Origin of the sequence: Emticicia sp. 17c (assembly GCF_037153985.1) — a bacterium.
Taxonomy (GTDB): Bacteria; Bacteroidota; Bacteroidia; order Cytophagales; family Spirosomataceae; genus Emticicia.
In genome coordinates this window covers 922,745-980,415 of record NZ_JBBAYI010000001.1, presented here as the reverse complement: position 1 = coordinate 980,415, position 57,671 = coordinate 922,745, and the positions used below count along the sequence as shown (strand labels likewise).

Below are 57,671 nucleotides of genomic sequence, written 5' to 3'. Positions count from 1 at the left end.
ACTTTCTTCTAATACAATCTGTTCAATATCTTCAAGGAGTTCTAACAAGGCTTTTTAACCAGAAAGATAAACATCTAAGCCGTACTTTTTTTGATTTATTTATGGCTATGGCTATACTGGTGTTTTGTAATCAGAAAATGGGCTTATTATTAAGTGAGGTAGGAGCTTATATGTGTGGTTTGGCCCATACCCAGTAGGAACTAAACGCATCAGCAATCTACTTCGGAGTAAAAAATGGGAAAGTTGAGGTAAACTAATGGCTATTGTTACCTTAGTTTACGATTTTCTACTCTTGGTGATTCGAAATAGGAGTAGTTTTATTGCTAAGTTACTCAAAAAGTGGTGTTATAGAACAGTAAATCGGTACCGAATGGCTTCGGTACCGATTTACTGACTAAGATTAGCCATCTCCAATTGCTGGAATGCCTTAATTCATTTAAGCATCATCCAAAATTCGGGATAACTCATGTTTATCGGAATTTTCAGAGTATCTTATCTGATGATACTAAATAAGCGGCTCCATCTGATTTTATTAAGGAAACTACCCTCACTATCAATCGACATCCAGATAAATACTGCTTTACCTACGATGTGGTCTTCGGGTACAAAACCCCAACCTCTCGAATCGTCTGATTCATATCTGTTATCACCCATCATAAAGTAATAGTTCTGTTTGAACGTATAAGAAGTAATAGGTTTGCCGTCGATAAGTATTTTGCCGTTTTCGTATTTAGCATTTTCGTTATGGTCAAAAACCGTAATTACACCCCAATAAGTTGCTATGTTTTTCTCGTCCAGTGTAATTGTCATTCCTTTTTTAGGAACTAGCAATGGTCCATAGTTATCGAAATTCCACGGAAACAATTTCGCGTTATGTGGAAACGGCTCCTGATTTGAACGATAGTCAATATCTCCTTTAGCTATGGTTTTAGGCGTAATACCTTTAATGAAATCAATTTTCTTTAACTCTTCAATTACGGCACTTGTGGCTTCAATCAGGTAAATGTATTTTCCATCACTAGTGTCGCTGCCTTTTAGCGTAATATCATATTTAGTAAAAAACTTAGGATTGATGTCGGTATCTGCTGTAATCAGATATTGCATTTGTGAACCGGCAGGGTTATCAAATTTTTTGTTATTAACAAACACCTGTCCTTCTCTTACTTCTACAACATCGCCACCGATACCAATACAACGTTTAATATAATTAGTACGTAAATCAACAGGGTATTCGTCATAGCCACCGTGCCCATCTGGAGGTCTGGAAGGGCAACCCGGATAATTGAACACTACAACATCGCCATTTTTTACGGAAGTAAAACCGGGTAATCTATATTGTGGAAGCTGAATCCAGTCAAGGTATGAAGGAATATCAGTAAACCACACTTTCTGGTGTGTTAAAGGTAGTTGTAAAATTGTTTTTGGTGTTCTGGTTCCGTAATGTAGTTTACTTACAAAAAGGAAGTCATTGACCAATAAACTTTTTTCCATCGAACCTGTTGGAATGGTATAAGCCTCAAGAAATAACCATCTGATAAGGGTTGCTGCTACCACAGCAAATAAGATGGAGTCAAACCATTCTCTCAGGGCTGATTTTTTCTTCACAGGTTTTGTTGCTGCTTGCGTTTGTACTTCTGCCATATAATAAGCTCTTGAATAGAGATTTTTAATTTAATGATTATAGTTGTTAGTATATTGTAAAAGTGATAGGAAAAGTTTTAAAAACCTAGCATATCTTTCATACCGAAAATACCTGTTTTACCATAAATCCACTCGGCGGCAATTACTGCACCTAAGGCAAAGCCGTTACGGCTATGGGCAATATGTTTGATTTCGAGTTGGTCAACGTCTGAAATATACTTTATTTCGTGTGTGCCTGGTACTTTTCCTTCTCTTGACGACCATATAGGCACTTCGTTTTCGGCGGCAATCTGGTTATTAACCCATTTGTCTTTACTTGCCAGATTTTCGATGATTCCTTCGGCTAGTGTAATGGCTGTTCCGCTTGGGCTATCTTTTTTTTCAGTATGGTGTATTTCATTGCTTGAAACCTTATACTCGGTTGTGTAAGGGTTCATGAGGCGAGCTAATGTTTTATTAAGTTCAAAAAAAAGATTTACACCAATGCTATAATTGGAAGCATAGAAAAAAGCTCCTTTGTTTTCGAGGCAAAGTTTTTCTATTTCATGTTTATGTTGAAGCCAGCCAGTGGTGCCTGAAACCGTTGGTAAACCAAATTCCATACAGAATTTAAGATTTCCGTAGGCAGATTCAGGAGAACTGAACTCAATAACCGCATCGGTGTTGTCAGGGCTTAACGACAATAAATCAGCACGATTGCTGATGTCTATTCTGGCAGAAATTTCATGACCTCTCTGTAAAGCAATCTGTTCAATTACTTTACCCATTTTACCATATCCTAATAGTGCTATGCGCATACAAATAATTCTTACTTAATTATAAATTAAAATTTCAAGGTAATTTTTGCTCCCATATTCATGCCATACATACTTGGCTGGATATTCGGCTCAAATTTAAGAGAGATATCATCACTCATATCAAAATTTTTAAGATGGGCCGATACATTGGCCTGTACAGCCTGTAAAGCCCAACCCACAGCAAACAAAATAACCGATAAATCTCTGTACCTTCTAAAACTATTAACGGCGGGTTCAATCTGGGCTTTAGTAAAAGGCCCTATGATATTGCCTGTTTTTTTGTTAAATAAACCCGAAATTTCTTCAACTTCAATTTCGGTCTTCTTTTCGTAAATAATTTGCTGCAAATAATGTTTGTAATACCAATATCTGTCGTTAGCAAACCAGTAAGCGTATACTCCTCCAGTAGCAGCCGTATAAATAATCGGAATTACCCAGTATTCTTTATTTGTAGCTTGCCCCCAGCCGGGTAGTACCAAAGAACGGATGAGTGCTTTTCGGGCTGGATTAGCTTTTCGGATGGAATCTGCTTTTAAAAATCTTTTAACGAAACTAATTTTTTTTGATGAATCAGGCACTAATACTGTGATGGAGTCAACTTCTGTAAGATTATTTTTGACAGTATCAGGTTTTTGAGCAAAAGAAATATTTGTTATCAGTAAAAGCCAGACCAACTTACGAACCATATTCTGAAAATTTAATTGATGCAAAGAGACAAAAATAGGCTCTCGTATTTCTTCTCACAATTCTTTAACAATTTTTATGACTTAGTCCTGATTAACCTTTATTGAATTCAAGATTTTATCGAGTTCGTCTTTTGATGAAAACGGAATCTTGATTTCTCCTTTATGTTTTTCGTCGGCGCGTATCAATACTTTTGTGCCGAAATACCCTTGAAGCCTGAATTGTAACGAAGAAATCTCCTGTTTTATTGAAGTCTGGCGTTTACCTTTACCTTCTTCCGGCATCATCAGGGCCAGTCTTCTTACTTCATCTTCAATCTTACGCACCGACCAGTTTTCTTCAATTACTTTGGTAAAAAGTTTTATTTGTGTTTCGTGGTTATCGATATTAATTAAGGCACGAGCGTGGCCCATCGAAATTTCGTTGTCACGAACAGCCGCCTGAATCACGTCAGGAAGTTTCAGAAGGCGTAAATAATTATTTACTGTTGTGCGGTTTTTTCCGACTCTGTCGCCCAGTTCTTCTTGTTTTAGTTGAAATTCACTTAAGAGCCTATGGTAACTCAGGGCAATTTCGATGGCATTCAGGTTTTCACGCTGAATATTTTCGATGAGTGCCATTTCGAGCATCTGTTGGTCGTCGGCAGTACGAATATAAGCAGGTATCTTGGTTAAACCTGCCAGTTTTGAAGCCTGCAAACGGCGTTCGCCTGAAATTAACTGATATTTACCGGGGCTAGCCTCTTTTACTGTAATAGGTTGAATAATACCCAGTACTTTAATTGACTCAGCTAATTCTTGTAGTGCTTCTTGGTCAAAATGGGTACGAGGTTGGAAAGGGTTAGTCTCAACCGAATCAATCATTATCTCATGCATGGAACTGATAGCTTCCAGCCTACGAGGAATTGGAGTTTCGGCAACATTCCCAGAGTCTGAAAGCAACGCACCCAAACCTCTACCAAGTCCGGTCATACTTTTCTTTGTGTTGACTATTTTTGTTTCCATATTTTTTAATGTTAAATGAAAACCTGATTAGGGCATCAGTTTCCCACGTACATTTATTTTAACTCTTCAACGAAAATCAGTTTTCTAATACAAGTTTTCCATTTTTTATCAGAATCTCACGAGCAAGATTCAGGTAACTTATGGCTCCTTTGCTTTCAGCATCCTGCGCAATAGCAGGAACGCCATAACTTGGCGACTCAGAAAGACGGATGTTTCTCGGAATGAGTGTCTGAAAAACCATATTTCTGAAATGCGTTGTTACTTCATGCACGACCTGATTAGATAAACGTACGCGTAAATCGTACATAGTTAATAAAATACCTTCAATAGTCAGTGCCGGATTAAGGCGTTGCTGAATAATCTTGATGGTATTTAATAGTTTTCCTAACCCCTCCAGCGCGAAGTATTCGCATTGTACAGGCACAATTACTGAGTCAGCAGCCGTAAGGCTATTAATCACAATTAACCCTAATGAAGGTGAGCAGTCAATAATGATGAAGTCATACATGTCTTTCACATCCATTAACGACTCTTTCATTTTTTCTTCTCTTTTAGGCAGGTTAATCATTTCAATTTCTGCTCCTACAAGGTCAATATGAGAAGGTAATAAATCGAGGTTAGGGAAATCGGTTTCTATGATAACATCACGCGGGCGGATATTATCGACCATACATTCATAAATACTGTTTTCCACTTCCTTAGGATTAAAGCCTAGCCCTGAAGTGGCATTGGCTTGTGGGTCAGCATCAATAATGAGCGTACGGAATTCCAGCGCAGCTAAACTGGCTGCTAAATTTATTGTAGTGGTTGTTTTACCTACGCCTCCCTTCTGGTTGGCTATTGCTATTATTTTTCCCATTGCTTGTGGTTAGAGAAAATTACTGTGTCAAATATCAGACTTTTAATATTAAGAAACAATTAAATGTTCCACGGAGTGGAAAAAATGTTCCACGATGTGGATAAGATTGTGGAATAAAACGACGTTCAGGTGCTTTGAGCAGGCAGTCTGAAATAATAAAAGCTAGCTGATAACGGCTCTAAAGATAAATAAAAACCCCAGTAACTAAAATAGCTGATGGATGAAGTCTGAAAAAATTACCTTCATCTATTGATTTAGTTATAGTTTGGGGTATTATCTTTGCCTCATGCGTTATTTATTAGAGTGTTCTTACAAAGGAACTGTTTTTCATGGCTGGCAGATTCAGGAAAATGCACCAACGGTGCAGGGGTATATTGAGCAGGCATTGACAACCGTGCTGCGGCAACCCATGCAAATTGTAGGAAGTAGCAGAACCGATGCAGGTGTGCACGCGTACCAGCAATTTGCTCATTTCGATGTAGCTGAGCCTTTAAAAAATGTGGATAAAATTGTGTACGCGGTGAATGGTGTTTTACCTAAAGATATTGCTGTTAGGCAGATTGTAGAGGTAGCAGATGATTTTCATTCAAGGTTTGATGCCACTTTTAGAAGATATACGTATCGGATAACTCCGGTGAAATCACCGTTCTGGCAAGAGTTTTCTTACTTTTATAGAGCCAGTCTGGACATTGACCTGATGAACAGGGCAGGAGAGCTTATGAAGAAACATATAGATTTTCAGTGTTTTAGTAAAGTTCATACAGATGTAGCCACTTTTAACTGTAAAATTGAATGGGCTTACTGGGAACAGGACGGCCAGTTTTCACTGTTTCATATCAAGGCCGACAGGTTTTTAAGAGGCATGGTAAGGGCTATTGTGGGAACAATGCTGGAAGTGGGTACAGGGAAACTGAGCCTTGAAGGTTTTGAAGAAATTATTTTAGCCAAGAACAGACAAAAAGCTGGTAGGGCTGTTCCGGCTGAAGGGCTTACGTTAGTTGAAGTGGGGTATGCCTGAAATAAACTAAGGTAGCTACTACCCGTAACGGAATGCCATTCCGTGATACGTAAAAAATAAAACAAATGAGAATAAGCATCGAAAAAATAGCTACGGCACAAGATTTAGAAGAGGTAAAGAACCTTTTCAGAGAGTATGCGAGGTTTCTGCAAGTAGACCTCTGCTTTCAGAATTTTGAAGAAGAACTAGCCAAGCTACCAGCTAAATATGCCGAGCCGGAAGGAGCCATTTTTTTAGCCAGAGTAGATGGAGCCAGTGCTGGTTGTGTAGCTTTATGGAAGTTAGAAGAAGGTGTTTGTGAAATGAAACGATTATATGTGAAACCCGCGTATCAGGGCATAGGTTTAGGTAAAAAATTAGCTTTAGTTATTATAAATGAGGCCAAAAGCAAAGGCTACAAAACGATGAAGCTAGATACCCTCAGAAGACTTGAATCGGCAAATAAACTCTATAAAACGCTACAATTTGTAGAAACTATACCTTATAACTACAATCCTGAAAGCGATGTGGCATATTTTGAAAAAGAATTAGTTGAATGGCAAGCATAGGAAAAGATATAACAGAAGCAGTCAGATTTCTGAACGAAGGAGAGGTGATTGGAATCCCGACAGAAACAGTTTATGGCTTGGCAGGTAATGCCCTAAATACCGAGGCAGCAGCGAAAATATTTGAAGTAAAAAACCGCCCTACTTTTGACCCCCTCATTATACATACCTCAGGCATTGAGCGTTTTAAGGTTTATGTAAGTGAAATACCCGACAACGCCTATGCTTTGGCAGAGAAATTTATGCCGGGCCCGCTGACTTTGCTACTACCCAGAAAAGATAATATACCTGATTTGGTCACCTCTGGACTAGAGAGGGTAGCCATAAGAATACCTCAGCACCCTTTAACATTAGAGCTACTCAGAAACTTGGATTTTCCACTCGCTGCGCCCAGTGCCAACCCTTTTGGTTATATTTCGCCTACCAGTGCAGCACATGTGAATAACCAATTAGGAAATAAAATACCTTATATACTTGATGGAGGGGAATGTACGGTAGGGATAGAGTCAACCATTATTGGTTTTGAAGAAAACGAAGTGATTGTTTACCGAAAAGGAGGGCTTCCTATTGAAGAAATTGAAGCCGTAGTGGGCAGAGTAAGAATCAACGAGCACTCAAGCTCTAACCCTTTAGCACCGGGTATGCTTAAAAGCCATTATGCCCCTAAAAAGCAATTGATATTGCTGGAAAGAGGGCAGGGTAAAATTAGCAGAGACCCAAACAAAACCGGTTTTTTAGGATTCATGGACTACCACGAAGATATTCCATTAAAAAACCAATTAGTGTTGTCGGCAGAAGGTAATTTTCGAGAAGCAGCCAGAAACCTGTTTGCGTATATGCGTCAGCTAGACGCAACCGACGTTGAGGTAATATATACAGAGCTTCTGCCCGAAAAAGATTTAGGCAGAGCTATCAACGACCGAATCAGACGCGCAACTGTAAAAGAATAATTATTGCGCTTCCAGTACTACAAACTCCACCCTACGGTTTTTCTGCCTGTTTTCTTCAGTGTCATTAGCAGCCACAGGTTCTGTTTGCCCTTTGCCTGTGTGTGTGAGGCGATTGGGAGCAATACCTTTATTAAAGAGGTAATTAGAAACAGCCTTGGCGCGTAATTCAGAAAGATATAGATTCATGCGTGGGTCGCCTACGTTGTCGGTATGTCCGATGATTTCAATAGAAATTTTAGGATTCAGTTTAAGTGTGTTCACCAGCTTATCAAGTTCAGTGAAAGACTGAGGCTTAATAGTTGGCTGACTTTGGTCGAAATAAACATTTTCCAGCTTAATTCTTTTACCTACTTCCAAATCCTTGAAATAAGCATCAGCTATGGCCGCAACTGCTTTTGTTTCAGTAGCTTTCTTTTCAGGTTCTTTGGGTTCAGGTTGTTTAGTAACTATTACAGGCGGAGGTGCAACAGCTTCTTTAACTTGAGTTTCGACCTTTGGCTTTTCTTCCGTTTTTGGTTTAGGAGTTTCCTTAATCTCAACTTTCTCCATCAGAATCTCATGCTTGAAGTCCGTTTTGGTGGCAATTGTAAGCAAGTCAAGATTTTCGTTGTAAGTCTGGTAGTTAGTTATCTGAGCTTTTAAAGTATATTTCTTTTCAGGATTTAGCGTTACAGTATAATCCTGATTAGCAGTTTGCATATTTTCACTACCAGTCAAAGTAATCTTTACATCAGGTATCGGTTGCCTAGTTTTTGAGTCAACGGGCATAAATTTAAAAGTATAAGCAGATTTCCTGAGTTCGATAGTGACCATATTATTAACCGCTTTTGCCGTACTTACAATACTTTTATAGGTAGGGTAACCGTCAGTAACTACTTCAATTTCATAGCTTTTATCGTTCATTAATTGTGCTTTAAATCTTGTTTTTTCAGCATTAATTGTGCCTTCCACAGGTGTAACGCCTTCTTTCAACTGGTATGTGGCCGGAAGCAGATTTTTGGTATAATAGTCGGTAGTAATAAAATAAATGTCAGGCACAGGTACCTTTCTGATTCGCACATAAATGTTTTTGTTATTTTTAACCAAAGCTGCTCGATAAGCCAAATACCCTTGCATTTTAACCTCAACTGTATATGACTCATCCTTTTTTAAATCAGCTAGCCATTCGGCCTGCGATGCCATAGGAGATACAGGTATGGGTTCAGGCTTTGCATTAAACACCCTTAAGTTGGCTCCCGGAACAAGCGAAGTAGTTTGCTCGTCAACAACAATGAGTTTATAAATTTCAGTATCTTTTTTGTTAAGCAAAATTTCCTGCTCAAAAATATTTTTTGCAATCAGTTCTTTCAGATTAATGTCCTGTTTGGCTTGTACGTATCCTTCCGACTCCACCTCAATAGAATATTCGGTATCGGGCGATAAATTAGCCGAAAAACCATCTTTTTCAATCTTGGCAGCAATTGATTGCTTATTGCTCAGATTAATTATTCTGAGTTTGGTGCTAATGATATTTTCTCTGGTTTGGGCATCAATAATCTTGAACAGAAAACTGTAAAGGCTTCTCTGCATTTCAAACTTTTTCAGACTTAGCTTCACATCACCAATTTTGGCCGCATCAATAGCCATTGGTTCAGTAATGGTCTTATAGCCCTCGGCACTTACTTCAACAGTAAATTTTTTCTGTGGGCTTACTTCAATTTTAAAAGGATTATTTTCATCCGATTTTCCGGTCAGAATCGTCTCCTCTGGGCGTAGAATCCGGTAATTTGCCATAATAGTCTTTTTCGTTATGGCATCAATTGCTGCAAATGCAATGGTATGCGAAGCATTTTTCTGAAGACTTACACTAAAAAACTTGCTGTAATTATTAGAAACTTTATTAGCCGAAAGAGCCTGAATTTCCATACTTGTACTCTGATACCCGGGTGCTTCTATATCTATATTATATGCTTTTGTTTTATCCAGAAATGCCTTCCACTCGCCGGTTTTGGGGTTGATCTTCGCTTCAGCCTCCTGTTTTGAATTATCATAAACACGTATTTTGGCAGTAGTGATAATCTGTTTGTCCTGCGCATCGGTCACCAGAATAGTGTACTCATCCATCTCTTTTTCAAGGAATTCCTTAAAATTGGTTTTTCCTGCACCAAGATTTTCCAAGTCAAGCGGAATCCTTTTGGTAACATAACCTGAGCAACTGATTTCAATATCATATTTCCCTTTTGAAGCGGGCTTAAACTGCACATCGCTCTGGGTAGTACCCTGAATGCTAAGCGGAGTGCCCCCCTGATAAAAAATCTTGAAAAGAGCAGGTATACGTTTGCCTGTTAGTTTATCGAAAGCACCAAAGGTATAGGTTGAGTCAAGGAATGATTTTTTGTTAGAATAGTCATTCGCAGAAGCCGAACAAATGGTAAAGGTTGTAATAGCAATAAAGATTACTAAACTTCTCATACAATTTTGATAAAAGAAATTAACACTACAAATTTCTTGTTTTTTAAAATAATAGAACGAAGAATTTGAAATGAATTGTAAGTATTTATGAAATTATGTTGTTTTGTTTCATGGAAAACATAGATACAAAAACAATTTTAATAGATTTACAGTATTTGCCCTGTATAAATTTTTTTTCGACTATTCTGAATTTTGATGAAATCAGGCTCGAAAGCCATGAGCATTATGTGAAACAGAGTTATCGGAACCGATGCTACATTCTGGGGGCCAATAAAACTGAAATGCTTATTGTGCCTGTTCTGGACGGTAACAGTAAAATTGCTGTAAAAGATATTAAAATCGATTATCAGCAAAGGTGGCCTGAAATTCACTGGCGAACCATCAAGGCTGCGTATGGTAAATCACCATTTTTTGAATTTTTTGGTGATTATTTTCAGCATACTTTGCAAAAGCGGCCACATTTTTTGTGGGACCTGAACTTTGAGTTACTGACAATTTGTCTGAAACTTTTGAAAATTAATAAGACAATAAGTCTGACAGAAAACTACCAAAAAGAACAAGATATAAGCATTTTTGATGCCAGAGACCTCATAAACCCCAAAAAAGATGCTAAAAGTGGTATTTTGCACCAACCGGTAGCTTATCAGCAAAACTTTGGCAATGAATTTGTACCTAACCTTAGCATTATTGATTTACTTTTTTGCCGAGGAAACCAATCTTTAGGAATTTTAAAGAAATCTTCTGCAAATTGAACAGAGTTTGTTAATAAATCGTTATATTGCAAAAGTAAAAGTTTTTTTTAAGGAAAAAATCTTGCTAAAAAAGCAATAACGCCTGTACAAAATTGAAAATATTCTGAAGACTGACTAATTAAGTAAATTTCTCATTCTTCGCTTTACAATCTACTGTTAAATTAAATGGAGCCTAAATTTTCACAAAAAGTTAAAGACATCATAACCCTTGCCCGTGAAGAAGCACTTAGGCTTGGACATGATTACATCGGAACCGAACATTTGATTCTGGGGATGATACGTGATGGCGAAGGTATTGCTTTAAATCTATTGAAAAGTGCCGGAGTATCACTAGATGAATTGCGGATTACTATTGAACAGGCGACTAAAGGAACTGCTACCAACAACATTAAAAATCTGGCTAACATTCCGTTAACACGCCAATCAGAAAAAGTTTTAAAGATTACGCATTTGGAGGCGAAAATCTTCAAATCGCAATTGATAGGTACTGAGCATCTTTTATTGGCAATACTGCGCGATGGAGATAATCTCGGTGGGCAAATTTTACAGAAATTCCACCTAACTTATGAACAGACAAAAGAGATGCTAGATTATCAACTTACTGGTCAGAAACCAGTGATGGAACGCCCTGAAACAGACGATGATGAAGACAGATTCCTCGGTGGCGGAAGCGGAGGGTATTCTCAACAAAGAAATGACCCGAAAAATCCTGAGAAATCGAAAACACCTGTTCTGGATAATTTCGGACGTGACCTAACCAAACTTGCCGAAGTAGGCAAATTAGACCCGATTGTTGGACGTGAAAAAGAAATTGAGCGCGTAGCCCAGATTCTTTCAAGACGTAAGAAAAATAACCCGATATTGATTGGTGAACCCGGTGTTGGTAAAACAGCTATTGCTGAAGGGCTTGCACTACGTATTGTTCAGAAAAAAGTTTCAAGAATACTGTTTGGCAAACGTGTAGTAACGCTCGACCTCGCTTCTCTGGTGGCAGGCACCAAGTATCGTGGGCAGTTTGAAGAACGTATGAAAGCCGTAATGAACGAATTGGAAAAATCACCAGATGTGATTCTGTTCATCGACGAGATACATACAATTGTAGGAGCCGGTGGTGCAAGTGGTTCGCTCGATGCCTCTAATATGTTCAAACCAGCGTTGGCTCGCGGAGACATCCAATGTATTGGTGCAACAACCCTAGATGAGTATCGTCAGTATATCGAGAAAGACGGAGCTTTAGCACGCCGTTTCCAGATGGTAATGGTAGAGGCTACTTCTGTTGAAGAAACCATCGAGATTCTGAATAACATTAAAGATAAGTACGAAGACCACCACCACGTAAATTATACGCCAGAAGCACTCGAGGCTGCGGTTAAGTTATCGGAAAGATACATTACAGACCGTTATCTGCCAGATAAAGCCATTGACGTATTAGATGAAGTGGGTGCGCGTGTACACATCAATAATATTTCCGTACCGCCTGATATCGTCTTTCTGGAAGAACAGGTGGAACTGATTAAAAAAGAGAAAAATCAGGTAGTAAAAAGTCAGCGTTACGAAGAAGCAGCGCAACTACGTGACCGCGAGAAAAAATTACTTGAGCAACTCGATAAAGCCAAAGCGGCTTGGGAAGAAGAAGCTAAAACAAAACGCTACAACGTAACAGAAGACAACGTAGCAGATGTGGTAGCGATGATGACTGGTATTCCGGTGAAACGCGTGAATATGAATGAGGGTGAGAAAATCCTGAAAATGGGTGATGCCCTTAGAGGTAGAATCATCGGGCAGGACCCCGCCGTTGAAAAACTGGTTAAGTCTATCCAACGTACACGCGTTGGTTTGAAAGACCCTAAAAAACCAATTGGTTCGTTCATTTTCTTAGGCCCGACGGGGGTTGGTAAAACCGAATTAGCCAAAACATTGGCCGAGTATCTCTTCGATAAAGAAGATGCACTCGTAAGAATCGATATGAGTGAATACATGGAGAAATTCAGTATCTCTCGTTTGGTTGGAGCGCCTCCCGGATACGTTGGTTATGAAGAAGGCGGGCAATTAACAGAGAAAATCCGTAGAAAACCATATTCGGTAGTGTTGTTGGACGAAATCGAGAAAGCACACCCTGATGTATACAATATCTTGCTACAAGTACTTGATGATGGCGTGTTGACCGATAGCTTGGGCAGAAAAGTAGATTTCAGAAATACTATCATTATCATGACCTCTAACATTGGGGTACGTGACCTGAAAGATTTTGGTACAGGTATTGGTTTTGCTACCAAAGCCCGTGCAGAAAGTCAGGATGAGATGGTGAAAAGTACAATTCAGAATGCGCTTAGAAAAACATTCTCGCCTGAGTTCCTAAACCGTCTTGATGATGTAATCGTGTTTAACTCGCTTAGCCGTGAAGATATTCATAAGATTATCGACATCGCACTTAAACGTCTTACTTCTCGTATTACCAACATTGGGTATGAAATAACATTGACTGATAAAGCCAAAGATTTCTTAGCTGATAAAGGATACGACCAGCAATATGGTGCGCGCCCGCTAAACCGTGCTATTCAGAAATATGTGGAAGACCCACTTGCAGAAGAAATTCTGAAAGGTGAAATGAAAGAAGGAGATACCATATTGGTCGATTACAGCGGAGAAGGCGAATCGCTTACGTTTACAAGATTCAATAAAGAAGCGGAAATCGAACAATAAGATTAGCTTTTATTAGCAAATAAAAAGTAAAGGCACGGCTTTTAGCCGTGCTTTTGCTATTTTTGCCCCATGATTTCTGATTATTTAAAATACCTCTTTCAATCTGGCAACGAGCATAGCTTACATTCGCCTTTTTTGTTTGATTTCTACACTAAAGTCGTAAAAGATAAACAACCATTACCTGATTACGCCGCAATTGAAGAACTCAGAAAAGAATTATTGAAAAATGAACGTGCCATTGCCATTACTGATTTTGGTGCAGGTTCGAAACGCACGTCGGCAAACGAAAGAAAAATAAAAGATATTGCCAGAAACTCACAAAAATCACCCAAACTTGCTCAGCTTTTTTATCGAATTGTCCGCCATTATCAGTACAAGCATATTTTCGATTTAGGCACTTCACTAGGGCTAACAACGGCTTATCTGGCTAAGGCTAACCCATCTGCACAGATTCTTACTTTTGAAGGATGCCCCGAAACAGCCGCTATTGCTACTGAAAATTTCAAAAAGCTACACTTAACCAATCTTGAAATTGTGGTGGGTAACCTTGACGAGACACTGGAGAAGCAATTGAAGCAGGTCAATAAAATTGATTTTGCCTTTTTCGATGCCAACCATCGTTATCAGCCCACGGTCAGTTATTTTGAAAAATGCCTGAATAGAGTAGTAGAAGATACGTGCTTTATTTTTGATGATATTTATTGGTCTGACGAAATGAAAAAAGCGTGGCAATACATTATAAACCATCCACAGGTAACAATTTCGCTCGATATGTTCTGGGTAGGCATTGTTTTTTTTAGAACCAAACAGCCAAAACAGCATTTTGTTCTACGTCTCTGATACAGATTGCACACCTCCTAGTTGGAAGTTTATGATATGCTTTAAATAAGGCATTAACCAAACTAAAAAGTTTTTTTCTATGTTAGTCTAAAAAATGAAGCAATAGCCACAATGTTAGATATTCAAAAAATAAGAGCAGATTTCCCGATTCTTGATGAAAAAATTAATGGCAAAGAATTAGTCTATTTCGATAACGCGGCCACTACCCAAAAACCATTGCCCGTATTAAATGCCCTAGCTAATTATTATGGCCATTACAATGCAAATATTCACCGTGGGATACACTATCTGGCCGAAAAAGCAACCTCCGCATTTGAGAGTTCGCGCAAAGCAATCCAGCAATTTCTGAATGCCCGACATACAGAAGAAATCATTTTTACCTATGGTACAACCGATGGAATCAATCTGGTAGCACAAACCTATGGCAGAAAGTTCCTGAAAGAAGGAGACGAAATTATTATTAGTACCATGGAACACCATTCTAATATTGTGCCGTGGCAAATGCTTTGCGAGGAAAAAGGCTGTATACTGAAAGTGATACCTATCAACGACAAAGGCGAATTGATTTTGGAAGAATATGAAAAATTATTATCCGAAAAAACTAAATTTGTATCGGTGGTGCATGTATCAAATGCCTTAGGGACCATCAACCCAGTAAAATTTATTATCAAGAAAGCGCATGAGGTAGGAGCAAAAGTTTTAATTGATGGCGCACAGGCAACATCTCATCTTACGATAGATGTGCAGGATTTGGATACCGATTTCTATGTGTTCTCGGCACATAAATTATATGGCCCAACAGGTATGGGGGCTTTATATGGCAAGAAAGAAATACTGGAGGCTATGCCACCTTATAGGGGTGGGGGAGAAATGATAAAAGAGGTTACATTTGAAAAAACAACTTATAACGAACTCCCCTATAAATTTGAAGCTGGTACACCCAATATTGCTGATGTAATTGCTGTTAAAAACGCCATTGATTACCTCAACGATTTGGGCAAAGAAAATGTAGCTAATTACGAAAACGAGCTTTTAGCGTATGCCACAGAGCAGTTATCGGCTATTGAAGGTTTAAAAATTATTGGACAAGCCGAAAATAAGGTGTCGGTTGTTTCTTTTGTACTGGATGGCATTCATCCACAGGATGTAGGCGTAATACTCGACCAGCAAGGAATAGCCGTTCGTACGGGGCATCATTGTACACAACCGCTTATGAAACGTTTCGGAATACCCGGAACTTCAAGGGCCTCATTTGCTGTTTATAATACCAAAGAAGAAATTGATAAACTAGTAAAAGGCATAGAAAAAGTAAAGAAAATGGTTCTTTAATTTATCAAAAGCATTAAAAGAAAGGCATGACAATTAACGAAATACAAGATGAACTCATAGAAGAGTTTGAACTTTTTGACGATTGGGAAGGAAAATATGAGTATATTATTGATTTAGGAAAGAAACTGCCAAAACTGGCCGACGAATATAAAACCGAAGAAAATATTATTAAAGGTTGCCAGTCAATCGTATGGCTACATGCCTATATGAATGGCGAAAAACTGATATTTGAGGCTGATAGCGAGGCAATTATCGTAAAAGGCCTAGTAAGTATGCTTTTGAAAGTCCTTTCGGGGCATACACCGGAAGAAATTACTCAGGCAGACTTGTATTTTATTGATAAAGTAGGGTTGAGTAGCCATTTGGCCCAGACACGTTCAAACGGGCTGGCCTCAATGGTTAAACAAATGAAAGCCTATGCAGTGGCTTATCAGGCAATAGAACAAAAATAAATAAGCTCATACAATGACCGAACAAGAATTAAAAGATAAAGTAATAGAAGCCCTTAAAACTATATATGACCCAGAAATTCCGGTCGATGTGTATGAACTAGGGCTTATCTATGATATTAAGATTTTCCCAGTAAACAATGTCTATTTGTTAATGACGCTTACGTCGCCGTCGTGTCCTTCGGCTGAATCAATTCCTGTTGAAATTGAACAGAAAATAAAATCAATTGAAGGGGTAAGCGATGTTAGTGTTGAACTTACTTTTGACCCACCTTATTCAACAGAAATGATGTCGGAAGTAGCCAAATTAGAACTTGGTTTTATGTAATAAATAAACCTAAAGGGTAGGTAGCTGCCTTTTTTTTGAACTTAACTTTTCAAGTATTTTTTAACAAATAATATTATGTATCCTCCTCATTTAGTGGCACCCATGAAAGCCGAACTGGTTAATTCAGGCTTTCAGGAATTACTGACTCCGTCAGATGTTGATAATTTCATGGAAAACCAGAAAGGTACCTCTTTAGTAGTTATTAATTCAGTTTGTGGTTGTGCAGCAGGTACCTGCCGCCCGGGCGTAAGATTAGCTTTGCAACGTTCTGAAGCAAAACCTGATAATTTGCTTACAGTTTTTGCAGGTGTCGATACTGACGCTACGCAACAATTACGTTCTTATATTCCTTTTCCTCCTTCTTCACCGGCAATAGCCATTTTTAAAGACGGAGAATTGGCTCATTTTATCGAAAGACACCATATTGAAGGTCGCTCGGCCGAGATGATTGCTACACACCTTGTAGCTGCATTTGACGAAATTTGTGCAGAAGCATAATGAGTCAGACCCATAAAGTTCAGTAAATATTTAGCCCCGCTTTTGAATGCAAACCATAGTAAGCATACAGAAGTGGGGCTAAAACATATCGGATTAATAGATACTGATTAGAAATTCGGTTTTAATAAATACTTAGAATAGAAATCATCAATTACTTTTACAGCATCTTCGGCAGTATCAACCAATTTAATAAGGTTCAAATCTTCAGGATTAATATTTTTCTCTCTTTCACACATAATATTATTAATCCAGTCAATTAAGCCGCTCCAATATTCGGTTCCTACCATAACAATAGGGAAGCGTGCAATTTTTTTCGTTTGAATAAGCGTTAAGGCTTCAAAAAGTTCATCAAGGGTTCCGAACCCTCCGGGCATAATAATAAACCCTTGTGAATATTTCATAAAGCATACTTTTCTGGCAAAGAAATAGTCAAAATTAATGCTTTTGTCAGGGTCAACGTACTTGTTAGGTACCTGTTCAAAAGGTAGTTTGATATTAAGCCCTACCGACTTACCACCATTTTTGCTGGCTCCTTTATTGCCGGCTTCCATTACGCCGGGCCCACCGCCAGTAATTACACCGTAGCCTTTTTTTACTAAACGTGCGGCTATATCAACAGAAAGTTTGTAGTATTTATGGTCAGGTTTGGTACGGGCCGAGCCGTATATGGTTACACAGGGGCCAATTTTGCCTAATCTATCAAAACCGTCTACAAATTCAGCAACAGTTTTAAGAATTTGCCAGGAATCCTGACTATGTATTTCATTCCATCCTTTTTCAACAAACGCTTCACGGATTAGCAGCTCTTCATTGGGTTCAAATTCATTTTCGCTCATAATTAATAACAATAGAATATTTGTCGTACAAAATACTTTAACTGAAAACAATTCTTCTGCATATAATTCAGAAGAATTGGATAATGAAAACGTATATTTGCAAAAAAAAGTTTGAACCTACAAATTAATATCCATGAAAGTTGCAATAGCAGGAGACCACGCAGGGTTTGAGTACAAAAAAATAATTTTGAAGTGGCTTCAGGATCAGAATTTTGAAACGGCTGACTTTGGCCCTTACACCCCCGAATCAATGGATTACCCTGACACAACACACCCATTGGCCAGTGCTGTTGAAAAAGGTGATTTCGATTTTGGTGTATTAATTTGCGGTAGCGGAAATGGCGTATGTATGACAGCCAACCACCATCAGGGAATTAGAGCAGGCTTGGCGTGGAATCTGGAAGTAGCAGAACTGATTCGCCAGCATAATAATGCGAACATTATCTGTATACCCGCACGTTTTATTGATTCAGAACTGGCTTTAGCTTGTGTAAAAACATTTTTGTCGACACCATTTGAAGGTGGCCGACACGCCAGAAGAGCAGATAAAATTGCTTGTTAATTTATTTATCAAAGGAAGAAACTAATTCTTCCTTTGATAAATACCTTTTAAAGTAGTTGTATTATAATCAACCGCTAATGCCGGTATACGCTTAAAAATCTTAGGTATTACGTTTTGTTTGTCAATAATAAGCGTCGGCGGGTCTTTCTTGAAGTTATCAAAAATATTAATGATACTTTCGTAGTTATCGGGGTTTTCGAGGTCTATCTTTGATAAATCCCAGTTAAGATAACAAGTAGCTGATTTCCCTAGTTTATATTCGTCAATTCTTTCTCCAATCACAAGCATCTTTTGGCCGTGCATCAATTTAGGTAATTCTCTTGGCCTAATTCTCATATCAGAAAGCTGTTCAAAGCCTTTTCCTAATACGGGGGTAGCTCCCTGAAACTGCATGAACGCAATGCCTGCAAAAAGAAGCATAAAAACCAGTTCAGGAATAAAAGTGCCGCGGAAATGTAAAAAGAAACCCGTAAAGAAAAAGGCCAGACATGGCACAAATATAATGAACTGCATTGGTGCAACATTAGATGATAAAAACAGAGCTAATAAAGCTACTATTGCCCATATCAACATAATTTGCTGGGTTCTTTGCTGGTAGCTATTATAACGTGAAGCCTGTGTTAATCTGAAAAAACCGAGTACCGCCACAATCACTGGCACGGTAATAGCCAGTAGAGCACTCTTGAAATCTTCAAGGCTGTATTGCTTGATTCTGAAAATTCCGTTAAACCAGTTATACTTGAACTCGTCAAGGCTATTATTGAAATAGAAATAAAGTGTTACTAAAAAAATCGGAATAGTGAAACCAAGTAGTGCCAGAAAATGTTGTCTTAAATTGGCATTCGTAAAGAAAATCAGACAAGCCGTACTCCATAGAATGAATACCATTGATGGTTGGTGAAACAATACGGCAATGCCAATGTAGAGGCCAATTTCAAAAACTTCGTCCGAAACCCCCTCTCTGCGTTCCATTTGCTTAACAATCTTGTTAAAAGCAAAGAGTAAGAAAGTGGTAGCGAGCAAAACAGGCGAAAGTTTGGTCATATCGAAAGATAGACTCATCAACAAGGCATAGCATAAACCCGGAGCATAGTTTTTTTCGAGGTATGTTTGGCGGGTATTGCAGGTAAAAGTAAAATAAAGTGCCTGAAAATACGTAATCAATATGGCAATAAACTCATAAGCTGCCTGTGACCTGCCAAATGAAATATCAATCAGCCAGTAAATGAAAGCAGATAAAGGCCCCACGTTTGTCCAGACTTCCTTGTAAAGAAAATTTCCGGCATGAATTTTTTCTCCAACAAGCATCCATTCTAGCTCAGGTAATAAAATTGGCAGTTTTTCACCCAGAAAAGGTGCCTTTAATAAAAACACCAATAGCAACAACGACAAAATATGGAAAAGCGTATTGAATCTGAAAAACGTTAGCAAGGTAGTATGATTTATATATTTTGCACAAAGTTATGAAAAAAGTAGCTGATGAATAAAACTTTACTTTACTTAACCGAAAATAGTACGGATATTTGTATAAATTTTAGTGAATTTGAATATAATGGAATCGAAAAGACAAAGACAAATTGCGAAGCAAATTCAGAAAGATTTGGGAGAGATTTTTCAGAGAGAAATGAAACAGATATTTGATAAGGCCTTCGTAACAATTACTGACGTAAAAACAACACCTGATTTAAGTATTGCACGTGTATACCTGAGTTTTCTGCTTACAAAAGATAAGGAAGGGCTATTGGGAGTAATTCGCGAAAACACCAAAGCTATCAGAAACCATCTGGCAACCAGAGTAAGGCACCAGTTCAGAATAGTACCCGAACTTCAGTTTTACTTAGATGATACCGCCGAATATGCTCAGAAAATCGAAGACCTGTTCGCCAATATTGTTATTCCTCCGGCACCAATCGAAGAAGAAGAGTAGAAACACGTTGCATCATCAGTCATTGTAATTATTGGGTATCTTGAATTTATCTTTTCTAATAGCAAAGCGGTATTTTTTATCCAGAAAGAAAAAGAGTTTTATCAACTTTATTTCTTTCATGTCGATGTTAGGGGTAGGAATCGGCACCATGGCTATGGTGGTTGTGTTATCTGTATTTAACGGGCTTGAAGAACTAAACCGTAGTATTTTTAAGTCTTTTGACCCTGATATAAAAATCTCTGCTGTTGTAGGAAAAGCCTTTGAGATAGAACCGGCAAAACTTGCCAGCTTAAAACGCCTGAAAGCAGTAGCTGTTGTAACAGAAGTGATTCAGGACAACGCTCTTGTAATGTACGAAGATAGCAAAATGGTGGTTAATATGAAAGGTGTCGATAGTACTTTTCAGCAAAATAGCCGCTTGAAAAGCTCACTTGTTGAAGGAAGTTTTGTTATTCAGGATGAAGGCATAGACTATGCCTTCATTGGTGGAAATGTATACGGAGCCTTAAATATTTCTTTAGGGAATATTATTGAACCTCTTGAAATCTGGTATCCCAAGAACCAGAAAAAACTCTCTCTCATTCCTGAAAACAACATTAATAAAAAAGTACTTAACATTTCGGGCGTGTATTCGCTCGAGCAGTTTCATGATGACTACGTGTACGTGCCACTCTCGGTTGCACAAGAGCTAACCGAGTACGGAAATAAAAGAACTGCGCTGGAAGTACAGTTAAAACCCGATGCCGACCTTGACAGTGCGCAGGAGCAGATAAAAGATATTTTTGGAGATAAATACCTTATCCAGAATCAGGACGAGCAAAATGCTAACTTATTCAGGGCTATCAGAATTGAAAAACTGTTTATTTTCATAGCCATGCTTTTTATAATTGGGGTGGCCTCGTTTAATATTTTCTTCTCTCTAACCATGTTGGTTATTGATAAAAAAGAAGAAATAAAAACTTTGTATGCAATGGGAGCCGACAATGGGCTTGTTAAAAAGATATTTTTCAGCGAGGGGGCTATCATTTCATTTCTGGGAGCGGCTACTGGCCTTTTTCTGGGTTGGATAATCTGTTTCGTTCAACAAGAATACGGATGGGTTGGCATGGGTATGGAAAGCGCCATTGTTGAAGCCTACCCAATAAAAATGAATAGCATGGATTTCCTGATTACGGCTGTTTCTGTGATAATAATCACCTTTTTAATCTCTTACTTCCCCGCTAAACGTGCAACGAGTGAATTTTGATAAGTTTTTTAGAAGTTGATAGATATACCTGCAATGAACCTACTCATAAAATTTTTTTTACCTGTTTTTATTTTTACACAATCGGTTGCTCAGACCGGTCTGCAATCGAAAAAATGGATTTTGCTCACACAAAAAATTGAAAAAAGTGATATACAACTGGCTTCATATAGCCCTTCGAGGTTAAAAGCCGATACTTTTGTGATGCAGTTTACCAGTGACGGAAAAATTAATTATGATTATGAAACCAATCCGAAAGCTGCGGCAAGCAACAAAACCAGTTTTCTGGACATCGATACCCAAGAGTCAACATGGGAGTACGAGCCATCGACCAATATCATCACGCTTAACCTTAAAGGTGGATATACAAGCCTGAACGATTTCAGATTTAAAAGACATTACAAACTGGAACCAACAGAAGGGGGGTATTTACTTAAAAAAATAAGCGATCAATATTATGATAGCCTGAAAAACAATATCCCGACCACAACAACAGCCGAAGTAACAATGCCAGTTGTTACCAAAGACACTAAAATTACTGAGAAGCCTGTTTTAGCGAGCGAAACAAAGAAAATACCACACGAACCTGTAAAGGAACCAGTGGCATTGGCGAAAGAGCCAGAAAAGGAAATAGTTGAGCACCCAAAAACGATTGATTTTGCTGCACTCACAAAGGCGATGCTTATACCATCTAAACGCTGGATACTGGTCGGAAATAAAATTACAAAGAATGTAATTAAACTAACTTCTTTTGATAAGTCCAAGTTCAGAATTAATACTCTTGTAATGAGTTTCGGAAATGAAGGAAAAATAATCTATGATTATGAGAGCGACCCCAATATTGAATTTTGTGCAGGTATTGAATTTCTGGATATAGATACAGATGAATCGGCGTGGTGGTTTGATGAAGAAAACAATGTGCTTACATTGCAAATTAAAGGAGGATATGCCAGTCTGGATGATTTCAAGTTTAAAAGAGATTATAAAGTAGAACAAATTGGGGATGAATACGTTTTGCATAAAGTAAAAGAACATTATTATCTTGATTTGAAAAAACAAAATCTGAAAAGCAGAAGAAAATAGGTTGTTAGTAACAATAATAGCCTGAAATACAATAACAAATGTTTTATTAAACCGAAAAAGCCATGCGTTTAATTTCTCTGTTACTTTTTGTTGTGCTGAGTGTGAATGTTATCGCACAGGAATCTCCACATATTATTCCCGCGCAGGGAGCATATAATCCTGAACGAACAAAAAAGAATGATTTAATCCATACAAAACTTGAAATAAGACCTGACTGGAAAAAACAATATCTATATGGTATTGCCACCATTACTTTTAAACCTCATTTTTATCCTCAGAATACACTCGAACTTGATGCAAAAGGGTTTGATGTACAAATGGTAAATATGGGTAGTCAGGCATTGAAATTTGACTACGACAAAAAAGTTATAAAAATAGACTTAGGTAAAACGTTCACACGTAAGGATACCGCTAAGGTACAAATTATGTACATTGCCAAACCTAACGAACTACCTTTAGGCGGAAGTGCGGCCATAACAGCCGATAAGGGCTTGTATTTTATTAATCCTGATGGTACTGACCCTGATAAGCCCCGACAAATCTGGACACAGGGCGAAACAGAAGCTAACTCATGCTGGTTTCCGACTATTGATGCCCCTAATCAGAAAACTACGCTTGAAATCCTGATTACACTTGATAAAGAAGCAACTTCGTTAAAATATCTGACGCTTTCTAATGGGAAACTAATTTCTTCTACTACCAACGCCGATGGTACCAGAACCGACTACTGGAAACAGGATAAACCAGCCGCTCCGTACCTGACCATGATTGCCGTTGGTGATTTCAGGAAAGTAGTAGACCCTACTTATAAAAACTTTGAAGTAAGTTATTATGTAGAGCCTAAATTTGAGAAATACGCCATGAACATTTTTGGACGCACACCAGAAATGATTAGCTACTTTGAAAATACTTTAGGAGTTAAATATCAGTGGGATAAATACGCTCAGATTGCCGTAAGAGAATATGTGTCGGGAGCTATGGAAAATACTACTGCAACCGTTCATGGCGATTTTATACAGAAAGATAACCAACAGTTAATTGATGACAACGACGACGGGGTAATTGCACATGAGTTGTTTCATCATTGGTTTGGCGATTTGGTTACTTGCGAGTCGTGGTCTAATTTGCCCTTGAATGAATCTTTTGCTAATTACTCGGAATACCTCTGGACAGCCCACAAATATGGTCAGGACGAGGCCGATTTAGTGGCCTATATTGCTTTTAATCAGTATTTCAGCGAGGCGCAGGAGAAACAGGAGCCTCTGATACGTTATCGTTATCTTGATAAAGAAGATATGTTTGATTCGCATTCTTATGCCAAAGGGGGCCGAATCTTGCATTTATTAAGGAAACAAGTAGGCGATGAAGCATTTTTTGCAGCCCTGAAACTATATCTTACACAAAACGCTTTTAAAACCGGTGAAATTGACCAGCTTAGGCTAGCCTTTGAAAGTGTAACCGGCGAAGACCTTCACTGGTTTTTCGACCAATGGTTTATGAAACCCGGGCATCCTGAATTACAGGTTTCTCAGGAGTTTGCCGATGGAAAGCTGAAACTAACTATTCATCAGGTGCAAGATACTACTTATTCAACAGTTTATCGCTTCCCCTTACAAGTCGAAATATGGGCCAACGAACAGAAAACTACCCATAATATTTTATTAGATAAAACTAGCCAGACTTTTGAATGGAAACTGCCTGCATCGCCACAGATGGTTTTAATAGACCCTGAAAATATTTTGGTAGGAAAAGTAATTTTTGAGAAATCAAAAGCCGATTATATTTATCAATATTATCATGCTGAGCGTGTACCTGCCCGTTTAAATGCCATTGAGATACTTACGTATGTTCCTGAGAACGACACTACGGCCGTAAGTCCGGCATTGGATAAAGACATTCGTAAGCTGTTGCTTGACGCTACAAAAGATAAGTTCTGGCGGATTCGTCAGTTGGCAGTGCAAAAACTTTATGATTATGACGGCGATGATTTTCTGGACGTAGAAAGAGCCTTGCAAAGCCGCGTACAAACCGACGACCGCTCGTATGTACGAGCCGATGCTATTCTGGCTATGAAAGGTTTTCAGAATTCTCAAAACGATAAACTTTTCCGTCAGGCTTTAAATGACACCTCCTATACAGTACAGGCTGCTGCTTTGGAAGCAATTCTGGCTAGTCGCCCAACAGATGCGGCCGAGCTAGCCAAAAAATATGAGCAGTCGTATAACCCCACTATATTTGCCGCAGTAGCCAATTATTTTGCCGATGAGGCATCACCCGAAAAATTCGATTGGTTTGTACAGCACCTAAGTAAAATGAGTGGTGGAGACTTATATCAGGTGTTAGGGATATTCGGAACATATCTGGTAAAATCATCAACTGATATACAATTAAAAAGCCTGCCGTTGCTGTCGAAAATTGCCAGAGACGATTCTCAATGGTACGTAAGGTTTGCTGGTGTACAGACATTAATATTATTAGCAGACTTGCCGCAAGCCAAAGAGTTGCTAAAAAAAGTAATGGCAGAAGAAAAAGACGAGCGGCTAAAAAAACTATATAGCCAGTATAAAGATTAATCACTTGTATTTTAGTGGTTTACCAACTTCTGATAGCAAAGGTAAATTTTAAGTAGCTTATGAACAGGAATCTGAAAGACGGCTTGAATTTATTCTCTAAAGTAACTCCGGCCAGGGCTTGGAATGCTTTAAAGAATGTGTCGAGCTATCTTGAATCCAAAATAACAGGAAAGCCTGTTCATCGGGCCATGCCTATTGCTATCTCAATCGAGCCAACAACTTCATGCAATTTGCGATGCCCCGAATGCCCCAGTGGTTTAAGGAGTTTTACGCGCCCAACTGGTATGCTTGATGAAAATCTTTTCAAAAATACCATTGATGAATTAGCCGAAACACTTCTGTACCTGACTTTTTATTTTCAGGGAGAACCCTACCTGCATCCTAAATTTCTCGAATTAGTTAAATACGCATCCGACAAAGGAATTTACACGGCTACTTCGACCAATGCTCATTATTTAAGCGAGGCTAATGCCAGAAGAACGGTAGAATCGGGGCTGGATAGAATGATTATTTCTATTGATGGCACTACGCAGGATGTATATGAGCAGTATAGGGTAGGAGGTAGCCTGTCAAAAGTTATAGAAGGTGCCCGAAACATTATTAAGTGGAAAAAAGAACTCAATTCTACAACGCCGCACGTTATTTTTCAGTTTCTGGTAGTAAAACCTAACGAGCACCAAATGGACGAAGTAAGGAAACTGGCCAATGAAGTAGGAGTGGACGAGCTTGCTTTTAAAACTGCTCAGATTTATGACTACGAAAATGGGTCAGAACTGATTCCGACCATTGATAAATATGCACGCTATAAGCAACAGGGAGACGGAACATATAAAATTAAAAATAAACTGCTCGACCATTGCTGGAAAATGTGGCATTCGTGCGTAATAACTTGGGACGGCCTCGTAGTACCATGTTGTTTTGATAAAGATGGTGAATACCGCTTAGGTGATTTAAAACAGACTTCTTTCAAAAGTTTATGGCAAAGCAAAGCCTATAACAGCTTTCGGCAGTCGCTTGTTCGTTCTCGCTCTGAAATAGAAATGTGCAAAAATTGCACTGAGGGAACAAAGGTTTGGGGTTGATATTTGTACATACAATATTCATTTTATAGATTTGCCCATCTGTTTATTTTTTAACCAACCGAACCTCTATGAATCTTATCACAAGAGTTAAATTGATGTTTATGATGTTCCTGATGTTTGTTACCTGGGGTTCTTGGTACGGACAAATGGGAAAATACTTGCCTCATGCCTTAAAAGCTAGTGACGACCAGACGGGCTGGGCTTATGCTACTTTCTCTATTGCTTCTATTGTTGCGCCCTTTTTTGTAGGAATGATTGCCGACCGTTTCTTCTCTGCGCAAAAAGTAATGGGTGTTTTAAACTTATTGGGAGCGGCTATTCTTTATTTTCTGATTCAGGTAAAAGACCCTGATATGTTCTTCTGGTACATTCTGGCCTACACGCTTACCTTCGCGCCTAACCTTGCGTTGTCAAGCTCAATTGCCATGAAACAGATGAAAGACCCACAAAAAGAGTTCCCGCCTATCAGGGTAATAGGTACAATTGCTTGGATTGTTATTACAAACATTATTGGTGCGTATGAAATAGGCGACAAAGTAACCATTTTTCAGATTTCGATGTTTACATCGTTGGCATGGGGTATTTATGCTTTTACTTTGCCAGATACACCCCCAAAACCAACTACATCAACATCTTTTGGGCAGATATTAGGCACCGATGCCTTTGTTTTATTCAAAGACCGTTCATTCCTCATTTTCTTTATCAGTTCAATATTGGTTTGTATTCCGCTTTCATTCTATTACGCGTTCGCAAACCTCTCGTTAACCGAGTCACACATGGCTAACGTTGAAAATAAAATGTCATTGGGTCAGGTATCAGAGGTATTATTTATGCTCTTGATTCCTTTTGCCTTGACTCGTTTTGGCGTTAAGAAAATGCTTATTGTAGGGCTTATTGCTTGGATTATCCGCTTCATTTGTTTCGGCTATGGCGATGGCATCAGCTCAGAATGGATATTATACATTGCCATTGTTTTACATGGCGTATGTTATGACTTTTTCTTTGTAACAGGCCAGATTTATACCGATAACAAAGCCGGAGACAAAATCAAAAGCTCGGCACAAGGGCTTATCACACTTGCTACTTATGGCGTAGGGATGGGCATTGGTTCTGTGATTTCAGGAAAAATAGTGAATATGTATACCAGAAAAAATGATTTGGGCGAAGTAATAGGTCATAACTGGCAATCGGTCTGGATGGTTCCGGCAGCCATTGCAGCAGTTGTGCTTGTGTTATTTATACTGGTTTTTAAAGATAATACCAGAAAAGCTACCAAATAAATCCGGTGATTAAGAAAACTGTTGATACGTATAAATTCCTTATGAAGCTTTATTGTTTCATAAGGAATTTTTTTTTACCTCTATGAAACAAACTTTAACCATACTGATACTATTTGTTGTTTGCAGCGCTTGTGCCTCATTCCATTCTTTAGATGATTTAAACTGTAAATTATCGGTAAACCATAGAATGAATTTTGTTGGTAAATGGAAAGTAAATAGCCAGAATAAAAAATTTGTCTGGTGGTTTTATAGCGATAACAGAACTGCTACCCGCGAAAATGAGTACCTGACCGGAATCAGAAATAACGCCCAGCTCCAAGTGTATATTAACACATGGCAGAATGATAAACGAGATACATTAAAACTCTTTATGGTTACTGATGGGCCTGATAGCAAACGAAAAAGTAGTATGTATAGTTTAAAAACCTTACATTTCTATATAATTTCAAACAAATGCCGGAAGATTGTATTAGTCAATCTGGCAAATAACGATACCCTCACATTAAAGCGAAAACAATATTTTTACCAATAATTTACTCTTTAAATTTTAATGCTTCTACCACTCTCATTCGGGATACAATCAGTGTCGGAATTGTAATGACTGCTAATATCAAAAGGATAGTAGCCAAGTTTAGTACCAGAATAATGAGCCAGTTCCATGCAATGGGTACATAACTGATGTAATAATTTTCGGGGTCAAGGGGTATTACTTTAAAATAATATTGAATTATACACAGGCCCATTCCAATCAGATTGCCATACAAAACTCCTTTCAAAATAATAGTTAACCCATTGAAAATAAATATTTTGCGTATCTGAATGTTGTCAGACCCTAAGGCTTTTAAAATACCAATCATAGGTGAGCGCTCCATCATCATCACAAGTAATACCGAAATCATATTGAAACAAGCCACTACCAGAATCAGCACTAATACTATAATAATATTCTTGTCTAATAAGCTCAGCCAGTCAAAAATAGCCGGAAACATATCTGTTATTTTGGTTATTTTCATGTCACTATCAATTTCATTGAGAATCTGTGAAGCGGCTGGGGTTAAATCATCAAAGTTTTTAAGAAAAACCTCATAGTGTCCACAAGTATTAGTATCCCATTCGTTCATTTTTTGTACAAGTGCCAAATCACCAATAACAAAGTTTTTATCAAACTCTTCAAGCCCTGTTTCATAAATACCTACTACTTTCACTTTCCTGACTCTTGGCGGATTCTGTACAAAGTATACCAATACTTCTTCCGATAATTTGATTTTTAATTGTTGGGCAATTCTCTTGCTGATAATAATTTCATTTGAAAAAGAAGTATCACTAAAATTAATTCTACGGCCCTCAATCAGATTCTCCGAAAAAGTTTGCCAGTCATAATCATGGCCAACACCTTTTATAACAATACCTGCCAGTTCTTCGCTCGATTTTAACATTCCGGCTTTATTGCCGACGGCTTGTACGTGCCTTATTTTGCTGTTCTGACGGTAATTATTATAAAAATTTGTTTTTATTGGCATTGGTGTTTCTTCATACGACTGATTCAGTGTAATTTTGCTGACTTGTATGTGAGAGCTAAGGCTGAAGAGTTTATCTTTGATGGATTGTTTATAACCAATCAGAATTCCAAAAGAGACAATCATTACGGCTAGCCCAATGGCAATGCTTGCCACACCAACTTTAACAACAGTAGAGGTAAAAGACTCTGATTTGGTTTTTTGAATACGTTGAGAAATAAAACGAGGTAAATTCATATTTTGCCATATATTAGCCTGATAAACCTTAAATGTTATCAGGGCTATAACGAAAGTATTTACAAAACTATCATTTTTACGTTTACAATAATTTTAAATTTCAATAAATCCCTGAATCGGCAAAGTATGCAGATACTTTTGAGGAAGGGAATCAGTCAAAGTATTTTGTGAGAGGTTACACTAGTAACCTAAATAGCCTTATTCATGTATAAAAAAGTTAAACTATTTATATTTAAAATCTTTCTTTTAGGTTTGTTCACTCTAGGAACCGTTGAAATATTATATCAGTTTAATCCGTATGCCCAAAAAAACCTTGACATATCTTATACAGCTAGTATCATAGAAAAATACAAAAGGCTTGAATCTCTACCTTCTCCTAAGATAGTGTTAATTGCAGGGTCTAATTTTGCGTATGGCATCAATAGCCAGATGATAGAGCAAAGTTTACATAGGCCTGTTGTAAATATGGCCATGCACTATGATTATGGTACCGATTTTATGTTACGTCAGATTCAGGACCAGCTACACCCGGGTGATACCGTTATTATGGGTTTTGAATACATTGTTGAAAGCAAAGGTAATATCGGTGAGAAAATCCTGATGGCTAATGTATTTCCAAAAGCGAAAGAATGGTTTGAGTATGAGAATGCCATACAGTATCTCAGAGAAAATGCGGTTGCTCGTATTGCAAGTCTGAGGCTAACCCTTGAACGATTAATTAGCAGCGAGGATATTATTCCTACTGTTGATGATACCACCAGTATTTTTTTCAGAAAGGCAATTAATGAATATGGCGATTTGATTAGCCATCTGAATAACCCTCCGGTAAAAGTAATTCCTCCGGCCATTATCGACGAGCGAATAAGTATGCGTCTGGCAATTGCAGACATGAATGCTTTTTATCTGAAAATGAAACAAAGAGGCGTAAAAGTTTATTATTCTTATCCTTCTTATGCGTTGTCGAGTTATGAACGTGATAAACCTATTATGAATAAACTTCAAAATGAATTTAAGAATGAGGCCAGATTTCCGATTCTGGGGCAACTACAAGATTTTGTTTTTGCCGATAGTTTGTGTCAGGATATGGTATACCACCTCAATGGCAAAGGGCGTGACATACGCACACAAAAACTGATTGATTTATTAAAAAAAACTAACTAATCTTTACTCGAGCTTGAATGACAGCCCCGAAGAAGTTTTTATATAAGTTGTTTTTACTGGGTGCATTACTTACAGCCTCGGTTTTGCTGCTTAACAAGCTATTTATTGTACAGTCTTACCCTTACGAGTATCTGGGTGGTATGCTTAACGATAAACACAACATTGCCCATAACACTCCCTCGCCTAAAGTACTATGGGTAGGAGGGTCGAGCGGTTCATTTGGTATTAATAGTGACACCCTACAAAAGTATCTGGGTATGCCGGTAGTAAATATGTCGTTTATTGCGCCTTTGGGTACTTACTTTCTCTTAAATGATGCCTTGAAAGAAATAAAAAAGGGAGATATTGTTTTTGTGAGTACTGAATACGACATCACCAAATACAGTACACCCGATGTAATTTACTCGGCGGTAGACTATTACCCCGAAGGCGCAAAATATATTGCCAAAGATACAAGTATTGTTGAGTTTATAGGGAATAGGGTAAAACACAAGCTCACTAATCTAAGAAAGCTTTTCTGGAACACGGCTACAAAAAATGAGGCCAAGTTTGCCACAATAAGCGATCAAACATCGGTCTATTTCAGGAGTGCCTTTTCGGCCAAAGGTGATATTATCAGCCACGTAAATAATACCCCAAAGCAAATTGAATTTCAATTGTTCCCTAAAGAACCAATCAATTATAGCCAGCAGATAAACGATATTAATCATCTGGTAACAGAAGCCCATAAGATAGGGGCAAAAGTATATTATGTTTTTCCGCCAATGGCTATATCGACGTATGAATATGGTAAAGTGGCCGTAGAATCGGTAGAAAAACAATTGAAAGCTAACCTTAAGTGTGAAATCTTAGGTAATGCAAAAGACTATATAAGGCCCGATAGTGCTTTTTTCGATTCTTTTTATCATTTAAAACCAGCTAATCGAGACCTGAACACACTGAAAGTAATAGAACTATATAAAAGTAAACAATTGCAGTAGATATCCACAAGAGGTTGCTACATTACCCAATTTGCTTATATACATTTAATTGATATGATATTTAATTCAATAGAGTTTGCCATTTTTTTTCCGATAGTAACGTTAGTTTACTTCCTCTTGCAGCATAAACATCGCTGGTGGTGGTTACTGGCCACAAGTTGTTATTTTTATATGTTTTTTAAACCTGAGTATATTCTTATACTTGGTTTTACTATTGTGGTCGACTATTATGCAGGTATTCTGATTGAGAAAACGCAAGGGAAAAAACGAAAATGGTACCTCATAATGAGCCTTATTGCTAACATTGGCGTACTGGCCGTTTTTAAATATTATAATTTCTTCACTTTGGTAGTAGGTGAGGCGGGGCTGGCTAGCTTGCCTATGCTGAAAATACTGTTGCCTATCGGGTTATCGTTTCATACCTTTCAGGCAATGAGTTACACCATAGAGGTTTACAGAGGTAATCAGAAAGCCGAGCGGCATTTTGGCATTTATGCCCTATATGTAATGTTTTATCCGCAATTGGTAGCAGGGCCTATCGAACGACCCCAAAATGTATTATACCAGTTTTATGAAAAACATTCATTTGACTATGACCGCGTAACCAGTGGTTTAAAACTTATTGCATGGGGTTTGTTTAAAAAAGTGGTTATTGCTGATAGGCTAGCTCTGTTTGTAGATAAAGTGTATAATCATCCGCTCGACTATGAAGGAGTGCCCATTATTGTGGCTACTATCTTCTTCTCATTCCAGATTTTCTGTGATTTCTCAGGATATTCCGACATTGCCTTAGGTACTGCTCAGGTAATGGGCTTTAAACTCATGAAAAACTTTGACCGCCCGTATTTCTCAAAAAGCATATCTGAGTTCTGGCGTAGATGGCATATTTCTCTTTCAACGTGGTTCCGCGACTACCTCTATATTCCATTGGGCGGAAACAGAGTAAATACTTACCGACGTTACTTTAACCTCTTTTTTGTATTTACAATTAGTGGTTTATGGCACGGGGCTAACTGGAACTATATTATCTGGGGGGCATTGCATGGAATTTACCTTGTAGCGGCTATTATTCTGACTAAACCTCGTAATTTTATCAACAAAATTACGGGTATTACAAAAATTCCATTCCTTTTTAAGATAGTGCAGATTTCAATCACATTTGTATTGGTTGCTTTTGCATGGATATTTTTTAGAGGTAGCTATCTCGAATTAGGTTGGACATGGCACTTGGTTACCCATCTTTTCACCAATTTGCCGAGCATTTCAGAGTTTATGCACCTCGACTATATATCGCAGAATGTATTTCTTGATAAGGGAGCTAAAGAGTTTTTTACAGCAATTGCACTGATAATCTTTATGGAGGTTATCCATTATATTCAGCGAGATAAAAGTATCCGTCAGGTTATTTCTACCAAACCAATATGGGTTCGATGGGGAATTTATTATTTATTCATTATGATGTTCTTTATTCTTGGTATTTTCGATTCTCCCGCACAATTTATATATTTCCAATTCTGATTTTATAATAGCTTTATAATAAACTACTTAGTTGTTTTTTTGCCTCTTCAATTTGAAAAGGCAAAAAAATATTTTATATAATCTACTTGTTTGGTAGATTATATATATTTTAATTTGTGTCATAAATCAAAACTCATCAACAAAAGGGTATATAAGCCTGCATTGTTATTTAAAATTATGGTCGTGTGCCTTAGTTGGAAGGCGAGGAGTCTCATAAACTCTTTTAAGTGGTTCGAGGCCACTCACGACAACAATAGATAGGTTTAATATTGATTCGGGCGTTTTATCAGTGTTTGGTTCAGTATTTTTATTTACCTTAATCCTCACTTGAAAATGGTTATTAATTATTTAGCATTCGCTGTTCCATTTTTTTTGTTTTTTATCTGGCTTGAATATTATGTAGCCCAGAAACAAGGCAAAAAATCTTATTTCAAGTTTAATAGCTCAATAGCCAATATTAATGTAGGTATAGCCGAGCGGCTTATTGATTTGTTTACAGCCGGAGGTTTTTATTTTTTCTATGATTATCTGCACAAACATTTTGCAATTTTTGATATTCAACCCAGTATCCTGTTATGGATTGCCCTCTTGCTAGCTACTGATTTTTTATGGTATTGGTATCATCGTTTCGGGCATGAAATTAATTTATTCTGGGGTTTTCATGTGGTACATCATCAAAGTGAAGAGTTCAATTATACAGCAGCTACACGCATTACTATTTTTCAGGCAGTTGTGCGGACTTCATTCTGGTCGGTATTGCCGGTTATCGGTTTTCCTGCCGAAATGATTACTACCATTCTGTTAGTACATGGCATTTACCCTTTTTTTACACATACCCGTCTGATTGGTAAACTTGGTTTGTTAGAATATATCATGGTTACGCCTTCGCATCATCGGGTGCATCATGCCAGCAACGAACAGTATCTGGATAAGAACTATGGAGATATGTTCATTATCTGGGATAAACTATTCGGAACCTTTGCGGAAGAAAAAGAAGAACCTACCTATGGGCTTACCAAACAATTAGGCAGTTATAGTTTTTTATGGCAGCATTTTCACTTTCTGGTAGAAATAGCTTATGCTGCAAAAGCGCAAACAGGGCTTTTGAACAAACTGAAAGTTATTTTTGGTCGTCCATCTGATTTTAATCCTGAACTGAGAGCAAAGGCTGAACAAAAATTTCTGGCCGTCAGAAAAGTACAGGCTCACACAACAAAATTCAGGTACTATGTTATTGCACAAATTTCATTGATGGCGGTTATATTGTTTTTATTATTGTTGTTCGAGCATTACATACCCTTGTTTTTGCAAACCACGATAGCTCTTTTCATACTAGTAAGCCTGATTAATTGTGGAGCCATTCTGGAACAAAGACGCTGGGTGTTTTATCTTGAATTTGTACGGGCAAGTATGGTAGTAATTAGTGCCTTTTACTATTTTCCTGACCCTACACTCATAGGCATGGCAGTGTTGTTGTTAATGATTTCTTTGGCTTATTTTTCAAGTTTGCAGAAGCAATATTTAAGCCTTATTTATGGTAAAAGAGTATAAATCAATAGCGGAAGATTGGATTATTATAACAGGTTATCATTGCCAGATTGGCTTGGCTAGTATTTAGCCAAGCTAAATCTTTACAATCTAGCTACCATATCTTTTATGTAGTGTAGTTTTATCAGTATATTTAAATTTTAAAATTAATTCTCACAAAACCATTTTAAAATTATGCAGTTTGAAACCCTTCAGTTACACGCAGGTCAGGAGATTGACCCTACTACCAATTCACGTGCAGTACCTATTTATCAGACAAGTTCTTACGTATTTAATAATGCCGAACATGGCGCAAATCTTTTTGCCTTAAAAGAATTCGGAAATATCTATACAAGAATCATGAACCCTACCAACGATGTGTTCGAAAAACGCATTGCTGCCCTTGAGGGTGGAGTAGCAGCTTTGGCAGTGGGGTCAGGGCATGCTGCACAGTTTGTGGCTATTAATAACATTACAACCGTAGGCGATAACTTTGTTACTACTTCGTTTCTGTATGGTGGTTCTTATAACCAGTTTAAAAATTCTTTTAAAAATATTGGCGTTGAAGCAAGATTTGCCGATGGCGACAAAGTAGAAAGTTTTGAAAAACTGATTGATGAAAAAACTAAGTTTATTTATCTTGAAACTATCGGTAATCCGGGCTTTAATGTGCCTGACTTTGAAGCCTTTGCCAAATTAGCTCAGAAATATGATTTGCCACTCATTGTTGACAACACATTCGGAGCAGCAGGAGCCATTGCTCAGCCTATTAAATACGGAGCTAACGTAGTGGTTGAGTCGGCTACTAAATGGATTGGCGGACATGGTACTACTATGGGTGGTGTTATTGTAGATGCCGGAAATTACAACTGGGGAAATGGCAAGTTTCCACAATTTACCGAACCGTCGCCAAGTTATCATGGCCTTGTGCTAAACGATGTTTTCGGGATAGGCGGGCCTTTCGGCAATATTCAGTTCATTATCAGAGCCAGAGTTGAAGGTTTAAGAGATTGGGGTCCATCACAAAGCCCATTCAATTCATTCTTATTATTGCAAGGTCTTGAAACGCTTACACTGAGGGTCGAAAGAATCAGCGAAAACGCCCTGAAACTTGCACAATGGTTACAGTCATTAGAGCAGGTTGAAAGTGTAAATTATCTGGGCTTACCTGAAAATCCATACCATGAATTGGCTAACAAATACCTTACCAGAGGGTTTGGTGGTGTATTATCATTCAAGTTGAAAGGAGATAAGGCAAGAGCTTCTAAGTTTGTAGATAGCCTGAAACTGATTAGTCATCTGGCAAACGTTGGAGATTCAAAAACATTGATTATTCATCCGGCGTCAACTACTCACTCGCAGTTGTCTGACGCTGAACAATTAACAGCAGGTGTGCAACCAACCGGATTACGCGTTTCGGTAGGTATTGAACACATCGACGACATCAAAGCCGATATTGAACAAGCATTGGCAAGTCTATAAAAATAAAACTCCACTCATAACTTGTTGTATGAGTGGAGTTAATTCTACAAAAAATTTACTTCATTACTAATTATCAACGTCTTCTGTCAAGATGAACAACAAGTCGATGCCTCTTCTGCTGCCTTTATTTGCCTTTTTATGCGTAGCTTCAATGGGTTTGAAGTCAGTTAAATCAGGCACACCTTATGAAGAAGAAGTAAAAGAATGGCATCGAAGCCGCATTGAAAACCTCAAAAAAGAAGATGGGTGGTTAAATCTGGCTGGCCTTTACTGGTTAGAAGAAGGCAAAAATACATTCGGAGCTGCTAAAACCAATGCAATTGTTTTTCCTAAAGGTAAAAGCGAAGAATCTCTCGGTACATTTACTCTGGACAAAGGAGAGGTATTTTTAGAAACTACACCAGAAAAAGCAATATTTAATGGTAATGAGCCTGTAACCAACTTGAAGATTTTTCCTTCAGAAGAAAATATTATCTTGAAACACCAATCGTTACGATGGTTTATTATTAAAAGAGGTAATAAGTATGGGGTTCGGCTACGAGACCTTGACAGCCCTTTTCTGAAAGAATTTACAGGTATTGAAACATTCCCGATTGATGCCAACTGGAAAATAAAAGCAAAATTCGTACAAGAAGAAAATAAGAAAATTGCAGTACTGGATGTTCTTGGGCAAACAACTTTGCAGGATTCACCCGGTAAAGTTGTATTTTCAATACACGGAAAACAGTATAGCCTAGATGCTTTAAACGATACGGCTGGATTATTTATCATATTTGCCGATAAAACCAATAAAAAACAAACCTACGGCGCAGGCAGATTTTTATATACCGACAAGCCAGATGCAAACGGCATCGTATACCTTGATTTCAATAAGGCTATAAACCCTCCTTGTGCCTTTACGCCTTACGCTACGTGTCCGTTACCACCAAAACAAAATGTGTTGCCGGTTACTGTTTATGCAGGTGAAAAAAACTATGGTCATCACTAAAGATATATCCTTACAGGAACACAGACCCCGTACGGTCTGTCAAAAGCACAACGTGGTTTAGTTGTACTCTGATAAGCTTCGTTGTTTTAATAAACTAATGAGGCAATCTGGCTTGGCTTGACATTAGCCAAGTCAGATTTTTTTATAAATATTTCACTCACTGACCTCTTAATAGCCCATGATATATTTCAATAAATTAATCTACTAAATTGATAGATTTTATAGAAATATATTTTATATTTGTATGATAAACAAACTATCTGGATTGAAGTAGCATAACCACCGTAGTTTACTACATAAAACCAGATAATAGCATAGGCAATAACTAAACTATAAACTTCATTATCAATTACATTTATCAACAAACACCATGATTTCTAAAAAAGCAAAATATGCCCTGAAAGCCTTAAAAATACTGGCTGAAAAGTATGGTGAAAAAGAATCACTAACTGTAACAGATATTGCAAGTGAAGAGAATATCCCAAGAAAGTTTCTGGAAACTATCCTGCTCGAACTCCGCAATAATGGTTTATTGACTAGCCATAAAGGGAAAAATGGCGGTTATTCGCTAAGTATCGAACCTGGCAAGATAACCCTTGCACGCATTTTACGTATTACAGATGGACCTATTGCGCCAACACTTTGTGTCTCGATCTATTATTATGATAAATGTGATGATTGTGGTGACGAAGAAACCTGCCCGATTCGACCCATTATGATAAAAGTGCGAGATGCCAACTTAAAAGTGTATGAAAATACTACATTGCTTGATTTTGTGAATAAAAAAGAACTGGTACTCGCATAATAGACCTATTTATTAAAACTTTAAAATCTCAGCAGAGTTATCTGAAGTAGTGAGTGGGTGGCATAAAAATTTATTCGCTTACTACTGAAAAGATTGATAAAGAAATATATAATGGGAAAAAAAGATTTTGATGCAATAGTAGTAGGGTCAGGGCCAAATGGGTTATCGGCAGCTATTGCCCTGCAACAGAAAGGGCTTTCAGTTCTGTTACTCGAGGGCAAATCAACCATAGGAGGGGGGCTTCGTTCTGCCGAGCTAACATTACCGGGCTTTATCCATGATATATGTTCTGCCATTCACCCCTTAGCAGCGGCATCACCATTTTTCAGAACTTTACCATTACACGCGCATGGTCTCGAATTTATTCAGCCTCCGGTGGCAGCAGCACATCCTTTTGATGATGGTTCAGCCGCTTTGTTGACTCGTTCTATTCATGCTACCGCAACGGCTTTAGGAACAGATAAGGGTAAATATACAAGGCTTATGAAGGCATTAGTAGATAATTTCCCTAGTCTGATAAACGATATTCTGGCCCCATTGCACCTACCTGAAAACATACTGGGTTATACCAGATTTGGCCTGAAAGCATTATGGCCGGCAAGTGTTTTGGCAAAATGTTTTTCTACTCAGCAAGCTAAGGGGTTATGGGCTGGAATGGCGGCACATTCTATGCTCTCATTAAACAAACTTACTACGTCTGCAATAGCACTGGTACTGATGGCAGCAGGAAACGTGTACGGCTGGCCTGTTCCCAAAGGTGGGTCACAGCAAATAGCCAACGCGCTGACTTCGTATTTTCGGTCTATTGGAGGCAAAATAGAAACCAGTTTTTATGTAAAATCCTTGCAGCAATTACCTTCATCAACAACTATATTATTTGATGTAACTCCCAGACAATTATTGCAGATTGCGGGCCATACCTTTTCTTCTACTTACCAGAGGCAATTGGAAAGATATAGGTATGGCATGGGAGTTTTCAAAGTCGATTGGGCTTTAGCCGAGCCTGTACCATTTATGGCAAATAGTTGTCTTTCGGCAGGAACGGTGCATATTGGTGGCACTCTTCAAGAAATTGCGCTGAGCGAACAACAAACATGGCATGGAAAGCACCCTGAAAAGCCGTTTGTACTTCTGGCTCAGCAAAGTATTGTTGATAAAAGCCGCGCGCCCGAAGGAAAACACACGCTTTGGGGGTATTGCCATGTACCGGCACATTCAACCAGAAACATGATAGATGTTGTCGAAAAACAGATTGAAAGATTTGCTCCGGGTTTCAGGGAGCGTATTCTGGCCCGACACACCATGAATACAACCCAAATGGAGGAGTATAATCCAAATTATGTAGGAGGTGATATTAATGGTGGAATATTAGACCTCAGCCAGTTATTTACGCGTCCAGCTCTACGGTGGTCACCCTACCGTACCTCTACAAAAGGGCTTTATATCTGTTCATCGTCTACGCCGCCCGGTGGAGGGGTACATGGTATGTGTGGGTATCATGCAGCACAGCGAGTACTCAAAGATTTATTTTAGGAGCGTGTAAGGAACAGAATTTTATAAAGAATTGCTTATATTTCAGCCGAAAAACACACTCTAATCACTCTAACGTATGTCAACCCCTACTAAAAAAATTGCCTTAACCGAAGATTGGACAGTCGTCGTCTTGGGTTTTGCTATTATTTTATTCGCTCTTGCAGGCTTCCTGTTGCCAACACCTTCCTTTGGTTGGAAAAATACAACCGATTTATTTGAGAAAGTATTAGCCATCGGTAATCTGCAAAAAATTCTTATTCAATTACTAGCCGTTATGATAGTTGCTGTTGCTGGTGCTTTGCTGATGCGTAAACCAGTGAAACCCTTTGTAACGGGGTTACCTGTGGTGTATTTGCTTACGATACTGGCCTTGATTATTGCCGGAAACGGCACTGTTAAAAGCCTGAATCTTGAAGCGGTAATATTCAGTTTGCTAATAGGCCTACTCATTGGTAATACCATGCAGTTACCCGAATGGCTCAAAAATGCCTTATCAACCGAAGTATTTGTAAAAATAGGATTGGTAATACTAGGCACAAGTGTGCTGTTTTCTGATATTCTTGAAGCTGGCTCTTTAGGCATGATTCAAGCCTTGCTTGTAGTAGTTTCAGTTTGGTATTTTGCTTTCTGGGTTTCCAGAAAAATGGGTATCGACGAAGAAATGGGTGTTATGCTTTCAAGTGCTGTCTCAATCTGTGGTGTTTCTGCTGCAATTGCCACTTCAGGCGCAATTAAAGGTGATTCTAAAAAACTTTCGTATGTCATTTCGCTTGTTTTGATTACAGCTATTCCGATGATGTTATTTATGCCTTATGTAGCTAAATTATTGGGGCTTTCGCAAGAGGTAACAGGGGCATGGCTAGGAGGAACAATCGACACCACAGGAGCAGTAATTGCTTCGGGTACAATGGTGGGCGAAGCCGCCGTTAAAGTTAGTACAATAGTGAAGTTTGCCCAGAACGTATTATTAGGGGTAGCCGCTTTTGGTATTTCAGTATACTGGACATACACCAACAACCCTTTAGCAAAAGATACTAACACAAAACCATCACTTGGCGTAATCTGGGAGCGTTTCCCAAAATTTGTTCTTGGCTTTGTGGCGGCTTCTTTGTTATTCTCTTTTGTGGTGTCGCCCGAAACTGTAAAAGGTGTAAAAGATAACCTGAAAAGCATTCAGGGGTTATGGTTTGCGCTTGCTTTCACGAGTATCGGTCTGGAAACTAATTTCTCGGATTTATTCAATAAAGACAGCAAAAAGCCATTATATGCTTTTCTGCTCGCACAAACTTTTAATATTTTTATTACGCTCATTATCGCTTATCTTTTGTTCAGATAGTAAAACTGTATTTCACGCATAATGCCAAGCGTGGTTCTAGAGTCAATTGCTCAGAACCACGCTTTTTTTATCTCAGTGAACTCTGTGAGTAGTCAAAAATGTTAAGAAATAAATATATAATCTATAAATTAAATAGATTAATAGTTTATATCTTTGTTTAAATTAAAACCAATGAAAAATATGAGATTCCTGACTACATTTTTGGCATTATGCTTGGCACTTTTAAATCTGGTACAGGCACAAAAAGCTCCGAAAATCGGAGTGTGGAGAGGTACTTTTAAAGTAGCTAACGGGCAAGAAGCACCGTTTAATTTTGAACTTCAAGGTAAAACTGCGTATTTACTCAATGGGGCCGAACGGTTTGAATTGAAAGGAATTACGCAAAAACAAGATTCTTTATTTATTCCTGTTGATATTTATGATGCTGTTTTAGCAGCTAAAATTATCAACCCGAATACACTGGCTGGTACTTTCAAAAAATTCAATACGTCTAAACCAGATAAAGGAATTAAGTTTTCGGCCGAATATGGAAAAAAGTATCGTTTTTTTGAGAACCCCGAAGCAGCAAGTGTCAGCCTTCATGGTAATTGGGATGTTACAATAGGAGAGGGAGGCAATAAAATAGTGGGAGTGTTTGAACAGTTTGGAAATAAATTAACAGGTACTTTTTTGACTACAACAGGCGACTACCGTTATTTTGAAGGTACAGTACAGGGCAACGAGTTTTATTTATCAGCCTTTAGTGGTTCAAGTCCTTCATTGATTAAAGGTAAAGTAAGTGGTGATAATTTACTTGCCGAAATGATAAATGTTCGTGGGGCGCAAGCTGTAAAAGGTACTAGAAACAACAAAGCCACTTTGCCTGATGCTTACACTCTCACAAGTATTAAAGAAGGTACTACATTCGATTTTACATTTCCTGATGCTTTTACAGGAAAACCTGTTTCGTTAAAGGATGCCAAATATAAAGGTAAGGCAGTAGTAGTCACAATTTTAGGTAGCTGGTGTCCGAATTGCCTTGATGAAGCCACTTTTCTGGCCCCTTGGTATAAGGCCAACCGAAAAAGAGGAGTCGAAATCATAGGCTTAGCATTTGAACGAAAAAATGATCCGGAATTTGCCAAGACCCGACTTGAAATCCTGAAAAAACGATTTGGAATTGAATATGATATACTTTTTGCCGGCTTGGCCGACAAAGACTATGCTTCTAAAGCATTGCCTGCTTTAAGTGCGGTGTTGTCTTTTCCTACAACTATATTGATTGATAAGGAAGGAAAAGTAAGTAAAATTCATACTGGTTATACTGGGCCTGCAACCGGAAAATATTATGAAGAGTTTGTAAAGGAATTTAATCGTGATATTGACGAGGTACTGGCAACAGAAACTTCTCATACAACCACAAAACAAACTGAAAAATAATTCATTTATGGGCGGCTATTAGCTGCCCACTTTTCTCAATAGGTAGTTAGTTTCTTTCTACGGTTTAGGTAATTTTATGCTGTAAAAAATAATCTACTAAAATAATAGACTATATAGATTATTTGTTTATATTTGCACCAGATATTTGTCAGCAGCCATAAAACCATCAATTAATTTTAACGATATGAGTAATTACAGCCAAAAATATGACCCCGCTTTATGGGATACCGAAATACCTGTAAGAAAAAACAATGCAAAGTTATTGCCTTTGTTAACTGGCTCAAAAGTACCCGACCTGACTTTTAAAAAAGACATGGGTATTTGGCAAAAGGTCTCATATCGATTTAAATACACACAAGCTACTATCAGGTCTGTTATTGATAACAAGCCATTGGTAATCAGTTTTTTATCAGGTGGCTGGAATAATTATGGCTTAAAACATCTGAAATTACTTAATCAGGCGTATCCTGAAATCACAGCTTTGGGAGGTAACTTACTGGTTATTGTTCAGGCACCTTACGCCGATGTAAGAGAAATGGTTCAATACTTCGATATCCCTTTTAATGTTATTGCCGACCCCAACAACGAAATCTCCGAAAAATTTGGTTTGTTTTCAAAAGATGTTCCTGTTTGGGATAGGGTATCAGGTATTGCCGAAGATGTACCAGTACCCGCTACTTATGTAGTTAATCAACACGGGCATGTAATTTACCACACAATTGATGAGGATTTTTTACATACATTTTCAGCAACAAAAGTTCTAGGGGCTGTTTTTGCCGCAGTTAATAGAGTACCATTTATTGCTGACTTTAATTATGCAGCCTAAAAAATCAGTTTAGTACATAAAGGTATATAAGTGTATGAAAATAACACCTGCTTTCGATTTCCTGACAGTTCCCGGGCTTGCGAGTTCAGGGCCTAGACATTGGCAGACCTACTGGGAAAAGAAAAATCCCGACCTTTTTTCAAGAGTTGAACAGGATAACTGGGATTTACCTGTGTGTGAAGCATGGGTTGAAAAACTTCAGAATTATATAAAACAACTGACTAAACCTACGGTATTGGTAGCTCATAGCCTTGGATGCCTAACCGTAGCACATTGGGCGCAGAAATATTATTCTTCCTTCATAAAAGGAGCTTTGCTGGTTGCTCCGGCCGATGCCGAATATGCTGAAAGATTAAATTTTGTAGAAGGTTTTAGCCCAATTCCGACTGCAATAATACCTTTTGAAACCGTTGTAGTAGCTAGTACTAACGATATTTACGCTACAATTGAACGCTCAGAGTACTTTGCTAATACTTGGGGTAGTACTTTTCTGAATATTGGCGAGAAAGGACACATCAATGCTAGTTCTGGATTTGGAGAGTGGGAGGAAGGTAAAAAAATTCTGAATCAGTTTGTGAGGGTCTTGGCATCACCAACTCAGTTAAAATGCGCCTGATTGCACTATTCTTGTAATTTATAAATTCAAATCAATTAACTTCAATAAAAATTTCTCTTGTAGCTGATAAGCAAGGGCAAGAATCGTATTGTCACATTTTTTAGCATTTGAAGGAATTTTATAAAATTTAACTATTTTTGTGACGGAGACAATTAATCTAGCCTAATGAAAAAAGTTTATCTAAGCGATTCAGGCCCTAAAGTATCAGAGGCAATTTACGGTTTTTGGAGATGGAATGACGAAGGACAAAGCACAACTGCACAGATTGAAAAAATAATAAATCTGTGTCTGGAGTTAGGTATTAATACCTTCGACCATGCAGATGTTTATGGTAACTATACCATAGAAGAGCATTTTGGTAAAATCATAAAAAACAAGTCTTTCAAACGTGAAGATATAGTACTGTTTAGCAAATGCGGTGTAAGACGCTCAGACGACGGCACTTTTGATTACTATGATACATCAAGAGACCATATCCTAAAAAGTGTTGATAACTCACTGAAAAAACTTAAAACAGACTATCTGGATATATTTCTTTTGCACCAAAGCGATTTTCTGGCCGACCCTGAACAAACGGCTATGGCATTGGCGCAGGTAGTAAATTCGGGTAAGGTAAACCACATTGGCGTAGCTAATTTTACGGTTTTTCAGCACCAGCTACTTGCCTCTTACCTGACAATTCCGATAGTTACGAATCATATCGAATTAAATCTGATGAACACAAGTGCTATTGAAGATGGCCGCATCGATTTCATCAAGCAAAGTTTTAGTAAACCTTTGGCGTGGGCGCCATTGGCAGGTGGCCGTATTCTGAATGGTGAAGACGAAAAAGCGGTTAAACTAAGAGCTGTTCTTGAAAAAATTGGTAATAAATATGACGCCAATGTTGAACAAACGGCTGTGGCATGGTTAATGAAGCTAGGTACTTTGCCTATTATTGGGTCAATATCAGAAAACCGTATCAGAAATGCAGCTAGCGCATCAGGTATTAAATTAAGTAACCAAGATTGGTACGAAATATATAATGTAGTAGGCAATATTCGCAATTCAGATATTTCGCACGAATAGCCATTAAGCCATACTTTTTATTTAAAACCATTATAGGGTATTAGCCCTTATAATGGTTTTTTATTTGCTATATTTGTTTATCAAACACTTTGCCGACTTATTATCTACCAAACTGACAATGAAACACGCTTTACTTTTTTTCTGCATCTTATTAAATCTGGCTGTTTATGCCCAAAAATTCAAATCAGGAGGGTTATTAAAACCAGAACAAGCCTTAATGGACATCCGCCATTACACACTGGCTTTGGAAGTTATCCCCGATAACCAAAGTATTAATGGCTATACTGAAATTGATTTAATAACTAATAAAAGCACGAGCGTATTGCTTTTTGACTTAGTAGAGACCTTTAAAATTGACAAAGTTTGGGTAAACGGTAAAGAAGAACCCTTTAGTTTCACCGATGAACTTATCAAGATTCAGTTAGTATCACCGCTCGAGGCGGGTAAAGTTAAAGTAAAAATACAATATGGCGGAAAACCAATTATTGCCCCACGTCCGCCATGGAAAGGGGGCTTCACATGGGCAGCAGATACAACTGGGGCGCCATGGGTAGCTATAACTTGCCAGAGTCAGGGCGCAAAAATGTTTTTTCCTTGTAAAGACCACCCAAGCGACGAACCCAACGAAGGAGCCGACTTATTAATTACTGTACCAAAGGGCTTGGTTGTAGCTGGTCCGGGTTTATTGCAGAGCCAGACTACTAAGAAAAACAAGACAACATTTCATTGGAAAACCAATTATACCATCAATAATTATAGTATTCTGTTTAATATAGGGCGGTTTAAAGTAGTGTCACGAAATTTTACTACGGTAAATGGCAATGTTGTTCCGATACAGTTTTATGTCTTGGAAGAACACGCCGATAAAGCCGAAAAGCATCTTGATATATTTGAGAGAATTATCAGAACACAAGAAAAGTATTTTGGAGAGTATCCGTGGATAAAAGAGAAAATAGCTATCTGTGAAACACCACATTTAGGAATGGAACACCAGACCATGAATGCTTATGGTAATAAATTCAGATATACTACCGTTGCTGGAAAAGATTTTGACTGGCTCATGCACCATGAATTTGGGCATGAGTGGTGGGGAAATAAAGTAACAGGTATTGACTGGGCTGATATGTGGATTCAGGAGGGAATATGTTCGTTTGGTGATGCCCTTTACACACGTGAGCATGAAGGCGAAGAAGCATACCTGAAAAGAATGGAACGAACCGCCCGCGCAACCCAAAATCGGTTTCCTGTTGTATTAGGCGAAAACCTCGATGCCGATACTGTATATCATGCAGATATTTATGGTAAAGGAGCTTTTTTTATGCACACCCTCAGGTATATCATTGGAGATGCTGTTTTTTTTCCGGCTCTGAAAAAATTTGCTACCAGTCCTGAATATACTTATGATAAGCTGGTAAGTACCAAAAATGTTGAAGCCTTCTTTAGCAGAGAAGCTGGCCAGAACCTTAAGCCACTATTTGATTTTTATTTACGTACTACACAGAAATTAGAAGTAAGTGTTAAGCAAATCAGTGATGAAGAATACCTCATTTCTACGCTTAATTATGCTCACTTATTACCGATTGATATTCAGCTCGATGGTATAATCGAACGTAAAAACATTGGGCAGGAGCCAATAAAAGTGAAAAGTAAAACAGCTCCAATCATAGACCCCAAGGTCTATTACCTGAAAAAAGTTACTTACGAATAATAGTTTTTTAAAAACGTATTGCACGACGTAGCTAAATCTGCTAATTTTGCATTTTAGAAACCTATCATGACAGAACAAATTCTTATTCTTGATTTCGGTTCGCAATTTACCCAATTAATTGCCCGAAGAGTTAGAGAACTTAATGTGTATTGTGAAATACACCCTTTCAATAAAATTCCAGCTATCACTTCTGACATTAAAGGCATTATCCTTTCAGGAAGCCCTTGCTCTGTACGTGAAGAAGACGCGCCAATTGTAGACTGGCAATCTTTTCCGGCCGAAGTTCCTGTTTTAGGTATTTGCTATGGTGCGCAAATGATGGCACAAACCGGCGGTGGTGAGGTATTACCTTCATCAATCAGAGAATATGGCCGTACAATTCTCAATAAAGTCGATAATCGATATGCTCTATTCAGAGATATAGCCGACAATACACAAGTCTGGATGTCGCACAGCGATACTATTGCCAGCCCTCCGGTAAATGCTGATATTATTGCTTCAACTGATACGGTAAAAGTTGCTGCTTTTAAATTGCATGACCAACCTCGTTATGGTATTCAGTTTCACCCCGAAGTTACGCATACGCTACAAGGTAAAGCAATCATTAAAAACTTTGTAGTAGATATTTGTAATTGTTCGCAGAACTGGACTCCTGCCTCGTTTGCCGAAGAAACAATCAAGGAACTGAAAGAAAAACTTGGCGATGATAAAGTTATTATGGGTTTATCCGGCGGGGTCGATTCTTCTGTGGCAGCTACATTAATTCATCATGCTATTGGTAAAAATCTGTATTGTATTTTTGTTGATAACGGTCTTTTACGCAAAAATGAGTTTGAAGAAGTGTTGGAGTCTTATAAAGGACTAGGCTTGAACGTAATAGGCGTTGATGCAAAAAAACAGTTTTATACAGCTCTAGATGGTTTAACAGACCCTGAAGCTAAACGTAAGGCTATCGGAAAAACATTTATCGATGTTTTTGATGCAGAATCACATAAAGTTGAGGGGGCGGCATGGTTAGGTCAAGGCACTATTTATCCTGACGTAATTGAGTCTGTTTCTGTAAAAGGGCCTTCAGTTACTATTAAATCGCATCATAACGTAGGGGGCTTACCTGACTTTATGAAATTAAAAGTAGTTGAGCCGCTCAGACTTTTATTTAAAGATGGTGTACGTGAGGTAGGTAAATCGTTAAATATACCTGATAATATTCTTGGTCGTCATCCGTTTCCGGGGCCTGGCTTAGCAATACGTATATTAGGCGATATTACTCCTGAAAAAGTACAGATATTACAAGAGGTAGATGCAATTTTTATTAATGCCTTAAAAGAAAGCGGCCTATACGATAAAGTATGGCAAGCTGGGGCTATTTTGTTACCAGTACAAAGTGTAGGGGTAATGGGTGACGAAAGAACCTACGAGAAAGTAGTAGCTTTACGCGCTGTAACCAGCGTTGATGGCATGACGGCCGATTGGGCGCATTTACCTTATGAGTTTCTGGCAGATGTTTCAAACGAAATCATTAACAGGGTAAAAGGCGTAAATAGGGTAGTGTATGATATTAGTTCTAAACCACCAGCAACTATTGAGTGGGAGTAAAAACATAAGATTATATATAGAAAAAGCTCTTTCATTGAAAGAGCTTTTTCTATATATGCCAAATGATATAATTTTCTCTGATTAATTAGGGCTAATACTCTCCCTTAATTGCAGTTTTTCTGCATTTGTCCGTTTATCCGCTACTTTATTTTCTGCCGTAGCTACGGCATCAGTTATATCTTCTCTTTCTTTCTTAGCCTTTAATCTTTTGACCTCCAGCCAGTTTGCAACCAAGAAATAGCACACCAATAAGAATAAGATAAAGAAACATAGTTCGGTGTTACTAAAGTAAATTCTGGCAGAATACGTTAAAGTTGTAAGCGAAATTGTTACAAAATAAAGTATAAATGATGCTTGCATGTGGGTCAGTTTATTGTCTATCAATAAATGATGCATGTGCAGGCGGTCAGCTTTAAAAGGTGACTTCCCTCTCAGAATTCTTACAGAGAATACACGAATTGTGTCAAAAATAGGGACTATCAGAATAACAATTGCAATAATAGGCGCACTCACAAAAGCACTGGTAGGGTCCCAAGCGTGCAGAACATTAAAATGGATGAATTTTACGGCCAAAACGGTAATAATGTATCCGATAATTAAAGAGCCTGTATCACCCATAAATATTTTGTTATTCTGAGAGAAATTGAATCTTAAGAAACCAAGCAATGAACCCGACAGGCACAGTGCCAAGCAGGCAAGAGAATAGTGGTGGTTTAATAAGAACCAAAGACCGAAACCTCCGCTGGCAATCATCCCGATACCCCCAGCTAACCCGTCAATGCCATCAATCAGGTTAAAGGCATTAATCATGGCTACGAATATAAAGATAGTTAGCCCGATACTTAAGATATAAGGAATGTGTCCGATACCAAATATGCCAAAGAGGTCCGAAATCCTTAAATCACAACCAACAACTACTATGGCTGAGGCAATAATTTGAATGCCTATTTTTTTGGTAGGAGACAGCGCGTAAAGGTCATCTTTAATGCCTAAAAAGAACAGAATAACCATGCCTGCAAATACTTTATGCAGCAGGATACCTTCGTCGCCAAAGTTCCAGAGCATATATCCAATTAAGATACCCGCAAAAATGGCAACCCCACCGAAGGTTGGAGTTGGGGTCTTGTGAGAGCTTCTTTTAACAGGATTATCCATTAAGCCCCGAAGCCCACTTATATTAATAATAACAGGTATCGACCGCACGCTAATAAAAAGTGCGATGATAGCTGATATTAAAATTTGAATGTTTTTATCAGGTATTAGTGATTCAAATGTGGGAAACATTAGATTTAAGTTTAAAATACTTTGTGGGTATCTAATTTACAAAATAAACACTTTTTTTTGGGTTAAAAGAAAAAACCAGATTTCTTTTTAATGATTTTTTTATCTAATGGTGATAACTCTTTCGCGAATTATGGCTGCCGGATTGCCCTGATACACCTTATATGCCTCAAGATTATGCGTTGCAACCGAGTTTACGGCCAATACTGAATGAGAACCACACCTTACACCTGCACACACCACGGCTCTTGCACCTATCCATGCACCATCTTCAAGAATTATATCTTTTACAATTAAATCAAAAGTTTCCTTTTTATAATCATGATTACCCGAAAGCAACAAAGCCCCCTGCGAAATACATACATGGCTGCCGATTTTTACTTTACCTATGTTATCAATCCAGACACATTCGCCAATCCAAACGTGGTCGCCTATTTCCAAATTCCATGGTGCTTTAATATTAACCATAGGCTTTATAACCAAGCCTTTGCCAATTTTTGCACCGAATGTTTTCAGAATAAATACCTTTAGGCGGATAGGGATAGGTAAATAAGAATTGATGAAAACTTTATTAGATATAAACCAAAGAAGTGTAATAAGAAAACCCTTCGTAAGCTCAGATTGTTTGTACCAATCGTTATTATATTTCGATAAATCTGATTTGTTCATTGAAAAAGGCTTTATACAAATTGATGAAGTAAATGGTTTAGGTGTGGCTCAGGTCATAAATAATAGGTTATCCCGATTTGTTCAGTATCAGAATATACTTCAAAAATACAATAATTTACTATTGGCTACGCAATTTATTAATCAATAAAGTACTTTTTTGTCTGCCTTCATCCAGACGAGCTGATAAATACCTTTTGGTTGCTTCAAAATGTTGCTCATAGCTTTTTTTATCACCCGTCTCTACGATATTAGCCCATTCATGAACGGCTGTATGAAAAGCCAAGTCTTCACCTCGTATACTTTTATCAAACAGGGCTGTCTGAATGGTCTCTTCCAGTAAGTCATCGTTCATATACAGGTATTCTGCCATACCTACCCGCAACTTGAAAGGAGGAGTCTGGCAAACCAGATTTTTGTAAGGGTTTGTACCAAGCTTATGCCACGTATCAACCATTGCCAGCAAGCTCAGGTGTGAATTAGGTTTATGGTCTTTATCTTGACTTAAACTGAATTCACTCATAATTTTATCATCAAGCATCAAAGTTTCACCCTTGTCTTTAAAAACATGGTCACGAGCTGCATAAATTCGTTTACGAAATTTCTTTTCATCTTCCTCAAGCATTGTTTCAAATAATTCCATTTCGCAAGAGGCATATCTTCGTACATCCCTTTTGGCATAAGGGTTCAATAATGCAAGACCTGAATATACGTGAAACTTGTAGCTATATATACGAAGTGTCATCAGGAATTTAACATTATCAAGTCCATTAGGATGAAGCGGGTTTTCCCACGGATATACCTTCCGGTGCATGCAGGCTGTTCCGATACTTTCAAAGCCTACGTGTGTAACAGCCTGAATATCGGCCATCATTTTATCATGCTCATGGAAGTCTTCAAGTTGGTGGATAACTGACCCTATTTTGCTAAATACTTCCAGTGCCTCTTCAAAGGCTTGATTACTAGCCCGATGGTTAATAACAGCCAAGGTTTGGTTGGCAGGATTTACCCCAGGGCCATAAAGCGCATGGCAGGTAACAATCTGGGTATCTTTCGGGAGGTGCTCTTCAAAAGCTGCAATTTCAGGCGTTTTAACAGAGGTTTGTCCGGCTACAATGGCACCGAATTTTGTGGCCCCGCCGCATTCTTTTACAACATCATTGATTTTTTCTGCTTCAACAGAATAAAGTATAAAGTCACAAAGGCGTGAAACGGCTTTGCCATCCTTCAGTACTTCTATGCCAAATGTTCCAAGTTCGTTTTGTAAGTCTGTCTGATTAGCCGGAAGGTCACAGCCAAATACCTGAAACCCCGCATTTGCCCATATTCGGGCAAACATTTTACCCATATCTCCCAAGCCAATAATTCCTATTTTCATATAATATCTTTGTAATTAGGCTATAGTTTAATATTTTGAGTTGAATTGTGACATTTGTAATCTGTGATTGTTAATATTGAAAGCCAAAAATTATATGTAAGTTGTTTAGGCAGAAACCCCAAAATTAAATGATTTTAACAACGCAGCATTAAAAAATCGACTATTCTGAATGAAATACGCACAAGTCAAACATTTTTTCAATTTTATACAATAATTTTGCGCACTTTTGACTTTTTTTTTGTCAAAAAAGCTGTTTGTATCAATTGAATTGCAAATAAACAACAAATCTAATTTACTTACGAACTCAATATCTAAATTTTACCAATGCGAACAATTTTGTTGCTACTTGTGTCAAACACCTTTATGACCTTTGCATGGTACGGGCATTTAAAAAGACCTGATTTACCTATTTGGAAAGCCGTACTCATTAGCTGGGGTATCGCTTTTTTTGAGTATATGTTTATGGTGCCAGCCAATAGGCTCGGTTACGGAGAATTTAATGCGTTTCAGCTAAAAACTATTCAAGAAGCTATTACGTTGGTAGTGTTTGTGGTTTTTGCAGTTCTGTATCTGAAAGAACCTCTTAAATGGAATTATCTGGTAGGCTTTGGCTTGATTTTTCTGGCAGTTTGGGTAGTTTTCAAGAAGTAATTTTATTATGTTATCATTTGAAATTGCATGATTAAGTAGCGAAAAATACTGCCTAATCATGCAATTAAATTAACGGTTCAGGATTTTATTTATCAAACTCAATAATATGTTCTGAGGCATAAGAATCGTCGCCGGGTTTTATACGCTTGACAAAAAAACGTGCCTTTTTACCTAGTTTCAGGCAGGTATTTCTGGCATTTATATCTTCGGCGGTGTTTAATGGTTGTAAGGAAGGATACCATAAAATATAGCCCGGTTTTTCAAATACTAGCTGCGGTTTTGTCCATTCCTGTGAACTGGATTCATTGCCGAGGTCAATATTTTTATTAAATGAGATATATACTTTGTCGCCTTTCCATGATTTTCCCTCCGACTTTGCCATCATCATCACCCAGCAATTCAGATAGGAGTTCCAACTAACCGAAGGCCCCCAATGAAAACCATTTGTAGGCGAAGACGCAGGGCCACCGCCTTGTTCCATAGGTATCTGTAAAGAGGTAATGGGTTTTCCTATTCCGTTATGTGGTGCATTAAATCCTGTGCCATCCCACCTTTTAGCTTTTCCAACCGGATTATCTAAATCGGAAAGTGCAAGACGTGCCATGCTGATACATTGCCCTTGCCATTCGGTTTTAGGGTTATAACTTGCTTCTGAATATTCGCCCGGATACCCATATTCTCCATAAAATAGATACAGATAGTCGCCACTAGCCACAGCAGATGGGTCACCAACGCCTCCGGCAAAGGTATTTGAAGTATTATGTGGTTTCAGAATCATTCTTGGGTTAAGGTCTTCAATAAAAATACCTTTATTAACCCAGCTTTTTCCACCATCAACCGACTTCATGATACCTATCCGGCAAACAGCAGCCGGACTTTTTTCGCCTGTTAAGCCCTGAGGCCATTGTTCATTTTTATAACCCTCGCCTGTTTTTTCATTGTAAGGAAGTGTCTGAGGGTAGTTTTCGTTATGATAAACCGCATAAAGTGTTTTGCCAGATGTATCTTTAGGCGATTGATAAACTGTTTCGAACCAAACGGCTCCATGTAAACCTTCTTGTCCGGTAGGAGCATTCAGAGGCATAACAGGTGAATGGAAATTTTCGGCAAGACTTTTAAAAACTTCTTCTGCATTTCTGCCATCGGCATATTTGAGGTCTTTGGCATAGCCCCAAAGAGGGTCTTCTCCATATTTACCCGGAAAAATTCTGAATGTATTGCCCACCCATACTTCTGCCATGTTACAGTCCACAAACGAATTGAATTTAATCTTTTCTGTAGAAATGAGTTTGAATTTAGGATTAAATGGTTCTTCTTTAGAAGCTGTTGAACAGGCAAATATGCTAGCAACTAAAGCCCCCACTAGTAGAAGTTGAATAACTGGTATTTTCATAGGTTGGATAAAGGTTTAAGAAAATCAATAAAATCAGGTCGTTTTGGGTTCGCTGAACATTATTTTGTTACCAAAAGGGTCGGTTACTTCCATAATGTAAGAACCCCAGTGAGCTTCATAGATACTTGGTTTAAAGTACCTGTAATCTTTGGCATTCAGGAGGTTACAATATTCTTGCAGATTGGGGTAGTTAATCATGATTTTTGAACCCGGGCAGGCATCACCATGGTGTTCCGATAGGTGAATTGTGATGGCTTCCTTACTAACCGACATATATAATGGAAAATTTTCTCCGAATCGGTGTTCCCAGTCTTGCGAGAAACCGAGCCAATCAATATAAAATTCTTTTGCTTTGGTAACATCGAAAATCCTGAAAACGGGTGTAATAATATTCATTTGGAATGGGAGTTGAGTTTATCAAAATTACTATTTTCTAAACATAAACCATATCTAAACAAAAAAGGATTACAAATTTCTTTGTAATCCTTCTTGAGAATAAACTAACTGGCTTATTTATCTGTCAGGCCATATTTGTTCACATATTTTTTGTAAAGTCTTTTTTGTTTATCATCAAGGTCAACTTTTTTGCCTCTGATGAACGCATGTTCAACTTTACTGGTGCGCATATCCAGAATATCGCCTGCTGAAACTACAATGGTTGCATGCTTACCAACTTCAAGCGAACCTACTTGTTTATCGATTCCTAGAATTTTGGCATTGTTCAAAGTAATCATTTTCAAGGCATCTTCCTGACCCATTCCGAAAGCAGCGGCTGTACCGGCTACAAAAGGTAGGTTTCTGGTACGCCAGAATTCTTCAGTATAATACATACCAACGGTTACTCCGCCTTTCATCAGAATACCGGGTAATTTGTAAGGATTCCATACATCTTCATCTACTGTATTTGGCAAACGGTGAGTACCATTTACAATTACCGGAATGTTATTTTCTTTCAGAAAATCAATGGCTAGTTCTGCTTCTTCACCACCTACAATTACAATTTTCTGAATTTTGTATTTCTGAGCAAGTTTAACGGCTTCAACAATTTCTTTGCCATTATTTACACGGACAAACAATTGTTTTGAGCCATCGTATAAACCCTTCATAGCCTCTAGTGGGGCATTTTTAGGGTTAGGGTTGCTTATTTCTGAGTAAGCCAGCCCTTCTGAGAAAAGTTGCTCCAGCTCATTTTTTTGCTGAATATACTTGTCGTTTTTCTTGATGGCAAACTTCATTTCTTCAAAACTGAACTGGCGTGTTACCAAAGCCGGATAATTTAACCAGATGCCATCATCTTTTTTAAGCGCGGCATCTTCCCAGTTCCAACCGTCGTATTCCATAATAGCAGAGGTTCCAGAAATAATGCCTCCCTCAGGGGTACTTTGCCCGATTAAAATACCATTTCCACGAATTGTTGGTATTACTTCTGAGTCGGTATTATGGGCAATTAAGGCTCTTACATGCGGGTTAAACTGACCAGTTTCCTGATTATCTAAAGTTGCTCTTACAGAGGCAATTTCCACAAGACCTGCCAAAGCAGAAGGAGCAATAAGACTAGGATAAACCGATTTGCCACTTACATTAATTACTTCGGTATTGGCTTTGTCAAAATTGGTTGAAGCATCGCCAACGGCTGTAATAATACCTTTGTCGAAGACGATGGTACCATTCTGAATAATTCTGCCATCACCTACATGGATTGTGCCGCCAACCAAGGCAATAGGTTTGGTCTGAGGTTGAGCAGGAGCTTGATTTTGAGCCTTTCCCCAAAAACTTAGAAGTGCTAAACCAAGAACTGTTATATATTTTTTCATTTTGAAAGTCTTATTTTAATTAAATGCTTTTATTAATGCTTAATCTTTGTTGATAAGGTTTGAATCCATCATCTCGCTTGATTCTCCACGATTTTCTGTAACACCCATTTCCATAATGGTATCACAATGGATTTGAAGATTACGACGCGGCGCAGGTCTTTGAGTAGGAGCACCACCTGATTTTTCGGCCAACATTTTTAACATTAATCTGTTACGCTCTTTTGCTACCGATTGGCGCATTTGGTCGTCTTTTTCAACATCAAAATAAACAGTTCCGTCAATGATAGTTTTTTCAGGACGTGCATAAATCGATAGTGGATTGTTGTTCCAAAGTACAACGTCAGCATCTTTACCTACCTTGATACTTCCTAGGCGGTTGTCCAGATGCAGCATTCTTGCAGGGTTAAGAGTTACCATTTTCCATGCGTCTTCTTCGGTTACGCCACCGTACAATACTGTTTTAGCAGCTTCCTGATTCAGGCGGCGTGCCATTTCTGCGTCATCAGAGTTAATAGCAGTATTAACACCCATTTTATTCAGGATAGACGCATTGTAAGGAATGGCCTCTTTAACTTCCATTTTATAAGCCCACCAGTCAGAGAACGTCGAAGCATTTACTCCGTGTGCTTTCATTTTGTCGGCTAGTTTATAACCTTCCAGAATGTGCGTAAAGGTATTGATATTGAAGTTGAAAGTTTCGGCCACTTTCATCATCATATTAATTTCAGACTGAACGTAAGAGTGACAAGTAATGAAACGTTTTTTGTTTAGGATTTCAACCAGCGCATCTAGCTCAAGGTCTCTTCTTGGAGGCGTTACACCATTTTTGTTAGCAAGTGCGTTATAGTCTTTCCATGCTTTTTCATATTCTTTGGCTCTCTGGAATGCATCCATATAGATTTGTTCAACACCCATTCTGGTAGCAGGAAAACGCGTAGTAGCCGAAGCACTGTTGCCTTGTTTTACGTTTTCGCCCAAGGCAAATTTAATAAATCCATCGGCACCTTTAATGAGGAGATTGTTAGGGTTTTCGCCCCATTTCAATTTGATTAATGCCGATTGACCACCAATACAGTCAGCCGAACCATGTAACAACTGCGAAGAAGTAACCCCACCAGCTAACTGGCGATAGATATTGATGTCTTCCGAGTTTACTACGTCTTCCTGACGAACTTCAGCTGAAACGCTTTGTACCTCGTTGATTGATATTAATGCAATATGTGAGTGTTCGTCAAAAATACCGTTGGTTAGGTGTTTACCTGTTCCGTCAATTACTTTCGCACCTGCCGGAGCCGCTAGGTTTTTACCAACTTGTGCAATTTTGCCATTTTGTAACAATACGTCGGTATTCTGAACGATGCCTTCTTTTTCGTTTGTCCAGACCGTAGCATTTTTAATCAGCATGGTTTCTTGCTGAGGTTTGGTTTCGCTACCATAAGCCGTGAACGGGAAAAGAACTTTGCCTGCTTCTGGCGTTTTAGCTTTCGTAGAGTCTTTTTTGGTGTTGTCTTTAGCGGCTTCTTTATAAATAGCCGACCATTTCACTTGTTTACCATCAGGTAAAACCCCTTCACCTTTAATATTTTTGCCATCGTAATAACCACTCAGGCGAGTATCGTTGGCATCTCTTCTTTCAAGTTTAGTACTAATTGTAAACAAATCTGACGTACGACTAACTTTAGGAGTAATTTTGATAGAGTCATTCACAATTACCTGATACTCAGGTTTATCAATTTTGCCTGAAATATTTAGTTTTAAGCCTGTTTTTTCTCCTACTGTTAAATCATACACACCTCTTACATCAGTTACGTTCATGTCGCTGATAATATATCTTTTACCCTGAATCCAGTTTTCATAAATGACATTGTCTTTGCTGAAAAGGTTGTCAGACGTAATAATAAAGTTAGCCATCATGCCTTTTTTAAGGCTACCTAACACGTTATCTACTTTTAATAATTTGGCAGGCGTGGTAGTTAAGGCTTCAAGTGCTTTGCTTTCTGGCAAGCCACTCTCGATAGCTTTACGAATGTTTGCCCAGAACTCGGTTTTATTACGAAGAGAATTGGTAGTAAAAGCAAAGTTTATTCCGGCTTTCGCTAGCATTCCGGCATTAAAAGGGGCTAACTCCCAGTGTTTCATTTCAGTTAATGAAACCTGTGCGGCATCGAATGGGTCTTCTACATCATAAGCAGAAGGAAAGTTTAAAGGTAAAATCAAAGAGCCATTCGTAGCTTTTATTTCATCGATACGTTGGTACTCATCACCAATACCTTTAAAAATGTATTGGATTCCAAATTCTTTTCCAATTTTATCACCTCTCAAAACACCTAGTTTATCATTGGCTTCATAAATCTGTGGTAATGCCTGCATAGCATTGAAGGCCTCAAGCGAAAGGTTTCTTTCTTCTTTATTTCCACCTTTTTTATACCAGTCAGCATCATAATAGGTTTGGCGTAACAAAGCTACTGACCCCATCATCGAAACCGGATACGTTTGGGTTGAAGTACCTTTGCTTAATGAGTAATGAGCCGAAGATTTTTCTTTAATTAAAAGTTCATTTTCTTTACCATCACCAAGAGCCACCAATGCACCAGTGCCTCTTACAATACCATCAGCAATATGCACCGAAGCCACACCGAAACCGATTTTCCTCATTTCTTCGGCTTTTTGGGCGTTAGCTTTAAATTCTTTGGCTGCATCTATCTCAGGTTTTACGGCTTGGTTCCAGTCGTAAGCC

General features: G+C 38.2%; 50 protein-coding genes (1 of these 50 cut by a window edge). 34 read left to right on the top strand and 16 right to left on the bottom strand.

The genetic code is table 11. The features are described 5' to 3' along the window. Positions 1 to 492: 492 nt before the first annotated feature. From lepB to WAA15_RS04065, 5 genes are all read right to left on the bottom strand, one after another. Complete coding sequence (gene lepB, locus WAA15_RS04085) at positions 493 to 1,641, bottom strand: signal peptidase I (protein ID WP_337041192.1); 1,149 nt, start codon at positions 1,639 to 1,641, stop codon at positions 493 to 495. Positions 1,642 to 1,718: 77 nt separating this feature from the next. Beyond that, the gene (gene dapB / locus WAA15_RS04080) at positions 1,719 to 2,438 is read right to left on the bottom strand and encodes a 4-hydroxy-tetrahydrodipicolinate reductase (RefSeq protein ID WP_337041190.1); all 720 of its coding nucleotides are present in this window, start codon (positions 2,436 to 2,438) and stop codon (positions 1,719 to 1,721) included. A 26-nt stretch (positions 2,439 to 2,464) separates the two neighbouring features. Then, complete coding sequence (locus WAA15_RS04075; protein ID WP_337041189.1) at positions 2,465 to 3,124, bottom strand: DUF5683 domain-containing protein; 660 nt, start codon at positions 3,122 to 3,124, stop codon at positions 2,465 to 2,467. A gap of 81 nt (positions 3,125 to 3,205) precedes the next feature. Further along, positions 3,206 to 4,126: a ParB/RepB/Spo0J family partition protein gene (locus WAA15_RS04070; RefSeq protein WP_337041188.1), complete on the bottom strand. Its 921-nt coding sequence runs from the start codon at positions 4,124 to 4,126 to the stop codon at positions 3,206 to 3,208. Between the two features lie 76 nt (positions 4,127 to 4,202). Beyond that, positions 4,203 to 4,985 (bottom strand): ParA family protein, encoded by a 783-nt coding sequence (locus WAA15_RS04065; protein ID WP_337041187.1) that lies wholly within the window; start codon positions 4,983 to 4,985, stop codon positions 4,203 to 4,205. Positions 4,986 to 5,271: 286 nt separating this feature from the next. Here WAA15_RS04065 and truA point away from each other — a divergent pair, with 286 nt between their 5' ends. The 3 genes from truA to WAA15_RS04050 all read left to right on the top strand — a co-directional run bounded on the left by truA (position 5,272) and on the right by WAA15_RS04050 (position 7,498). Then, positions 5,272 to 6,003 carry a tRNA pseudouridine(38-40) synthase TruA gene (gene truA / locus WAA15_RS04060; RefSeq protein ID WP_337041186.1) on the top strand — a complete coding sequence of 244 codons (732 nt, stop codon included), beginning with the start codon at positions 5,272 to 5,274 and terminating at the stop codon, positions 6,001 to 6,003. A 65-nt stretch (positions 6,004 to 6,068) separates the two neighbouring features. Then, positions 6,069 to 6,551 carry a GNAT family N-acetyltransferase gene (locus tag WAA15_RS04055; RefSeq protein WP_337041185.1) on the top strand — a complete coding sequence of 161 codons (483 nt, stop codon included), beginning with the start codon at positions 6,069 to 6,071 and terminating at the stop codon, positions 6,549 to 6,551. Then, on the top strand, positions 6,539 to 7,498 hold the full coding sequence (locus WAA15_RS04050; RefSeq protein WP_337041184.1) for an L-threonylcarbamoyladenylate synthase: 960 nt from the start codon (positions 6,539 to 6,541) through the stop codon (positions 7,496 to 7,498). Before WAA15_RS04055 ends, WAA15_RS04050 begins: the two co-directional genes overlap by 13 nt. Here WAA15_RS04050 and WAA15_RS04045 read toward each other — a convergent pair whose 3' ends face one another. Beyond that, positions 7,499 to 9,949: an OmpA family protein gene (locus WAA15_RS04045; RefSeq protein WP_337041183.1), complete on the bottom strand. Its 2,451-nt coding sequence runs from the start codon at positions 9,947 to 9,949 to the stop codon at positions 7,499 to 7,501. Between the two features lie 110 nt (positions 9,950 to 10,059). Here WAA15_RS04045 and WAA15_RS04040 point away from each other — a divergent pair, with 110 nt between their 5' ends. The 7 genes from WAA15_RS04040 (at position 10,060) to WAA15_RS04010 (ending at position 16,848) form a co-directional block, all read left to right on the top strand. Beyond that, positions 10,060 to 10,701 carry a WbqC family protein gene (locus tag WAA15_RS04040; protein ID WP_337041182.1) on the top strand — a complete coding sequence of 214 codons (642 nt, stop codon included), beginning with the start codon at positions 10,060 to 10,062 and terminating at the stop codon, positions 10,699 to 10,701. A gap of 165 nt (positions 10,702 to 10,866) precedes the next feature. Then, the gene (locus WAA15_RS04035) at positions 10,867 to 13,404 is read left to right on the top strand and encodes an ATP-dependent Clp protease ATP-binding subunit (protein ID WP_337041180.1); all 2,538 of its coding nucleotides are present in this window, start codon (positions 10,867 to 10,869) and stop codon (positions 13,402 to 13,404) included. Positions 13,405 to 13,473: 69 nt separating this feature from the next. Beyond that, entirely contained in the window at positions 13,474 to 14,244 is a 771-nt protein-coding gene (locus WAA15_RS04030) for an O-methyltransferase (protein WP_337041179.1), read from the top strand. 111 nt (positions 14,245 to 14,355) lie between these two features. Then, positions 14,356 to 15,573, top strand: a complete 1,218-nt coding sequence (locus tag WAA15_RS04025; RefSeq protein ID WP_337041178.1) for a cysteine desulfurase — start codon at positions 14,356 to 14,358, stop codon at positions 15,571 to 15,573. 26 nt (positions 15,574 to 15,599) lie between these two features. Next, positions 15,600 to 16,025, top strand: coding sequence for a SufE family protein (locus tag WAA15_RS04020; RefSeq protein WP_337041177.1), 426 nt, complete (start codon positions 15,600 to 15,602; stop codon positions 16,023 to 16,025). 13 nt (positions 16,026 to 16,038) lie between these two features. Further along, positions 16,039 to 16,350 (top strand): DUF59 domain-containing protein, encoded by a 312-nt coding sequence (locus WAA15_RS04015; protein ID WP_337041176.1) that lies wholly within the window; start codon positions 16,039 to 16,041, stop codon positions 16,348 to 16,350. A gap of 75 nt (positions 16,351 to 16,425) precedes the next feature. Next, a complete protein-coding gene (locus tag WAA15_RS04010; protein ID WP_337041175.1) occupies positions 16,426 to 16,848 on the top strand; it encodes a BrxA/BrxB family bacilliredoxin in 423 nt (140 codons plus the stop codon). 107 nt (positions 16,849 to 16,955) lie between these two features. Here WAA15_RS04010 and WAA15_RS04005 read toward each other — a convergent pair whose 3' ends face one another. Further along, the gene (locus WAA15_RS04005) at positions 16,956 to 17,684 is read right to left on the bottom strand and encodes a TIGR00730 family Rossman fold protein (protein ID WP_337041173.1); all 729 of its coding nucleotides are present in this window, start codon (positions 17,682 to 17,684) and stop codon (positions 16,956 to 16,958) included. 133 nt (positions 17,685 to 17,817) lie between these two features. On the opposite strand from WAA15_RS04005, the gene WAA15_RS04000 reads away from it, so the two are divergent. Then, on the top strand, positions 17,818 to 18,246 hold the full coding sequence (locus WAA15_RS04000) for an RpiB/LacA/LacB family sugar-phosphate isomerase (RefSeq protein WP_337041172.1): 429 nt from the start codon (positions 17,818 to 17,820) through the stop codon (positions 18,244 to 18,246). Positions 18,247 to 18,267: 21 nt separating this feature from the next. Here WAA15_RS04000 and WAA15_RS03995 read toward each other — a convergent pair whose 3' ends face one another. Beyond that, the gene (locus tag WAA15_RS03995; RefSeq protein WP_337041171.1) at positions 18,268 to 19,677 is read right to left on the bottom strand and encodes a hypothetical protein; all 1,410 of its coding nucleotides are present in this window, start codon (positions 19,675 to 19,677) and stop codon (positions 18,268 to 18,270) included. 121 nt (positions 19,678 to 19,798) lie between these two features. Between WAA15_RS03995 and rbfA the strand changes: the two genes are divergently transcribed. The 7 genes from rbfA (at position 19,799) to WAA15_RS03960 (ending at position 27,966) form a co-directional block, all read left to right on the top strand. Beyond that, positions 19,799 to 20,173, top strand: a complete 375-nt coding sequence (gene rbfA, locus WAA15_RS03990) for a 30S ribosome-binding factor RbfA (RefSeq protein ID WP_337041170.1) — start codon at positions 19,799 to 19,801, stop codon at positions 20,171 to 20,173. A 118-nt stretch (positions 20,174 to 20,291) separates the two neighbouring features. After that, on the top strand, positions 20,292 to 21,419 hold the full coding sequence (locus WAA15_RS03985; protein WP_337041169.1) for an ABC transporter permease: 1,128 nt from the start codon (positions 20,292 to 20,294) through the stop codon (positions 21,417 to 21,419). A gap of 33 nt (positions 21,420 to 21,452) precedes the next feature. Continuing rightward, positions 21,453 to 22,499 carry a hypothetical protein gene (locus WAA15_RS03980; protein WP_337041168.1) on the top strand — a complete coding sequence of 349 codons (1,047 nt, stop codon included), beginning with the start codon at positions 21,453 to 21,455 and terminating at the stop codon, positions 22,497 to 22,499. A 62-nt stretch (positions 22,500 to 22,561) separates the two neighbouring features. After that, on the top strand, positions 22,562 to 25,072 hold the full coding sequence (locus WAA15_RS03975) for a M1 family metallopeptidase (protein WP_337041167.1): 2,511 nt from the start codon (positions 22,562 to 22,564) through the stop codon (positions 25,070 to 25,072). A gap of 59 nt (positions 25,073 to 25,131) precedes the next feature. Continuing rightward, entirely contained in the window at positions 25,132 to 26,154 is a 1,023-nt protein-coding gene (locus WAA15_RS03970; protein WP_337041166.1) for an SPASM domain-containing protein, read from the top strand. A 68-nt stretch (positions 26,155 to 26,222) separates the two neighbouring features. After that, complete coding sequence (locus WAA15_RS03965) at positions 26,223 to 27,434, top strand: nucleoside permease (RefSeq protein WP_337041165.1); 1,212 nt, start codon at positions 26,223 to 26,225, stop codon at positions 27,432 to 27,434. 187 nt (positions 27,435 to 27,621) lie between these two features. After that, complete coding sequence (locus WAA15_RS03960) at positions 27,622 to 27,966, top strand: hypothetical protein (protein WP_337041164.1); 345 nt, start codon at positions 27,622 to 27,624, stop codon at positions 27,964 to 27,966. Between the two features lies 1 nt (position 27,967). Here WAA15_RS03960 and WAA15_RS03955 read toward each other — a convergent pair whose 3' ends face one another. Then, complete coding sequence (locus WAA15_RS03955; RefSeq protein WP_337041163.1) at positions 27,968 to 29,188, bottom strand: ABC transporter permease; 1,221 nt, start codon at positions 29,186 to 29,188, stop codon at positions 27,968 to 27,970. A gap of 204 nt (positions 29,189 to 29,392) precedes the next feature. Between WAA15_RS03955 and WAA15_RS03950 the strand changes: the two genes are divergently transcribed. From WAA15_RS03950 to guaA, 15 genes are all read left to right on the top strand, one after another. After that, the gene (locus WAA15_RS03950; protein WP_337041162.1) at positions 29,393 to 30,349 is read left to right on the top strand and encodes a hypothetical protein; all 957 of its coding nucleotides are present in this window, start codon (positions 29,393 to 29,395) and stop codon (positions 30,347 to 30,349) included. Between the two features lie 17 nt (positions 30,350 to 30,366). Next, a complete protein-coding gene (locus WAA15_RS03945; RefSeq protein WP_337041160.1) occupies positions 30,367 to 31,329 on the top strand; it encodes a hypothetical protein in 963 nt (320 codons plus the stop codon). 54 nt (positions 31,330 to 31,383) lie between these two features. After that, positions 31,384 to 32,847: an MBOAT family O-acyltransferase gene (locus WAA15_RS03940; protein WP_337041159.1), complete on the top strand. Its 1,464-nt coding sequence runs from the start codon at positions 31,384 to 31,386 to the stop codon at positions 32,845 to 32,847. A gap of 333 nt (positions 32,848 to 33,180) precedes the next feature. Next, on the top strand, positions 33,181 to 34,398 hold the full coding sequence (locus WAA15_RS03935; protein ID WP_337041158.1) for a sterol desaturase family protein: 1,218 nt from the start codon (positions 33,181 to 33,183) through the stop codon (positions 34,396 to 34,398). A 171-nt stretch (positions 34,399 to 34,569) separates the two neighbouring features. Then, positions 34,570 to 35,856: an O-acetylhomoserine aminocarboxypropyltransferase/cysteine synthase family protein gene (locus WAA15_RS03930; protein WP_337041157.1), complete on the top strand. Its 1,287-nt coding sequence runs from the start codon at positions 34,570 to 34,572 to the stop codon at positions 35,854 to 35,856. A 91-nt stretch (positions 35,857 to 35,947) separates the two neighbouring features. After that, complete coding sequence (locus tag WAA15_RS03925) at positions 35,948 to 36,844, top strand: DUF1684 domain-containing protein (protein WP_337041156.1); 897 nt, start codon at positions 35,948 to 35,950, stop codon at positions 36,842 to 36,844. 370 nt (positions 36,845 to 37,214) lie between these two features. Next, positions 37,215 to 37,649 (top strand): RrF2 family transcriptional regulator, encoded by a 435-nt coding sequence (locus WAA15_RS03920; protein WP_337041155.1) that lies wholly within the window; start codon positions 37,215 to 37,217, stop codon positions 37,647 to 37,649. Between the two features lie 111 nt (positions 37,650 to 37,760). After that, positions 37,761 to 39,182, top strand: a complete 1,422-nt coding sequence (locus WAA15_RS03915) for a phytoene desaturase family protein (protein WP_337041154.1) — start codon at positions 37,761 to 37,763, stop codon at positions 39,180 to 39,182. A 76-nt stretch (positions 39,183 to 39,258) separates the two neighbouring features. Further along, entirely contained in the window at positions 39,259 to 40,518 is a 1,260-nt protein-coding gene (locus WAA15_RS03910) for a YeiH family protein (protein WP_337041153.1), read from the top strand. A gap of 171 nt (positions 40,519 to 40,689) precedes the next feature. Further along, entirely contained in the window at positions 40,690 to 41,937 is a 1,248-nt protein-coding gene (locus WAA15_RS03905) for a peroxiredoxin family protein (protein WP_337041152.1), read from the top strand. Between the two features lie 184 nt (positions 41,938 to 42,121). Beyond that, complete coding sequence (locus WAA15_RS03900; protein ID WP_337041151.1) at positions 42,122 to 42,763, top strand: redoxin domain-containing protein; 642 nt, start codon at positions 42,122 to 42,124, stop codon at positions 42,761 to 42,763. A gap of 34 nt (positions 42,764 to 42,797) precedes the next feature. After that, positions 42,798 to 43,379, top strand: coding sequence for an RBBP9/YdeN family alpha/beta hydrolase (locus WAA15_RS03895; protein ID WP_337041149.1), 582 nt, complete (start codon positions 42,798 to 42,800; stop codon positions 43,377 to 43,379). A gap of 165 nt (positions 43,380 to 43,544) precedes the next feature. Continuing rightward, positions 43,545 to 44,447, top strand: a complete 903-nt coding sequence (locus WAA15_RS03890) for an aldo/keto reductase (protein ID WP_337041148.1) — start codon at positions 43,545 to 43,547, stop codon at positions 44,445 to 44,447. A 118-nt stretch (positions 44,448 to 44,565) separates the two neighbouring features. Next, positions 44,566 to 46,155: a M1 family metallopeptidase gene (locus WAA15_RS03885; RefSeq protein WP_337041147.1), complete on the top strand. Its 1,590-nt coding sequence runs from the start codon at positions 44,566 to 44,568 to the stop codon at positions 46,153 to 46,155. Between the two features lie 66 nt (positions 46,156 to 46,221). Beyond that, positions 46,222 to 47,751, top strand: a complete 1,530-nt coding sequence (guaA, locus tag WAA15_RS03880; RefSeq protein ID WP_337041146.1) for a glutamine-hydrolyzing GMP synthase — start codon at positions 46,222 to 46,224, stop codon at positions 47,749 to 47,751. A gap of 81 nt (positions 47,752 to 47,832) precedes the next feature. Here guaA and WAA15_RS03875 read toward each other — a convergent pair whose 3' ends face one another. The 3 genes from WAA15_RS03875 to WAA15_RS03865 all read right to left on the bottom strand — a co-directional run bounded on the left by WAA15_RS03875 (position 47,833) and on the right by WAA15_RS03865 (position 51,076). Then, positions 47,833 to 49,035 carry a glycosyltransferase family 4 protein gene (locus WAA15_RS03875; RefSeq protein ID WP_337041144.1) on the bottom strand — a complete coding sequence of 401 codons (1,203 nt, stop codon included), beginning with the start codon at positions 49,033 to 49,035 and terminating at the stop codon, positions 47,833 to 47,835. A gap of 99 nt (positions 49,036 to 49,134) precedes the next feature. After that, entirely contained in the window at positions 49,135 to 49,701 is a 567-nt protein-coding gene (locus tag WAA15_RS03870) for a WcaF family extracellular polysaccharide biosynthesis acetyltransferase (protein WP_337041142.1), read from the bottom strand. A 118-nt stretch (positions 49,702 to 49,819) separates the two neighbouring features. Then, positions 49,820 to 51,076 (bottom strand): prephenate dehydrogenase, encoded by a 1,257-nt coding sequence (locus tag WAA15_RS03865; protein ID WP_337041141.1) that lies wholly within the window; start codon positions 51,074 to 51,076, stop codon positions 49,820 to 49,822. 324 nt (positions 51,077 to 51,400) lie between these two features. Between WAA15_RS03865 and WAA15_RS03860 the strand changes: the two genes are divergently transcribed. Further along, positions 51,401 to 51,727, top strand: coding sequence for a DMT family protein (locus tag WAA15_RS03860; RefSeq protein WP_337041140.1), 327 nt, complete (start codon positions 51,401 to 51,403; stop codon positions 51,725 to 51,727). A gap of 85 nt (positions 51,728 to 51,812) precedes the next feature. Here WAA15_RS03860 and WAA15_RS03855 read toward each other — a convergent pair whose 3' ends face one another. The 4 genes from WAA15_RS03855 to WAA15_RS03840 form a co-directional block, all read right to left on the bottom strand. After that, complete coding sequence (locus WAA15_RS03855) at positions 51,813 to 53,120, bottom strand: hypothetical protein (RefSeq protein WP_337041139.1); 1,308 nt, start codon at positions 53,118 to 53,120, stop codon at positions 51,813 to 51,815. 33 nt (positions 53,121 to 53,153) lie between these two features. After that, entirely contained in the window at positions 53,154 to 53,516 is a 363-nt protein-coding gene (locus WAA15_RS03850; RefSeq protein ID WP_337041138.1) for a glyoxalase superfamily protein, read from the bottom strand. A gap of 113 nt (positions 53,517 to 53,629) precedes the next feature. Next, the gene (locus WAA15_RS03845; protein WP_337041136.1) at positions 53,630 to 54,934 is read right to left on the bottom strand and encodes an amidohydrolase family protein; all 1,305 of its coding nucleotides are present in this window, start codon (positions 54,932 to 54,934) and stop codon (positions 53,630 to 53,632) included. Between the two features lie 39 nt (positions 54,935 to 54,973). Continuing rightward, positions 54,974 to 57,671: the 3' portion of an amidohydrolase family protein gene (locus WAA15_RS03840; RefSeq protein WP_337041135.1), read on the bottom strand. 368 nt of this gene lie beyond the right edge of the window; the window shows 2,698 of its 3,066 coding nt (coding positions 369–3,066); its start codon lies off the right edge, out of view — the gene reads right to left on this strand; it ends in the stop codon at positions 54,974 to 54,976.

Excerpts from the sequence above, each read along its gene's own strand:
- lepB (WP_337041192.1), bottom strand. The coding sequence starts at position 1,641 with ATGGCAGAAGTACAAACGCAAGCAGCAACAAAACCTGTGAAGAAAAAA.
- dapB (WP_337041190.1), bottom strand. The coding sequence starts at position 2,438 with ATGCGCATAGCACTATTAGGATATGGTAAAATGGGTAAAGTAATTGAA.
- WAA15_RS04075 (WP_337041189.1), bottom strand. The coding sequence starts at position 3,124 with ATGGTTCGTAAGTTGGTCTGGCTTTTACTGATAACAAATATTTCTTTT.
- WAA15_RS04070 (WP_337041188.1), bottom strand. The coding sequence starts at position 4,126 with ATGGAAACAAAAATAGTCAACACAAAGAAAAGTATGACCGGACTTGGT.
- WAA15_RS04065 (WP_337041187.1), bottom strand. The coding sequence starts at position 4,985 with ATGGGAAAAATAATAGCAATAGCCAACCAGAAGGGAGGCGTAGGTAAA.
- truA (WP_337041186.1), top strand. The coding sequence starts at position 5,272 with ATGCGTTATTTATTAGAGTGTTCTTACAAAGGAACTGTTTTTCATGGC.
- WAA15_RS04055 (WP_337041185.1), top strand. The coding sequence starts at position 6,069 with ATGAGAATAAGCATCGAAAAAATAGCTACGGCACAAGATTTAGAAGAG.
- WAA15_RS04050 (WP_337041184.1), top strand. The coding sequence starts at position 6,539 with ATGGCAAGCATAGGAAAAGATATAACAGAAGCAGTCAGATTTCTGAAC.
- WAA15_RS04045 (WP_337041183.1), bottom strand. The coding sequence starts at position 9,949 with ATGAGAAGTTTAGTAATCTTTATTGCTATTACAACCTTTACCATTTGT.
- WAA15_RS04040 (WP_337041182.1), top strand. The coding sequence starts at position 10,060 with ATGGAAAACATAGATACAAAAACAATTTTAATAGATTTACAGTATTTG.
- WAA15_RS04035 (WP_337041180.1), top strand. The coding sequence starts at position 10,867 with ATGGAGCCTAAATTTTCACAAAAAGTTAAAGACATCATAACCCTTGCC.
- WAA15_RS04030 (WP_337041179.1), top strand. The coding sequence starts at position 13,474 with ATGATTTCTGATTATTTAAAATACCTCTTTCAATCTGGCAACGAGCAT.
- WAA15_RS04025 (WP_337041178.1), top strand. The coding sequence starts at position 14,356 with ATGTTAGATATTCAAAAAATAAGAGCAGATTTCCCGATTCTTGATGAA.
- WAA15_RS04020 (WP_337041177.1), top strand. The coding sequence starts at position 15,600 with ATGACAATTAACGAAATACAAGATGAACTCATAGAAGAGTTTGAACTT.
- WAA15_RS04015 (WP_337041176.1), top strand. The coding sequence starts at position 16,039 with ATGACCGAACAAGAATTAAAAGATAAAGTAATAGAAGCCCTTAAAACT.
- WAA15_RS04010 (WP_337041175.1), top strand. The coding sequence starts at position 16,426 with ATGTATCCTCCTCATTTAGTGGCACCCATGAAAGCCGAACTGGTTAAT.
- WAA15_RS04005 (WP_337041173.1), bottom strand. The coding sequence starts at position 17,684 with ATGAGCGAAAATGAATTTGAACCCAATGAAGAGCTGCTAATCCGTGAA.
- WAA15_RS04000 (WP_337041172.1), top strand. The coding sequence starts at position 17,818 with ATGAAAGTTGCAATAGCAGGAGACCACGCAGGGTTTGAGTACAAAAAA.
- rbfA (WP_337041170.1), top strand. The coding sequence starts at position 19,799 with ATGGAATCGAAAAGACAAAGACAAATTGCGAAGCAAATTCAGAAAGAT.
- WAA15_RS03985 (WP_337041169.1), top strand. The coding sequence starts at position 20,292 with ATGTCGATGTTAGGGGTAGGAATCGGCACCATGGCTATGGTGGTTGTG.
- WAA15_RS03980 (WP_337041168.1), top strand. The coding sequence starts at position 21,453 with ATGAACCTACTCATAAAATTTTTTTTACCTGTTTTTATTTTTACACAA.
- WAA15_RS03975 (WP_337041167.1), top strand. The coding sequence starts at position 22,562 with ATGCGTTTAATTTCTCTGTTACTTTTTGTTGTGCTGAGTGTGAATGTT.
- WAA15_RS03970 (WP_337041166.1), top strand. The coding sequence starts at position 25,132 with ATGAACAGGAATCTGAAAGACGGCTTGAATTTATTCTCTAAAGTAACT.
- WAA15_RS03965 (WP_337041165.1), top strand. The coding sequence starts at position 26,223 with ATGAATCTTATCACAAGAGTTAAATTGATGTTTATGATGTTCCTGATG.
- WAA15_RS03960 (WP_337041164.1), top strand. The coding sequence starts at position 27,622 with ATGAATTTTGTTGGTAAATGGAAAGTAAATAGCCAGAATAAAAAATTT.
- WAA15_RS03955 (WP_337041163.1), bottom strand. The coding sequence starts at position 29,188 with ATGAATTTACCTCGTTTTATTTCTCAACGTATTCAAAAAACCAAATCA.
- WAA15_RS03950 (WP_337041162.1), top strand. The coding sequence starts at position 29,393 with ATGTATAAAAAAGTTAAACTATTTATATTTAAAATCTTTCTTTTAGGT.
- WAA15_RS03945 (WP_337041160.1), top strand. The coding sequence starts at position 30,367 with ATGACAGCCCCGAAGAAGTTTTTATATAAGTTGTTTTTACTGGGTGCA.
- WAA15_RS03940 (WP_337041159.1), top strand. The coding sequence starts at position 31,384 with ATGATATTTAATTCAATAGAGTTTGCCATTTTTTTTCCGATAGTAACG.
- WAA15_RS03935 (WP_337041158.1), top strand. The coding sequence starts at position 33,181 with ATGGTTATTAATTATTTAGCATTCGCTGTTCCATTTTTTTTGTTTTTT.
- WAA15_RS03930 (WP_337041157.1), top strand. The coding sequence starts at position 34,570 with ATGCAGTTTGAAACCCTTCAGTTACACGCAGGTCAGGAGATTGACCCT.
- WAA15_RS03925 (WP_337041156.1), top strand. The coding sequence starts at position 35,948 with ATGAACAACAAGTCGATGCCTCTTCTGCTGCCTTTATTTGCCTTTTTA.
- WAA15_RS03920 (WP_337041155.1), top strand. The coding sequence starts at position 37,215 with ATGATTTCTAAAAAAGCAAAATATGCCCTGAAAGCCTTAAAAATACTG.
- WAA15_RS03915 (WP_337041154.1), top strand. The coding sequence starts at position 37,761 with ATGGGAAAAAAAGATTTTGATGCAATAGTAGTAGGGTCAGGGCCAAAT.
- WAA15_RS03910 (WP_337041153.1), top strand. The coding sequence starts at position 39,259 with ATGTCAACCCCTACTAAAAAAATTGCCTTAACCGAAGATTGGACAGTC.
- WAA15_RS03905 (WP_337041152.1), top strand. The coding sequence starts at position 40,690 with ATGAAAAATATGAGATTCCTGACTACATTTTTGGCATTATGCTTGGCA.
- WAA15_RS03900 (WP_337041151.1), top strand. The coding sequence starts at position 42,122 with ATGAGTAATTACAGCCAAAAATATGACCCCGCTTTATGGGATACCGAA.
- WAA15_RS03895 (WP_337041149.1), top strand. The coding sequence starts at position 42,798 with ATGAAAATAACACCTGCTTTCGATTTCCTGACAGTTCCCGGGCTTGCG.
- WAA15_RS03890 (WP_337041148.1), top strand. The coding sequence starts at position 43,545 with ATGAAAAAAGTTTATCTAAGCGATTCAGGCCCTAAAGTATCAGAGGCA.
- WAA15_RS03885 (WP_337041147.1), top strand. The coding sequence starts at position 44,566 with ATGAAACACGCTTTACTTTTTTTCTGCATCTTATTAAATCTGGCTGTT.
- guaA (WP_337041146.1), top strand. The coding sequence starts at position 46,222 with ATGACAGAACAAATTCTTATTCTTGATTTCGGTTCGCAATTTACCCAA.
- WAA15_RS03875 (WP_337041144.1), bottom strand. The coding sequence starts at position 49,035 with ATGTTTCCCACATTTGAATCACTAATACCTGATAAAAACATTCAAATT.
- WAA15_RS03870 (WP_337041142.1), bottom strand. The coding sequence starts at position 49,701 with ATGAACAAATCAGATTTATCGAAATATAATAACGATTGGTACAAACAA.
- WAA15_RS03865 (WP_337041141.1), bottom strand. The coding sequence starts at position 51,076 with ATGAAAATAGGAATTATTGGCTTGGGAGATATGGGTAAAATGTTTGCC.
- WAA15_RS03860 (WP_337041140.1), top strand. The coding sequence starts at position 51,401 with ATGCGAACAATTTTGTTGCTACTTGTGTCAAACACCTTTATGACCTTT.
- WAA15_RS03855 (WP_337041139.1), bottom strand. The coding sequence starts at position 53,120 with ATGAAAATACCAGTTATTCAACTTCTACTAGTGGGGGCTTTAGTTGCT.
- WAA15_RS03850 (WP_337041138.1), bottom strand. The coding sequence starts at position 53,516 with ATGAATATTATTACACCCGTTTTCAGGATTTTCGATGTTACCAAAGCA.
- WAA15_RS03845 (WP_337041136.1), bottom strand. The coding sequence starts at position 54,934 with ATGAAAAAATATATAACAGTTCTTGGTTTAGCACTTCTAAGTTTTTGG.